Annotated in this window: 52 protein-coding genes (1 of these 52 running past the window's edge); 28 read left to right on the top strand and 24 right to left on the bottom strand. The window is 34.0% G+C overall.

Annotated elements, in window-relative coordinates; genetic code table 11:
* Positions 1-6: 6 nt before the first annotated feature.
* From DMB68_RS15340 to DMB68_RS15330, 3 genes are all read right to left on the bottom strand, one after another.
* Positions 7-2,397 (bottom strand): ribonucleoside-diphosphate reductase subunit alpha, encoded by a 2,391-nt coding sequence (locus DMB68_RS15340; protein ID WP_110347538.1) that lies wholly within the window; start codon positions 2,395-2,397, stop codon positions 7-9.
* A 289-nt stretch (positions 2,398-2,686) separates the two neighbouring features.
* Complete coding sequence (locus tag DMB68_RS15335; RefSeq protein WP_110347537.1) at positions 2,687-3,664, bottom strand: ribonucleotide-diphosphate reductase subunit beta; 978 nt, start codon at positions 3,662-3,664, stop codon at positions 2,687-2,689.
* 335 nt (positions 3,665-3,999) lie between these two features.
* A complete protein-coding gene (locus DMB68_RS15330) occupies positions 4,000-4,569 on the bottom strand; it encodes a DUF3109 family protein (RefSeq protein WP_110347536.1) in 570 nt (189 codons plus the stop codon).
* A gap of 319 nt (positions 4,570-4,888) precedes the next feature.
* Here DMB68_RS15330 and DMB68_RS15325 point away from each other — a divergent pair, with 319 nt between their 5' ends.
* The 3 genes from DMB68_RS15325 (at position 4,889) to DMB68_RS15315 (ending at position 6,361) form a co-directional block, all read left to right on the top strand.
* Positions 4,889-5,467 carry a MarC family protein gene (locus tag DMB68_RS15325; protein WP_110347535.1) on the top strand — a complete coding sequence of 193 codons (579 nt, stop codon included), beginning with the start codon at positions 4,889-4,891 and terminating at the stop codon, positions 5,465-5,467.
* An 86-nt stretch (positions 5,468-5,553) separates the two neighbouring features.
* On the top strand, positions 5,554-5,754 hold the full coding sequence (locus tag DMB68_RS15320; RefSeq protein ID WP_110347534.1) for a hypothetical protein: 201 nt from the start codon (positions 5,554-5,556) through the stop codon (positions 5,752-5,754).
* Position 5,755: 1 nt separating this feature from the next.
* Complete coding sequence (locus tag DMB68_RS15315) at positions 5,756-6,361, top strand: FAD-dependent oxidoreductase (RefSeq protein WP_110347533.1); 606 nt, start codon at positions 5,756-5,758, stop codon at positions 6,359-6,361.
* A 2-nt stretch (positions 6,362-6,363) separates the two neighbouring features.
* Here the strand turns inward: DMB68_RS15315 and DMB68_RS15310 are convergent, their stop codons facing one another.
* The 6 genes from DMB68_RS15310 to DMB68_RS15285 form a co-directional block, all read right to left on the bottom strand.
* On the bottom strand, positions 6,364-6,675 hold the full coding sequence (locus DMB68_RS15310; RefSeq protein WP_110347532.1) for a hypothetical protein: 312 nt from the start codon (positions 6,673-6,675) through the stop codon (positions 6,364-6,366).
* A gap of 105 nt (positions 6,676-6,780) precedes the next feature.
* The gene (locus tag DMB68_RS15305; protein WP_110347531.1) at positions 6,781-7,092 is read right to left on the bottom strand and encodes a hypothetical protein; all 312 of its coding nucleotides are present in this window, start codon (positions 7,090-7,092) and stop codon (positions 6,781-6,783) included.
* A 17-nt stretch (positions 7,093-7,109) separates the two neighbouring features.
* The gene (locus DMB68_RS15300) at positions 7,110-7,475 is read right to left on the bottom strand and encodes a nuclear transport factor 2 family protein (protein ID WP_110347530.1); all 366 of its coding nucleotides are present in this window, start codon (positions 7,473-7,475) and stop codon (positions 7,110-7,112) included.
* An 18-nt stretch (positions 7,476-7,493) separates the two neighbouring features.
* Positions 7,494-9,071, bottom strand: coding sequence for a S41 family peptidase (locus tag DMB68_RS15295; protein WP_110347529.1), 1,578 nt, complete (start codon positions 9,069-9,071; stop codon positions 7,494-7,496).
* Positions 9,071-9,502, bottom strand: coding sequence for a deoxycytidylate deaminase (locus DMB68_RS15290; protein WP_110347528.1), 432 nt, complete (start codon positions 9,500-9,502; stop codon positions 9,071-9,073). The genes DMB68_RS15295 and DMB68_RS15290 overlap by 1 nt, the downstream gene beginning before the upstream one ends.
* A 4-nt stretch (positions 9,503-9,506) precedes the next feature.
* Positions 9,507-10,100 carry a HupE/UreJ family protein gene (locus tag DMB68_RS15285; RefSeq protein ID WP_110347527.1) on the bottom strand — a complete coding sequence of 198 codons (594 nt, stop codon included), beginning with the start codon at positions 10,098-10,100 and terminating at the stop codon, positions 9,507-9,509.
* Between the two features lie 171 nt (positions 10,101-10,271).
* Between DMB68_RS15285 and DMB68_RS15280 the strand changes: the two genes are divergently transcribed.
* Positions 10,272-10,703 carry a TerB family tellurite resistance protein gene (locus tag DMB68_RS15280; RefSeq protein WP_031455251.1) on the top strand — a complete coding sequence of 144 codons (432 nt, stop codon included), beginning with the start codon at positions 10,272-10,274 and terminating at the stop codon, positions 10,701-10,703.
* Between the two features lie 93 nt (positions 10,704-10,796).
* Here the strand turns inward: DMB68_RS15280 and fbp are convergent, their stop codons facing one another.
* Positions 10,797-11,804, bottom strand: coding sequence for a class 1 fructose-bisphosphatase (gene fbp / locus DMB68_RS15275; RefSeq protein ID WP_110347526.1), 1,008 nt, complete (start codon positions 11,802-11,804; stop codon positions 10,797-10,799).
* Positions 11,805-11,975: 171 nt separating this feature from the next.
* On the opposite strand from fbp, the gene DMB68_RS15270 reads away from it, so the two are divergent.
* From DMB68_RS15270 to DMB68_RS15250, 5 genes are all read left to right on the top strand, one after another.
* Positions 11,976-12,452 (top strand): GNAT family N-acetyltransferase, encoded by a 477-nt coding sequence (locus tag DMB68_RS15270; protein WP_110347525.1) that lies wholly within the window; start codon positions 11,976-11,978, stop codon positions 12,450-12,452.
* A gap of 109 nt (positions 12,453-12,561) precedes the next feature.
* Complete coding sequence (locus DMB68_RS15265) at positions 12,562-13,821, top strand: aspartate kinase (protein WP_110347524.1); 1,260 nt, start codon at positions 12,562-12,564, stop codon at positions 13,819-13,821.
* A gap of 159 nt (positions 13,822-13,980) precedes the next feature.
* Positions 13,981-17,412, top strand: a complete 3,432-nt coding sequence (locus DMB68_RS15260; protein ID WP_110347523.1) for a hypothetical protein — start codon at positions 13,981-13,983, stop codon at positions 17,410-17,412.
* A 61-nt stretch (positions 17,413-17,473) separates the two neighbouring features.
* A complete protein-coding gene (locus DMB68_RS15255; RefSeq protein ID WP_110347522.1) occupies positions 17,474-17,977 on the top strand; it encodes a hypothetical protein in 504 nt (167 codons plus the stop codon).
* Between the two features lie 306 nt (positions 17,978-18,283).
* Positions 18,284-19,354, top strand: a complete 1,071-nt coding sequence (locus DMB68_RS15250; protein ID WP_110347521.1) for a glycosyltransferase — start codon at positions 18,284-18,286, stop codon at positions 19,352-19,354.
* A 2-nt stretch (positions 19,355-19,356) separates the two neighbouring features.
* Here the strand turns inward: DMB68_RS15250 and DMB68_RS15245 are convergent, their stop codons facing one another.
* From DMB68_RS15245 to DMB68_RS15235, 3 genes are all read right to left on the bottom strand, one after another.
* On the bottom strand, positions 19,357-20,655 hold the full coding sequence (locus DMB68_RS15245; protein ID WP_110347520.1) for a porin: 1,299 nt from the start codon (positions 20,653-20,655) through the stop codon (positions 19,357-19,359).
* Between the two features lie 167 nt (positions 20,656-20,822).
* Positions 20,823-21,902, bottom strand: coding sequence for a sensor histidine kinase (locus DMB68_RS15240; RefSeq protein ID WP_110347519.1), 1,080 nt, complete (start codon positions 21,900-21,902; stop codon positions 20,823-20,825).
* Between the two features lie 193 nt (positions 21,903-22,095).
* The gene (locus DMB68_RS15235; protein ID WP_110347518.1) at positions 22,096-22,779 is read right to left on the bottom strand and encodes a response regulator transcription factor; all 684 of its coding nucleotides are present in this window, start codon (positions 22,777-22,779) and stop codon (positions 22,096-22,098) included.
* A 232-nt stretch (positions 22,780-23,011) separates the two neighbouring features.
* Between DMB68_RS15235 and DMB68_RS15230 the strand changes: the two genes are divergently transcribed.
* The 4 genes from DMB68_RS15230 (at position 23,012) to DMB68_RS15215 (ending at position 28,706) form a co-directional block, all read left to right on the top strand.
* Positions 23,012-25,801, top strand: a complete 2,790-nt coding sequence (locus tag DMB68_RS15230; protein ID WP_110347517.1) for a TonB-dependent receptor — start codon at positions 23,012-23,014, stop codon at positions 25,799-25,801.
* A 179-nt stretch (positions 25,802-25,980) separates the two neighbouring features.
* Positions 25,981-27,195 carry a hypothetical protein gene (locus DMB68_RS15225; RefSeq protein WP_110347516.1) on the top strand — a complete coding sequence of 405 codons (1,215 nt, stop codon included), beginning with the start codon at positions 25,981-25,983 and terminating at the stop codon, positions 27,193-27,195.
* Between the two features lie 106 nt (positions 27,196-27,301).
* A complete protein-coding gene (locus DMB68_RS15220) occupies positions 27,302-27,637 on the top strand; it encodes a T9SS type A sorting domain-containing protein (RefSeq protein WP_110347515.1) in 336 nt (111 codons plus the stop codon).
* Positions 27,638-27,725: 88 nt separating this feature from the next.
* Positions 27,726-28,706, top strand: coding sequence for a LuxE/PaaK family acyltransferase (locus tag DMB68_RS15215; RefSeq protein ID WP_165830150.1), 981 nt, complete (start codon positions 27,726-27,728; stop codon positions 28,704-28,706).
* A 4-nt stretch (positions 28,707-28,710) separates the two neighbouring features.
* On the opposite strand, the gene tyrS is transcribed toward DMB68_RS15215, so the two are convergent.
* Positions 28,711-30,006 carry a tyrosine--tRNA ligase gene (gene tyrS / locus DMB68_RS15210; RefSeq protein ID WP_110347513.1) on the bottom strand — a complete coding sequence of 432 codons (1,296 nt, stop codon included), beginning with the start codon at positions 30,004-30,006 and terminating at the stop codon, positions 28,711-28,713.
* A gap of 249 nt (positions 30,007-30,255) precedes the next feature.
* Between tyrS and DMB68_RS15205 the strand changes: the two genes are divergently transcribed.
* Positions 30,256-31,257 carry an NAD-dependent epimerase/dehydratase family protein gene (locus DMB68_RS15205; protein ID WP_110347512.1) on the top strand — a complete coding sequence of 334 codons (1,002 nt, stop codon included), beginning with the start codon at positions 30,256-30,258 and terminating at the stop codon, positions 31,255-31,257.
* Here the strand turns inward: DMB68_RS15205 and DMB68_RS15200 are convergent.
* The 3 genes from DMB68_RS15200 to DMB68_RS15190 are packed head-to-tail and all read right to left on the bottom strand — an operon-like array spanning position 31,252 to position 33,853.
* Positions 31,252-31,770: a DUF4296 domain-containing protein gene (locus tag DMB68_RS15200; protein WP_110347511.1), complete on the bottom strand. Its 519-nt coding sequence runs from the start codon at positions 31,768-31,770 to the stop codon at positions 31,252-31,254. The genes DMB68_RS15205 and DMB68_RS15200 overlap by 6 nt on opposite strands.
* A 6-nt stretch (positions 31,771-31,776) precedes the next feature.
* Positions 31,777-33,117: a dihydroorotase gene (locus DMB68_RS15195; protein WP_110347510.1), complete on the bottom strand. Its 1,341-nt coding sequence runs from the start codon at positions 33,115-33,117 to the stop codon at positions 31,777-31,779.
* Positions 33,118-33,127: 10 nt separating this feature from the next.
* Complete coding sequence (locus tag DMB68_RS15190) at positions 33,128-33,853, bottom strand: polyprenol monophosphomannose synthase (RefSeq protein WP_110347509.1); 726 nt, start codon at positions 33,851-33,853, stop codon at positions 33,128-33,130.
* A 106-nt stretch (positions 33,854-33,959) separates the two neighbouring features.
* On the opposite strand from DMB68_RS15190, the gene DMB68_RS15185 reads away from it, so the two are divergent.
* The 3 genes from DMB68_RS15185 to DMB68_RS15175 all read left to right on the top strand — a co-directional run bounded on the left by DMB68_RS15185 (position 33,960) and on the right by DMB68_RS15175 (position 36,003).
* Positions 33,960-34,631, top strand: coding sequence for a DUF4271 domain-containing protein (locus DMB68_RS15185; RefSeq protein WP_110347508.1), 672 nt, complete (start codon positions 33,960-33,962; stop codon positions 34,629-34,631).
* A gap of 11 nt (positions 34,632-34,642) precedes the next feature.
* The gene (locus DMB68_RS15180; protein WP_110347507.1) at positions 34,643-35,392 is read left to right on the top strand and encodes a uroporphyrinogen-III synthase; all 750 of its coding nucleotides are present in this window, start codon (positions 34,643-34,645) and stop codon (positions 35,390-35,392) included.
* Between the two features lie 140 nt (positions 35,393-35,532).
* Entirely contained in the window at positions 35,533-36,003 is a 471-nt protein-coding gene (locus DMB68_RS15175; protein ID WP_007811264.1) for an Lrp/AsnC family transcriptional regulator, read from the top strand.
* A 173-nt stretch (positions 36,004-36,176) separates the two neighbouring features.
* On the opposite strand, the gene DMB68_RS15170 is transcribed toward DMB68_RS15175, so the two are convergent.
* Positions 36,177-36,863 (bottom strand): zinc metallopeptidase, encoded by a 687-nt coding sequence (locus tag DMB68_RS15170; protein WP_110347506.1) that lies wholly within the window; start codon positions 36,861-36,863, stop codon positions 36,177-36,179.
* Positions 36,864-37,144: 281 nt separating this feature from the next.
* Positions 37,145-40,024 carry a leucine--tRNA ligase gene (leuS, locus tag DMB68_RS15165; RefSeq protein WP_110347505.1) on the bottom strand — a complete coding sequence of 960 codons (2,880 nt, stop codon included), beginning with the start codon at positions 40,022-40,024 and terminating at the stop codon, positions 37,145-37,147.
* A gap of 272 nt (positions 40,025-40,296) precedes the next feature.
* Between leuS and DMB68_RS15160 the strand changes: the two genes are divergently transcribed.
* The 7 genes from DMB68_RS15160 to truB all read left to right on the top strand — a co-directional run bounded on the left by DMB68_RS15160 (position 40,297) and on the right by truB (position 46,348).
* A complete protein-coding gene (locus tag DMB68_RS15160; protein ID WP_110347504.1) occupies positions 40,297-40,644 on the top strand; it encodes a winged helix-turn-helix domain-containing protein in 348 nt (115 codons plus the stop codon).
* Between the two features lie 129 nt (positions 40,645-40,773).
* On the top strand, positions 40,774-42,777 hold the full coding sequence (locus tag DMB68_RS15155) for a TonB-dependent receptor plug domain-containing protein (protein WP_110347596.1): 2,004 nt from the start codon (positions 40,774-40,776) through the stop codon (positions 42,775-42,777).
* Between the two features lie 16 nt (positions 42,778-42,793).
* Positions 42,794-43,384, top strand: a complete 591-nt coding sequence (locus DMB68_RS15150; RefSeq protein WP_165830149.1) for a molybdopterin-dependent oxidoreductase — start codon at positions 42,794-42,796, stop codon at positions 43,382-43,384.
* Between the two features lie 157 nt (positions 43,385-43,541).
* Positions 43,542-44,417 (top strand): cell division protein FtsX, encoded by an 876-nt coding sequence (locus DMB68_RS15145; RefSeq protein WP_110347502.1) that lies wholly within the window; start codon positions 43,542-43,544, stop codon positions 44,415-44,417.
* A 56-nt stretch (positions 44,418-44,473) separates the two neighbouring features.
* Complete coding sequence (locus tag DMB68_RS15140) at positions 44,474-44,734, top strand: DUF3098 domain-containing protein (RefSeq protein ID WP_110347501.1); 261 nt, start codon at positions 44,474-44,476, stop codon at positions 44,732-44,734.
* Positions 44,735-44,837: 103 nt separating this feature from the next.
* Entirely contained in the window at positions 44,838-45,647 is an 810-nt protein-coding gene (locus tag DMB68_RS15135; RefSeq protein WP_110347500.1) for an undecaprenyl-diphosphate phosphatase, read from the top strand.
* Between the two features lie 2 nt (positions 45,648-45,649).
* The gene (gene truB, locus DMB68_RS15130) at positions 45,650-46,348 is read left to right on the top strand and encodes a tRNA pseudouridine(55) synthase TruB (RefSeq protein WP_110347499.1); all 699 of its coding nucleotides are present in this window, start codon (positions 45,650-45,652) and stop codon (positions 46,346-46,348) included.
* 369 nt (positions 46,349-46,717) lie between these two features.
* On the opposite strand, the gene DMB68_RS15125 is transcribed toward truB, so the two are convergent.
* Entirely contained in the window at positions 46,718-47,335 is a 618-nt protein-coding gene (locus DMB68_RS15125; protein WP_110347498.1) for a thioredoxin family protein, read from the bottom strand.
* A gap of 182 nt (positions 47,336-47,517) precedes the next feature.
* Here DMB68_RS15125 and pyrH point away from each other — a divergent pair, with 182 nt between their 5' ends.
* The 3 genes from pyrH (at position 47,518) to DMB68_RS15110 (ending at position 51,560) form a co-directional block, all read left to right on the top strand.
* Entirely contained in the window at positions 47,518-48,225 is a 708-nt protein-coding gene (gene pyrH, locus DMB68_RS15120) for a UMP kinase (RefSeq protein ID WP_095953987.1), read from the top strand.
* A gap of 162 nt (positions 48,226-48,387) precedes the next feature.
* Entirely contained in the window at positions 48,388-48,951 is a 564-nt protein-coding gene (gene frr / locus DMB68_RS15115; protein ID WP_110347497.1) for a ribosome recycling factor, read from the top strand.
* Between the two features lie 113 nt (positions 48,952-49,064).
* A complete protein-coding gene (locus DMB68_RS15110; protein ID WP_110347496.1) occupies positions 49,065-51,560 on the top strand; it encodes a DUF5686 family protein in 2,496 nt (831 codons plus the stop codon).
* A gap of 221 nt (positions 51,561-51,781) precedes the next feature.
* On the opposite strand, the gene DMB68_RS15105 is transcribed toward DMB68_RS15110, so the two are convergent.
* From DMB68_RS15105 to DMB68_RS15090, 4 genes are all read right to left on the bottom strand, one after another.
* A complete protein-coding gene (locus DMB68_RS15105) occupies positions 51,782-54,052 on the bottom strand; it encodes a cation:proton antiporter (protein WP_110347495.1) in 2,271 nt (756 codons plus the stop codon).
* Between the two features lie 111 nt (positions 54,053-54,163).
* Positions 54,164-54,883 (bottom strand): LytR/AlgR family response regulator transcription factor, encoded by a 720-nt coding sequence (locus DMB68_RS15100; protein WP_110347494.1) that lies wholly within the window; start codon positions 54,881-54,883, stop codon positions 54,164-54,166.
* A complete protein-coding gene (locus DMB68_RS15095; protein WP_110347493.1) occupies positions 54,846-55,607 on the bottom strand; it encodes a sensor histidine kinase in 762 nt (253 codons plus the stop codon). Before DMB68_RS15095 ends, DMB68_RS15100 begins: the two co-directional genes overlap by 38 nt.
* A 100-nt stretch (positions 55,608-55,707) precedes the next feature.
* Positions 55,708-56,037 carry a DMT family transporter gene (locus DMB68_RS15090; protein WP_110347492.1) on the bottom strand — a complete coding sequence of 110 codons (330 nt, stop codon included), beginning with the start codon at positions 56,035-56,037 and terminating at the stop codon, positions 55,708-55,710.
* A gap of 179 nt (positions 56,038-56,216) precedes the next feature.
* Between DMB68_RS15090 and DMB68_RS15085 the strand changes: the two genes are divergently transcribed.
* Positions 56,217-57,671, top strand: partial view of an efflux RND transporter permease subunit gene (locus tag DMB68_RS15085; RefSeq protein WP_110347491.1) — the 5' portion only. The gene runs 909 nt beyond the window's last position; the window shows 1,455 of its 2,364 coding nt (coding positions 1-1,455); it begins with the start codon at positions 56,217-56,219; its stop codon lies beyond the right edge, outside the window.

Here is a 57,671-nt window from a genome sequence, read left to right as displayed (position 1 = left end):
TCTCCTTTACGACCCACACATCTCACAATCTTCAGGACCTGCAGCTTGTGCTTTTAACAACATCGCTTTGTATTCCTCAATATTGATTTCTTCAGTTTCTGCAACTAAAGCTGGTGTTTCTTCTTTTTTATCGTTGTTTAATGTGAATTTAATCGCATCAACTGCTGATTTTGTTCTCAGGTAATACATTCCTGTTTTTAAACCTGACTGCCAAGCGTAGAAGTGCATTGACGTTAGTTTAGAATAGTTGGCATCCTGCATGAACAAGTTCAATGATTGCGATTGGTCAATGAAATATCCTCTTTGACGAGACATATCGATAATGTCTTTCATCGACATTTCCCAAACAGTTTTATACAATTCTTTCAGGTCTTGCGGAATCACATCAATATTCTGAACTGATCCGTTATGACGCATGATTTCCTGCTTCAAAGTCTCATTCCATAAACCTCTTTCTACCAAATCATGCAATAAATGCTTGTTTACTACAATGAATTCTCCTGACAATACACGACGTGTGTAAATGTTTGATGTATACGGTTCAAAAGCTTCGTTGTTACCCAGAATCTGAGAAGTTGAAGCAGTTGGCATTGGCGCAACCAATAATGAGTTACGAACTCCGTGCTCTACCACTTCTTTTCTTAAAGATGCCCAGTCCCAACGACCAGATAATTCTTCATCTTTCATTCCCCACATGTTGTACTGGAATTCTCCTTTAGACATTGGAGATCCTTCAAATGTAGAATATGGTCCTTCTTCTTTCGCCATTTCCATAGAAGCGGTTACGGCTGCGAAGTATAGAGTTTCGAAAATTTCCTGATTCAGTTTTTTAGCTTCATCACTTGTAAACGGCATACGAAGCATGATAAAAGCATCTGCTAAACCTTGCACTCCCAATCCAACCGGACGGTGGCGTAAGTTAGAGTTTTCTGCTTCTTTTACCGGATAGTAGTTTCTGTCGATTACTTTGTTCAGGTTACGGGTAACACGTTTTGTAACATTATAAAGTGCCTCGTGATCGAATTTTCCGTTTTCGATGAACATTGGTAACGAAATAGAAGCCAAATTACAAACTGCAATTTCATCTTTTGATGTATACTCCATAATCTCAGTACACAAGTTTGAAGAACGAATTGTCCCTAAATTCTTGTGGTTCGATTTACGGTTTGCTGCATCTTTGTACAACATATAAGGCGTTCCCGTTTCGATTTGTGATTCCAGGATTTTCTCCCATAATTCACGTGCACGAATGGTTTTTCTACCTTTTCCTCTAAATTCGTAATCCAAATATAAGGCTTCGAATTCGTCTCCGTAAACATCATACAATCCCGGACACTCGTTTGGACACATTAACGTCCAGGCCCCATCTTCCTGAACACGTTTCATGAATAAATCAGATGTCCACATAGCGAAGAATAAATCTCTTGCACGCATTTCTTCTTTTCCGGTGTTCTTCTTTAAGTCTAAGAAATCAAAGATATCGGCATGCCAGGTTTCAATGTAAATCGCAAAACTTCCTTTACGTTTTCCACCACCCTGATCTACGTAACGAGCCGTATCGTTGAATACTCTCAACATTGGTACGATTCCGTTTGAAGTTCCGTTTGTACCACGAATGTAAGATCCTGTTGCACGAACGTTATGAATAGAAAGACCAATTCCTCCGGCTGATTGCGAGATTTTAGCCGTTTGTTTTAAAGTATCATAAATACCATCAATACTATCATCCTGCATTGCCAATAGGAAACAAGAAGACATTTGCGGTTTTGGAGTTCCTGCATTAAACAACGTTGGCGTTGCATGCGTGAAGAACTTTTTAGACATCAAATCATAAGTTTCAATAACCGATTTTAAATCGTCTAAGTGAATCCCAACTGCAACACGCATTAGCATATGCTGTGGACGCTCAACAATTTTTCCGTTTATTTTAAGAAGGTAAGAACGCTCTAACGTTTTGAAACCAAAGTAATCGTAATTAAAATCTCTTGTATAAATGATATGCGAATCTAAGAAAGCTGAGTTTTCCTGAATTACTTTAAACACCTCATCCGAAAGTAACGGTGCGTCCTGACCATTTCTTGGATTAACATAGTTGTACATATCCTTCATCGTTTCTGAGAACGATTTTTTGGTATTTGAATGCAGATTGGAGATTGCCACACGAGCTGCCAATTGCGCATAATCAGGATGTGCAATAGTCATAGAAGCTGCTGTTTCTGCCGCAAGATTATCTAATTCAGATGTAGAAACTCCGTCATACAATCCTTCGATAACTCTCATGGCTACCTTAACAGGATCTACAAGCTCATTAAGCCCGTAACACAATTTTTTGATTCTTTCTGTAATCTTATCAAACATTACAGGCTCTTTATGGCCATCTCTTTTTACTACATACATAAGCTTACTTTTTTTATAGTTATTGAAAAAATGAAAGGCACCGGAAACAAATTCCGGTACATAAACATTGCGTGTTTTTAAATTATTTATTTTTTTCTGAGAATTGTAAAATCCTCATAGCAATCCGTTCTTCAATCTAAAATATAGATCAAAAAATCGTAAAAAATGCAACCGGATCTTCGATTTGGGAATCAGATCCAATCTTAAAAATTGTCTAGTATTAGAAACTTTCGTTTCTTAATTTTATTGTCTTTTAGTGGTCGTGGTGGCCACTAAAATGCAGTTTGTTCTAAAAATCTGCGTCAAACGATATTTTTTGAGCATCACTATCTGTGTTCATCACACCTGATTTTTGATATTCGGCAACACGTTTCTCAAAGAAATTGGTTTTTCCCTGAAGAGAAATCATGTCCATGAAATCAAACGGATTCGCTGATCCATATACACGTTCGCAACCTAATTCAACTAATAATCTGTCGGCAACAAATTCTAAATATTGTGTCATTAATGCAGCATTCATTCCAATCAAACTTACCGGAAGAGACTCTGTTACAAATTCTCTTTCAATATTTAAGGCATCAACAATAATTTCTTTAATTCTTTCTTTCGGAACTTTGTTTATTAGATGATGATTATGCAAGTGAACCGCAAAATCACAATGTACGCCTTCGTCGCGGGAAATTAACTCATTAGAAAAAGTCAATCCCGGCATTAATCCACGTTTTTTCAACCAGTAAATTGAACAGAAAGCACCTGAGAAGAAAATACCTTCAACTGCTGCGAAAGCGATTAGTCTTTCAGCAAAGGAATCAGATTCAATCCATTTCAAAGCCCATTCTGCTTTTTTACCAATCGCAGGAAAAACTTCTAAAGCATTAAATAATTCTGCTTTTTCAGCTTCATCTTTTACGTAAGTATCAATTAGTAAAGAATATGTTTCACTATGAATATTCTCCATCATAATTTGGAAACCATAGAAAAATTTAGCTTCCGCATATTGTACCTCGTTTACAAAATTTTCGGCAAGGTTTTCATTTACGATTCCGTCAGAAGCAGCAAAGAATGCTAAAATGTGTTTGATGAAATATCGTTCGTCGTCACTTAGTTTATTGTTCCAATCTGTCAAGTCCTGATGCAAATCGATTTCTTCGGCAGTCCAGAAGCTAGCTTCCATTTTCTTATACCATTCCCAAATATCATGATGTTTAATTGGAAAAATAACAAAACGATTCTTATTTTCTTGTAAAATTGGTTCAACTTGTGACATTGTATTTTTGTTTAATTTTTATAATGAATTTCCCCTTATTCAGAACGATTACAAAGATTGTCATTTATCGCCAAAAATAAAAGTCAAACTTATTCACAATCGAGCGTAGTTTTTAACAAAGGGTAAAAATTGAAACTTTTTTCAGACAATATTTAATTTACTGTAAATGAAATACTTAAATAACTCAATTATCCCCTAAAGCCCCGTAGAATATAGACTTTTTAAAATAAAAAGCAAGCAATTTAAGATTGTTTTAAAAAGTTTTTTTTGGGTTAAAAATTTTATTTTTTGAGTTAAAAAACATCAAAATAATACCTTAAATAAGGGTGCTGATTTTACACTTTTTTGTATTCTTCAGCTACCTTTTCAAGTTCAATATACCAGTCTTCTCCAAAACGACGAATAAGTGCTTCTTTTACAAATTTATAAACCGGAACTTCTAATTCTTTTCCCAGAGAACAGGCTTCGTCACAAATATCCCATTTATCATAATTAACTGCAGCAAACTCGGTAAAATCTTTCACACGGATTGGATACAAATGACAGGAAACAGGTTTTTTCCAGTCAACGATTCCCTGATTGTAGGCTTGTTCGATTCCGCAAAGAGCGGTTTTACCATCAAAAATTACGTAAGCACAATCTTTATTATCAATTAGCGGGGTTTCAAGATCACCGTCAGTTCCTTTTACCCAGGTTCCCTGTGCTTCGATAGCTTCAATTCCTTCTTTACGTAAAAAAGGCTTTACTTTAGGATATATATCTTCCAGTATTTTGGTTTCTGCTTCACTTAAAGGTGCACCGGCATCTCCATCAACACAGCACGCCCCTTTACAAGCCGACAAGTTGCATACAAATTCTTTTTCAAGAATATCCTCCGAAATAATGGTTTTACCTAACTGAAACATGATAATAAAATACTGAAATTTATAAAGTGCAAAGATAGTCAAAGAATATGGATAAAAACATATTTCGCAAAGACTCACAAAGGCAACCACAAAGTTTTACTAAGATTTCTTTTTTATAAATGCTGTTTAAAATATTACTTAGTTAAGCTTTGTAAAAAAACTTTGCGAAACTCTGTGGCAAAACACAGCAATTGTTACAAATTATTTTTATTTAAGGACAAAAACATGTTTTTATAACAAAAATACTTTCTGGAGAAAAAACACCTAACTTTATTATTTACTTTTGCAACAGTTTTTAATCCCTTAAAATCAAAGTGATATGCTAGAAATCAGTTTAAAAGAAATCATTACAGTAAGCATGGTGCTGTTTGCAGTTATTGATATTGTAGGCTCTATCCCAATCATTGTAAATTTAAGGGCAAAGGTAGGACATATTGATTCCGAAAAAGCTTCACTTGTTGCAGGAACAATTATGATTGTTTTCCTTTTTGTTGGAGAAGGCTTGCTGAACCTTATTGGCATTGACGTTCATTCATTTGCTGTTGCTGGTTCGTTTGTATTATTCTTTCTGGCTTTAGAAATGATTTTAGGAATTAGAATTTACCGTGACGAAGAACCAGGATCTGCATCAATCGTTCCGTTAGCTTTTCCGTTAATCGCCGGGGCAGGGACAATGACTACTTTACTTTCGTTACGATCTCAATTTCATACTATTAATATTATCATTGCCATTTTATTAAATATTATTCTTGTATATATTGTTTTAAAATCATCCAAAAAAATTGAAAATCTACTGGGAGAAAACGGGCTTGGAGTAGTTAGAAAGACATTTGGGGTAATTCTCTTAGCAATAGCTGTTAAATTATTTGCAGCTAATGTTAAAGGTTTGTTCGTCTAAAGGATATTTTTTTAAATTTGCTCCATAAAATTCTAAAATACAGCTCAAAAAGCTCTGCTTTATTATTTTAGACAAACAAATATCCTATGAAAATCTTTACTTCCATCTTAGTGGTTTTGGCATTAGCTTTAATTGTTTTTAATATCACTCAGCTTGACTTTCAAAATCCGTTTGAAGGAGACAGTGCTGTAGCTCTTATTGGAATCGCTGCTTCATTCTGTGCCGTTTTAATTCTTTTGATTTTTAGAATCTCAAAAAAAATAGAAGAAAAAACAAACGGGAGATAATATGTTTGACGTTTTAATTTTAGGCGGAGGCGTTTCGGGAATATCCTGTGCACTCGTTTTAGGATCTGCCAAAAACAAAGCTTTTGTTACCGATAAAAAAATCGGAATTTTTACACATCAGAAAAACTCTTCTTTACAGGAAGCCATTTTCTATAATGCTTACGGAATAACACCTGGCAAATTAGGATCTGAATTGCTTACAGAAAGCACTCATGATCTGGCGACGACTTATCCTCATATTACTCAGATTCCAAATGAAAAAGCAATTAAAGTTGAGGGCGTTTACCCAGAATTTACAGTTACCACAAACAAAAATTCATACCAATCAAAAAACGTTATTATCGGAATTGGTTCTGCGAATACTTTTGACATCGAAGGTTTGATGCAATATGTAGAGCCTCACAAAAAAGCTTTACCGGAAAAAAAACGTATCCAGCTTAAAAATGACGATCATAAAGTAGCTGATGGCATTTATGTTATTGGTACTTTAGCAGGCTGGAGAAGCCAATTGGCCATTGCAGCCGGAAGTGGCGCTGCCGTTGCTACGGATATTCTTACTTTATGGAATAACGGTGTGCAGACTCACGCGCATGATAGCATTCGCTAGATTTACAAAAAGAACAATATTGTCCCAAGCAAAGCAATCAGAACTACAGGCACAAAACTTCTAATACCAAGTTTTATAAGCTTAGAAACATTCACATCCTTCAAAATTAATTTATCTATAAGATAATTAAAAAGAAGAAGCATCCCTATGCCAATTGCACCAATTGCTGACAATTCTAAAAAACGATAAATGAACGAGAGAGGTAATTCATCAACCAGTTTCATTTTTTGCTCATAGCTTCCAATCCAAAAAACACTAATGAAACCAACAATTACAATCGTACTTAGACTAAAAAAAGAATTAATTAATTTCATTTCAAGCTTTATGGATTTATTCGGTTAACATTTCTTCCTTTATTTCAAAAAAAAATGCATCAATTAAAAATCAATGCAAATTAGTTTATTCATCTTAAAAATTGTTTACTTAACAGAGACAATTTCTGTTACTTTGATATGTTTCTCATCCTCTGTTTTCCAGATTTCTCCTTTTACAGAAACATTATCGCCTATTTTTAATTGTTTGTAATTTTGAGGTCCCCCTACATTTACAATACTGATGGTTGCAAAATAAACCTCTTTTGCATCAGTAGTAATCTTAGCAGTGTAACCGTCTTTTCCGGCTTCTATTGAATCTACTTTTCCTGAAACAGTATTATTTTCTTTCATAGTTGCGCATGAAATTACAAAAGTCATTAAAACGAATAGAAAGCTTATTTTTAGTATATTTTTCATGTTTTGTTCTTTATTATTTATTGTAGAGCGATACAGCTTCCTGCTATTACTTTTAAACTTTCATCAAATTGTTTCCAAACCCTAATATAACGAAAAGCACCACTTATCGGATTATTATCAAATGCTCCTTTTAAAGAAACGGTCACAGCAACCACAGCCGTATCATCAATTATATTGATAATTTGATCTGACGCTTCCAGTGAATCGACTTTCATTTTGCCTGAACGATATGAATTTAAATCGAATTCTTTGGTAATGGTATTTCCGTCCGGTAAATTGAACAGCAAATCGTCATGCAGCATCTTTTCCAATAGCAAAACATCTGCTTTTTTGATAGCTGTCAGAAGTTCGATTTCAGCATTTACAACAGTTTCTGTTTTCATTATAAAAAAATTAAATGATTATTTTTTTGGATTCAGAACCTTTTTAATCATGGCATCTTCTTTCAGAATCACATCGTAATAATACAACTCACCATATAATTGCCTTGCAAATTCAGCAGTTATGTAACGATTGACCAGGTCTTTAGTTTTGTCTAATTTAAGATCCAGACCCGTCATAAAAATGTAGTTTTTGAATTTTTTAAAATAAGCATCTGATTTTCTCATTTTAGCCAAAAACTCATTAAAATGAAGTCCTGCAAAAACATTTCTGTTTTTATCTAATTCTTCGAAGACAAAATGACCTACAACTCCTGTTTGCAGCAAGTAAGCCACATTTTCATTACCATGCTCAGCTTCCATTGGCACAAAAACATCCGGAACGATTCCGCCTCCACCGTATACAATTTTACCTTTTGGAGTTTTAAATTTTAAAGAATCAGCTACTTTTATACTGTCTTTTGCATATAATTCCCCTGATTTTATTCTCGCTTCAGATTCTTTATAATATTCTTCGTTTCCTTTGGCATACGGTTTTTGAATTGATCTTCCAGTTGGAGTGTAATATCTCGCCACGGTTAACCGAACTGCCGATCCATCATTAAAATCCATTTCTCGCTGTACCAATCCTTTCCCGAAAGAACGCCGACCTACGATAGTTCCGCGGTCATTATCCTGAATAGCCCCAGCCAGAATTTCACTTGCCGAAGCACTATTTTCATTAATTAAAACGGTTACTTTTCCCGTTTCAAAACTTCCGCTTTTTGTAGCATATGTTTTTTCGGTACTGCCATTTTTATTTTTAGTAAAAACAATCAGCTGTTTGTCTTTCAAAAACTCATCGGCAATAGCCACCGCTTCTTCCATATAACCACCGCCATTATCACGAAGATCAATTACCAAAGACTGGATTCCTTTTTGTTTTAATCTTGTAAGCCCGACCTTAAACTCATCATAGGTCGTTTCGGCAAAACGATTTATTTTGATATAACCCGTTTTATTATCCAGTAGCAAAGATGCATCTACGCTTTTTAGCGGAATAACATCTCTTTTGATTTTAAACTTCAATTTCTTTTGTTCTGATTTTCTAAAAACCGTTAATTCTATTTCAGAGCCTTTTATTCCTTTTAATTTAGAAAACAAACTATCAGAAGGCAGTTTTCTTCCATATAATTTCGTTTTTCCGGCATATAAAATCCGGTCACCTGATTTAATTCCGGCTTTTGCGGAAGGACCGTTTTCAACAGGTTTAATAATCGCTACAGAATCTTTATACATGTAAAAATTAATTCCGACACCCACAAAATCACCTTTCATACTTTCGGCAACTTCGGCTTGTTCACTTGGCGGAATATAAACAGAATGCGGATCTAATTTTGACAAAATATTATCCACTGTCAAATTTACAATCGAATCGGTATTAACACTATCGACATACTCATTATTGATAAAATCAATCAGTTTATTGAGTTTGGTTTTTGAGTAATTTTTAGCCAAAAGAGTATCTTCTACAGGAGCATTCATCAGGCTCCCGAGAACAGTTCCAAGAGCAAAAGTTGCTCCGATAACTACTGGCAAATATTTTGAATTGAATTTCATTATTCTCCTAAAACAGGAATATGCTCTACCTCAACACCTGCTTTTAATAAAAACTGTATTCCGGAATCATCACGATATCCATTTTGGTAGACTACTCTTTTAATACCTGACTGATGTATTAGCTTACTGCATTCTTTACATGGTGAAAGTGTAATATATAAAGTCGCACCTTCGCAGGATTGTGTTGATCTGGCTACTTTTAAAATCGCATTTGCCTCAGCATGCAAAACATCCCAACGCGTTAATCCGTCTTCATCTTCACAGCAATTTTCAAATCCGGTTGGTGTTCCATTATATCCGTCAGAAATAATCATTCTGTCTTTTACAATTATAGCACCTACTTGTTTTCGCTTGCAATACGACAGTGAACCCCATTCTTTGGCAATTCGTAAATACGCTCTGTCGTACTTATTTAATTTTTTTATATCCATTAATTTATCTGTTCCAAATTGGGCTCTCTATAATCATCGGAATCACAACTCCGATAATAAAAGCCGACATTACAAGTGCCCAGTCGCGTTTTGAAAAACGAAATACTGTCTGCACTATATATGATAGTACCAAAACCACAAAAACCACTATTATTTGCGCCGCTTCGATTCCGAGTGCAAATTCCAATAAAGGTACTAATTTTGACGAAGCTGTTCCTCCTAAAATAGTTTTAAAATAATTTGAGAATCCAAGTCCGTGAATAATTCCAAAAAACAGAGTCAGAAAAAAAACTAAATTGACACTTTCATTTTTGGATGCTTTCCCTGCTGTAAAAAGATTGAAAAATGCCGTTATTAAAATAGTAACCGGAATTAAAAACTCTACCAGATTTGCTTTTACTGCTATAATTCCAAAAACAGAAAGCAACAATGCTAATGTATGACCAACTGTAAATACCGTAACAAGCAACAAAATCCGTTTCCAGTCCTTAAAAGCATATGGTGTTGTCAAAGCTATTAAAAACAATACATGGTCATACGCATGAATATCTAAAACATGCTTTAAACCTATCTGAAAATAAATCCAAAATTCTGACATGAGGCTACTTATATTAATTCATTTGGGGTTGTAAACTTACGATTTATTTTGAAAAATTAAATACAGCCCTTTATTAAAACAACGGATAAAAATAAGTTAAATTTTATGAGAACTTTAAAATTAATAATTTAAAATAAAAATTATCTTTGCCTAATAAAAACCCTTTTAATTATGTCATTTTCAGATTTATTTGATAGCGAATTCAAACAAAGAAACAAAGGTCACTTTTCAGCAATTGTTCGTGTAGCATTAGCAGACGGAGTTGTATATCCTGAAGAAAAAAGCTTTTTGGACAAACTTGCCTCCCGTTTAGAAATAACAGAGTCCGAGTATGAAGAAATCCTTGAAGACCCATTGAAATATCCTATCAATCCACCTTATTCATATGTTCAGCGTTTAGAACGTTTATATGATTTAACAAGAATGGTACATGTTGATCATCATCTTGAAGATAAACAAGAAGTTTTATTAAAAAAGATAAGCATTGCCTTAGGATTTACTCCAAGTAATGTAAATTATATCATTGCAAAAGCATTGTCATTAGTAGACAAAAAAGTCGATGGAGACACCTTTATTTATGAAATGCAGCACATGAACAAATAATATTCTGCTTTTCTGTTTAAAGCTGAGATTAAATTATAAAACCCGACAAATTTAAAACTTGTCGGGTTTTGTTTTTTATCGCTGAGGATAATTTTAAAGAGTTTCAGCCATAAACGCCTCTGCCTTTTCAACCATATTAATGCTTCCGCAGAAAAACGGAACTCGTTGATGCAGTTCTGTTGGCTGTATTTCCATTATTCTTCCAAAACCGTCTGATGCTTTTCCTCCAGCCTGTTCTGCAATGAATGCCATCGGATTGCATTCGTACATCAAACGTAGTTTCCCTTTTGGTGCTTTCGAACTTGTTGGATAGAGATAAATACCTCCCTTAATCATATTTCGATGAAAATCAGAAACTAAACTTCCAATGTATCTTGAGGTGTAAGGTCTGTCTTCTTCTTCACGCTGACAATATTTTATATAATTTTTAACCCCTTGCGGAAAGTGAACATAATTTCCCTCATTTACCGAATAAATGTTCCCGTCTTTCGGAAATTGCATGTTTGGATGTGACAGGTAAAATGTACCAATTGCAGGATTCAAAGTAAATCCGTTTACACCATGTCCTGTTGTATAAACTAACATGGTCGAAGTTCCGTAAATTACATACCCTGCCGCAACCTGATTGACTCCCGGCTGTAAAAAATCCTCACTTGTAACCGGAGTCCCGATTGGTGTTATTCTTCTGAAAACAGAAAAAATAGTTCCTAAAGAAACATTCACTTCAATATTTGAAGATCCGTCAAGAGGATCCATTAAGATCACGTACTTATTATTATTACTGTTGTCGCTCCCCTTGACAGTAATATATTCGTCGTTTTCTTCTGAAGCGATACCACAGACAATCTCACGGTTTATTAACGTCTGGATAAATACTTCGTTGGCATAGACATCTAATTTTTGCTGTTCTTCTCCCTGGATATTCTGTTCGCCTACTGCGCCAATTATATCCACTAATCCAGCTTTGTTTACTTTATAGTTAACGACTTTTGCCGCCAAACGTATAGAGTTGATAATCCGGGAAAGTTCACCGGATGAATACTGAAATGCTTTTTGGTTCTCAATAATAAACTCTCCCAGTGTTTTATTGCGTTCTTCCATTGCTATATCGTTGTAGTTTTTAATTATAAGTCACAAATATCGCTTTTTTTGTGAGAATGATTCAAAAATTATTTCGTTAGTTTGCTACTATTGTATATTTGCTAATGAAATGCAAGAAGTTTCATTTAAAAAAATACTTAATTAGAGAATAACAGGTTAAAAATATGAATTATGGATATTAGAAAAGGAAAACCTGAAGACATGAAATCGGTTTTAGCACTGATTCAGGAGCTTGCAATATTCGAAAAAGAGCCAGATGCCGTTTTAATAACCGAAGAAGATTTAGTACGAGATGGTTTTGGAGAAAATCCTTTATTTCATGTTTTTGTTGCAGAGGTTGACAAAGAAATAGTTGGAATTGCATTGTATTATTATCGTTATTCTACCTGGAAAGGAAAAACAATTCATCTTGAAGATTTAATTGTAAAAGAAAAAATGCGTGGAACCGGTTTAGGATCTGCACTTTATTCTGAAATAATGAAACAAGGAAAAAAAGATAATGTTCGAAGAATCGAATGGAATGTTCTTAACTGGAATACTCCTGCTGTAAATTTCTACGAAAACTCAGGCGCAAAAGTTATCGAAGAATGGAGAGTAGTCCAAATGGATGAGGCAGGCATCAATTCGTACTTAGAAAAAATAAATTAATCAAACAAAAATCGACAGGTAATTAAGGAGTATGATCCTGTCAAAACATTAAAATTTTAAAAAACTGATAGAGACGCACTGCAGTGCGTCTCAACAATACAAATTAAAGATGAGAGTATTTAAATTTGGTGGTGCATCGGTAAAAGATGCTGAAGGAATTAAAAACGTTTATGACGTTTTACAAAAAGTTGGGTATGAAGATGTGATTTTAGTCGTTTCGGCTATGGGGAAAACCACAAATGCTCTGGAGCTTGTTATCAAAAATTATTTCGATAAATCAGAAGAGCTTAATTTATCTGTACAAGAGATAAAAAAATATCATAATCAAATATTGCTTGATTTATTTGAAGATGAAAAACATGCCGTTTTTGCAGCTGTTAAGGAGCAATTTTCAGAATTAGAATACTTTCTGGCACATAATAAATCTCCAAATTACAATTTCGTTTACGATCAGATTGTGAGTTTTGGTGAATTGATTTCAACTAATATTCTAAGTCATTTTATGAATTTCATGGGTATCCAGACACAATGGCTTGATGTCCGTAATTTTATTAAAACCAATGCAAATTACAGAGATGCAGAAGTTGATTGGGAAACTACTCAGCAAAACATAAGTAAAAATGTGCCTCGTAAAATATTAAACATTACACAAGGATTTTTAGGTGCTGATGAAAACAACTTCACGACAACTTTAGGACGTGAAGGTTCTGACTATACTGCCGGAATTTTTGCTTACTGCCTAAATGCAGAAAGTGTTACCATCTGGAAAGACGTTCCGGGAGTTATGAACGCAGATCCGCGTTATTTTGAAAATGCGAGTTTATTAAACCAGATTTCATACAGAGAAGCAATTGAACTTGCTTTTTACGGAGCGACGGTTATCCACCCGAAAACCTTACAGCCATTACAGAAAAAAGAAATCCCTTTATACGTAAAATCTTTTGTTAATCCTTTATTAAAAGGAACCTGTGTTTCTAAAGGAGTGGATTTAGAACCTTACCTGCCTTGCTTTATCGTAAAAAGAGAACAGCTTTTGATTTCGCTTTCTTCTATTGATTTCTCCTTTATAATGGAAGAAAATATCAGTGAAATTTTTGGGTTATTCCATCAGTTTAAATTGAAAGTAAACTTAATTCAGAACTCTGCAATTAGTTTTTCTGTTTGCGTAGAAGATAAATTTGGAAACTTCAACGAACTGAATGCCATTCTTTCGAAAAAATTCAAAGTTGATTATAACGAAAATGTAACATTGTACACGATTCGCCACTTTAACGAGCAGGCTGCAGAAACTGTTGTAGAAAACAAAGAAGTTTTACTAAAACAAGTAAGCCGTGAGACAATGCAAATTGTAACTAAAGAATTAAAATAATAGTTTGTAAAAAAGGTAATTATTCAATTCAGATTATAGAGAAAGGTTTCACTCATGGTGAAGCCTTTTTTGTTTTTATTGGTTACAAAAACTAAAACATCCTTCACAACATTTCCCAATTATAAATACTACTTTTGGCTTTTTAGAGTTAAAGTATTTATGCTGAAAAAATTACTGTTTTTAATGGCTCTTATTTGTTATTCCGGGCTTCAGGCTCAGGAAACAGATTTGCTCTATAAAACTAAAAAAGTAATTGCCACACGAGACACCATTCATCTGGAAAATGTCAGTATCAATTCCGGCTTTTTTCAGCTTTTAAATTCTAAAAATGAACCTATTGATTCTACTTTTTATAAAATTAACTTTCAAAAAGGACATCTTCTTCTAAACGAAAAATTCAATTCAGAATCAGATACCTTAATTGTCAATTACTTAAAATATCCTGATTTTTTAACCAAAGAATATAGCCTTTACGGCTCCAGCCAGGTGGTGAGCAATGATGTGGGTTCTGAAAAATTATACAAGATAGACAACGCCAATGCTAAAAAAGCAACTCCGTTTGATGGACTGAATACCTCTGGTAGCATCACTCGTGGTGTCACAATCGGAAATAATCAAAATACGGTTCTAAATTCCAATTTAGACCTTCAGATTACAGGTAAAATATCGGATAAGGTAAGTCTTCGGGCATCGCTTCAGGACAATAATATTCCTTTGCAGGAAGGTGGTTATTCGCAAAAACTGGATCAGTTCGATAATATCTTTATGGAATTATTCAGCGATGACTGGAATATTCGGGCCGGAGATGTGTTTTTAGAAAACAGAAAAACGCAATTTTTAAGTTTCAACAAAAAAGTTCAGGGAATATCCGCCAGTTTTGATTTTGGCGATGAAGACAACAAAACCAATGTTTTTGCATCCGTAGCTTTCGCAAAAGGACAATATGCAAAAAGTACTTTTACAGGTCAGGAAGGAAATCAGGGACCGTATAAATTGAAAGGGCAAAATGGCGAATTGTATGTTTTGGTCATTTCAGGATCGGAACGAGTGTATGTAAATGGTGTTTTGCTGAAAAGAGGTGAAAATAATGATTATGTAATTGATTATAACGCAGGAGAAATTGTCTTTACATCGCTTTTTACGATTACTTCTGAGATGCGAATCAATATTGAATACCAGTATTCAGACAGAAATTATAACCGAATGGTTACCTATGCCGGAGCTTCTCACGAAAGTAAAAAATGGAGTTTTGCCGGTTATTTATATTCTGAAAATGATTTAAAAAATCAGCCTTTACAACAAAATCTTTCTCCGGAACAGGTTCAAATTTTAGGTGAGGCAGGAGATGATCGAAATTTGATGAAAGCACCCTCAGACTATGAAGATACTTATTCCGACAAGAAAATTTTGTATAAAAAAATAGTTGACAATGCTGTTGAAATTTACCAATACTCAAATAATCCAGATGATGTTCTGTACAATGTAAAGTTTAGTCTTATGGGAGCCAATTCCGGAAATTACGTGATACAAAATACTAATTCTGTTGAGCGGATTTATGAATATATTGCCCCCGTAAACGGAATTCTTCAGGGAAATTACGAACCAGTTGTACAATTAGTAGCTCCGATGAAACTTCAGGCAGCTACTTTTTTAGGAAAATACAATCCTGATGAAAAAACGCTGGTTGATTTCGAAATCGGAATAAGTAACAACGACCAGAATTTATTTTCGGATATTGACGATGGCAACAATAACGGAATTGCCTTAAAATTAAACACCAAAAAACGTCTTTTTACCAAAGAATGGACATTGGATGCTTTCGCTAATTACCAGTTTGTAGATGAAAATTTCAAATCGGTCGAACGTTTGTATACTATCGAATTTAACCGTGACTGGAATTTAAACACGACTCTTTTAGGCAATCAGAGTTTGTTGGTAACAGGTTTAAATTTTGATTTATTTTCTAAGAAAAAAACTTCTAATATTGGTTTATTCAACTATCAGTTTGAAAAACTAGATTTTACCGAAAGTTATACGGGAAACCGACATACTTCTACAGCTTTTTTCAAATTAAAAAACTGGACTATCGAAAATCAGGGTAGTTTTTTAAATTCTGATGCAACAGCTTCGACTTCAAAATTCATTAGAAACTTTGCTAAAACCAAGTATCATTTTGGAAAAAACTGGATTGGAGGCAATTTTCAGATAGAAGACAACCAGGAAAAAGACAAAGCGACCAATCAATTTTCGGCAATTAGCCAGCGATTTTCAGAATATGGCGTTTTTGTGGGACGAGGTGACAGCACTAAGGTTTTTGTTGAACTGGGCTATTTGCGCAGAAAAAATGACAGCTTACAAAATGGATTATTGCAGCATGTAAGCAATTCGCAAACCTATTTTTTGAAGTCTAAACTGATTCAGAACAAAAAAACAGATTTAGCCGTTTACGCCAGTTATAGAAATTTAGATTTTACAGCTGCTGACCGAAAAAATGAACCTTCCTTAAATGCAAGAGTTTTATACAACGATCGTTTTTTTAATCAGTTTCTTCAAATTGGAACTGTTTACGAAACAAGTTCAGGAACTATAGCACAGCAGGAATATACGTATCTGGAAGTTCCGGCAGGTCAGGGTGTATATGCATGGAATGATTATAACGGCAATAATGTTCAGGAATTGGAAGAATTTGAAGTAGCCCCTTTTCCGGATCAGGCAAAATTCATCCGGATCTTTTTACCAAATCAGGTTTACATCAAAACCAATCAGAATAAATTTTCGCAATCACTTACGATAAACCCTTTGCAATGGCAGAATGAAAAAGGTTTCAAAAAAATAGTTTCCTATTTCTACAATCAGACATCCTTTATTCTGGACAAGAAAGCAAAAAGTGATGGTAATAATTTTGAATTGAATCCTTTTAGCACTTCTGGAGAAAATATCCTGGGATTAAATTCGAGTTTTAGAAACAGTTTGTTTTATAATCGTGGGAAACAAAAACATTCGGCAACTTATTCTTTTCTTATTAATGACGGAAAAAATCTGCTTTCAATTGGATCGCAATCTGTAAAAAACAATTCCCATCAATTGCAATACACCCATTTGTACCAAAAAAGCTGGTTACTGAATTTATTTAGCAAAACGATTCAGACCTCATTAACATCAGAAGATTTTACTGAGAAAAATTACAAATTAACGGGTTTTCAAATTGCTCCGAAAATCAGTTATTTGTTTTCTAAAAATACAAGTCTGGATATCTTTTATGAATTACAAAAGAAAGAAAACCAGATTGGAAATTTTGAAACCCTAACCCAAAACCGACTGGGAACTTCATTTTCATATTCCGGAGATAAAAAAGTGACTATAAATGGAGAGTTCTCTTTTTATGAAAACAAATTTGTTGGAAATGAATTTTCTTCTGTAGGATTTCAGATGCTTGAAGGACTTCAGGCAGGTGAAAATTTAGTCTGGAAACTGCTTTTACAGAAAAACATCACTCAATTTTTAGATGTAAACTTAAATTATCAGGGACGTAAGAGTGAAACCGGAGTTACTGTTCATACTGGAAATATTCAGTTAAGAGCTTATTTTTAACAGATTATAGAATTGTAATGATAAATTGATTATTTTTAATTGAATTTTAACCTTTGAAACTATGAAAAAATTATTATTGCTTTGTTGTATGATTGTTTTATCTGGTAATTTTTACGCACAGGAAACAACAAAAACAACGAAAGCCAAAACTGAAACGGCAGCTCAAAAGAAAAAAGCTGCAGATAAAGCCAAAGCAGAAGCCGACAAAGCTAAAGCAACTTCCGGTAAAGCTAAAGAAGCGTCTACAAAAGCAAAAAAAGAATCGGCAAATGCTAAAACTGCAGCAAAAAAAGAGGCAGCAAATACTAAAACTGTAGCAGACAAAGAAGCTTCAAAAGCTAAAAAAGAAGCCAGTAATGCAAAAAGCGATGCCGCAAAGGCAAAAAAAGAAGCTGACAAAGCTAAAAAAACAGGCACCAAAACTTTAAAAGAGACAAATGAAAAAGCACCAAAAGTTGCTGACAAAGTAACGGGTGAATATAATGGTAAAAAAGTGTATACCGGACCAAAAGGCGGAAGATACTATATCAATAAAAACGGAAACAAAACCTATATTCAGGATTAAAAACTTCCTGTCTGAGCAAAGAAGCCCAGATTTCTATTTAGAAGTCCGGGCTTTTTTAGTTTATCTATTTAAAGGGAGTCACCATGATTAAGGCAGAGACTTTTAACGGCATAAAGACTTTGACTCCGCTCAGCCTGACACTCTTTATTTAAGCCATTGGATTGAATTAATTTTTCATTGAGTTTTGGACTTGACATTGAAATTGATGTTTTTTTGAACTTGAATTCCAGAGTTAATAATTTAGTAATGTATTCGAAATAACAAAAAAAGAGGATTTTTTTATCTTCGTTTCAAAAATCGCTACACATGAGCATCGAATATACTGCCAATAAAACTATTTTAATAACTCCTTTAAACTGGGGATTAGGTCACGCAACGCGATGTATCCCAATAATTAAAGCTTTACAGGACAATAATTACATCCCTATAATTGCTTCAGATGGAATTGCATTGGCTCTATTGCAAAAAGAATTCCCATACATTCAAACTTTAGAATTACCTTCATACCATATTGAATATGCTAAAAACGGCAAAAACTTTAAATGGAAACTGATTAAAAGCCTTCCTAAAATGATTACCGCTATTTTAGATGAAAAAAAAATAGTGAATTCATGGATTAAAAAATATGATATTGACGGTATTATTTCAGATAACAGACTTGGAGTTTTCAGCAAAAAGGTACCTTCTGTATTTATCACGCATCAACTGAATGTTATGACAGGAAACACAACAAAGTTTACCAGTAAATGCCATCAGTATTTTATCAGAAAATACAATGAATGCTGGATTCCTGATACAGATGGAGATCCAAATTTAACAGGTAACTTAGGGCATCTTAAAAACAACGAATTAAATCTCAAATATATTGGTCCTTTGAGCAGAATGCGCAAAAAAGATACTCCAAAACAATATGATTTAATGATTATTTTATCTGGTCCGGAACCTCAGCGTACTTTGCTGGAAGAGAAACTGCAGAAAGAAATTACACGATACAGAGGTGAAATTGTTTTTGTAAAAGGTGTTGTCGAAAAAACACAAACAAAACAGCAGATCAAAAATGTAACGTATTACAATTTTATGAATACCAAACAGCTTGAACAGACTTTTAACGAAAGTGATTTGGTTTTATGCCGATCAGGTTACACTACCGTTATGGATTTGGCAAAATTGGGTAAAAAAGCCTTTTTTATCCCAACGCCTGGTCAATATGAGCAGGAATATCTGGCCATAAAACTACAGGAAGAGCAATTAGTCCCTTATGCAACGCAAAACGACTTTACTATTGAAGATCTTTCAAAAGTAAAATCGTTTAAAGGTTTGTCCCAATTTGAAAATAAAATTGACTGGGATTCGCTATTTACCGTTTTTGAGAAGTAAAATTAGAAATTAAACTGTGCCTGTAATCGTAATAAATTACCTTGTTGTCTATTAACAGGCAGTGCACTGTCTTCAAAAGTCCTGTCAGCAATTACATATTCTGCTACTAACTCAAATGCTTTAATTGGCTGCCATTCCACACCAATTTGGTAGTCTCTTACGACATAACTTCTGGCGTCCTTTTCATATTTTTTACCTCCGTCATAATATTGAAATTTGGCAAAAGGATATATATGCTGTTTTTTAAGATCCCATTTATAATTTAATAAAACATAACCTCCATTCAAATCGGTAACATCAACTGAATTTGTTGTCGGGTTATAACGTGGACCAGTACCAATATTATATTCTGTCTGGATTCCGAAAGGTTTTGGATACAAAACAAAAGTTGCTCCTATCCTCTCGTCTTTTATGTACTGAGGATCACCATTTACTACAACTCCTGAGGAAACTTCACCAGTGAAAGCCCATTTTCCTGTATAGGCCTGAATTCCAGGTTCTATAATCTGGTTTCCAATAACAAATGGGTAAGTAACTCTTGCAACGACATTCAAATCTCTGTTTCCATCTATTTTGTTGGCTATTTGTCCATTGTATGCTCCCAAAGCAAAAACTCCAAAATCACCTGAGCCTTTATAGCCATCTTTTACCAGCATTTCAAAACGTTTTCTGATTTCTGCAGGCGCCCAATAAAAAAACATTCCTAAGTCACGTTCATTTGATATGGCACTGTTTATTCCATCAGCCCGGTCTAAAGTAAGACGCTGCGAACTGGACTGCATGTTTTCGAATCCATACGGAATTTTACTCTGCCCGATACGTACACGATATTCTCTTTTTTTATCAAAAGAGAGGTCAAAATACAAATCACGGATTTGAACAAAGTTATTAAGTCCACTGCCTGGCGAACTTGCAAAATCCGGTTGAAAATAGAAAAAAACATTTGGATGAACCTGACCTGAAAACACTAAACGCGCTCGGCGAATAAAAAGTCCGTTATTTGCTTTTGCATCCGGAGCGGTTGAAGTTGTTCCCCAGGATTTATCACATTGGTCACAGGAAACTTTGTCGTTTGTAGAAAACAAACCATTATATCGTATTTGTGCATAACCTCTTAGTGAGATTCTATCGTACCAATGTTCTTCGATACCACCACCAGATTTAGTATCAGGAAGTTTTGCTTTATTGATAGAATCTAAAATACGCATCACTTCGTTTTTTACATCCTGTTTATTCAATTCCTGCGCATTTGCTCCGCAGCTAAGCAGTACTAAAACTGCCATTATTGTTCTTTTTATCATTTTTTCTAATGCCCTTAATTTCAGGATGCAAAGATGTAACCACCTGTGTTAAGAAATCATTAACCAGATGTTATTATAATAAAAATTTAATGTTACGGATTAAATCTTAGTGTTGATTTATTGTTAAATCCCTTGTTTTAGAACTTTTACGAAAACAACAATTACAATTATTTAACCTCAGCTTTTGTTATTTTATTCGCTTTTTCAAGGGTAAAAGAGAATTCTGAACCGATTCCGAACTCACTTTCTACATATACTTTCTCTTTATGGGCTTCGATAATATGTTTTACAATTGCCAAACCTAAACCGGAACCACCTTCAGATCGTGTTCCGCTTTTATCAACTCTGTAAAAGCGTTCAAAAAGACGCGGGATATTTTGTTTCTCAACTCCTTCTCCATTATCACTAATACGGATTAAGACTTTTTTCTTGGTCAGATTAACAACGCCAACTTCAGTTAAACCTCCTTCTTTTCCGTATTTAACAGAGTTCACGATTAAATTTTCCAAAACCTGCTGTATTCTGTCCTGATCTCCTTTAACTATTAAGGATTGCACGTTCTTGCTTTCGAATGCTAATTTGATTTTCTTTTTATCAGCCTTCATTTCCAGCAAATCAAAAACATTCTGAATCAGGTTAACGATATTAAATTCGGTAATGTTCAAATCTAAATCTCCTGATTCTAATTTGGTAATCATATCCAAATCTTCAACAATGTATATGAGCCGTTCTACTCCTTTTTCTGCGCGCTTTAAATATTTTTTTCGAATTGTTTTATCGTCCATTGCACCATCCAGCAAAGTCGAAACATATCCCTGAACTGTAAATAATGGTGTTTTAAGTTCATGCGAAACGTTTCCTAAAAATTCTCTTCGGTATTGCTCTCTGATTTCAAGCATTTCGATTTCGAGTTTTTTATCTGTAGCGAATTTTTTCACTTCACGTGAAAGCGTTTCCATATCGGTAGTTATAGGCTGATTGATCAGAGTAGTAGATTCTAATAAAGAAACCTCATCGTAGATTTTCTTAACTCTTCTGTAAATAAAACGTTCAACACGATATTGCAGTACTAAAAAAGAAAAGATGTAAACAGAAATTATAAAAATTATTCCAAACCCAAGCTGATATTTTAATTGATTTTTATAAAATATATTCATCAGAAGCAATACAAAGCCTGTTGTAAAAAGACTTATATACAATGCTGATTTGATAGCGAATTTGTAGGTTTTTTTAAAATTGATTTTCATTGAAATTTTAAAATAATGAGAATTGAAGGTATTGTTTTTTTACCATATAAGTGATATAAGTTCATTTAAAAAAGCCAATCTTTGCCAAAGTTTTAAATTTTGACAAAGATTGACTTTGATTAAATAAAGTACAATCACTATAAATTTAAATGAACTTATATCACTTAATATGGTTCAAATTTATATTGAATGTTTAAGCTTCGAATTTATAGCCTACCCCTTTTATGGTTTTAAAAAGATCTTCGCCAATTTTTTCGCGCAATTTGCGGATATGAACATCAATAGTTCTTCCGCCCACTACCACTTCATTTCCCCAGACTTTATCTAAGATTTCGTCTCTTTTAAATACTTTCCCTGGTTTTGAAGCTAATAAATAGAATAATTCGAATTCTTTTCTTGGCAGTGAAATTTCAACATTATCTTTGATAATTTTATATTCTTCACGGTTGATTTCTATTCCGCCCACATTTAAGGTATCCGTAACCACTTCCTGTTCTTTTAACCTTCTTAACAAAGCCTTTACTTTACTTACCAGTACTTTTGGTTTTATTGGCTTGGTAATGTAGTCATCAGCACCGGCATCAAAACCAGCTACTTGAGAATAATCTTCGCTTCTTGCCGTTAAAAATGTTATGATTACATTATTTAATTCCGGAATTTTTCTGATGTGTTCACAAGCTTCCATCCCATCCATTTCGGCCATCATTACATCCATAATGATAAGTTCCGGTAATTCTTTCTGAGCCTTTGTGATTGCCTCTTTTCCATTTGAAGCCGTAACAATCTGATAGCCTTCCTGAGCGAGATTGTAGCCTACAATTTCAAGAATATCCGGCTCATCATCAACTAACAAAATCTTGGTTTGTGTTTTTTTCATAAATAGCAAAAATTGAAATTTTACATCAAATTTTCTTTATTATATATTCGATGCTTTTGAATTGCGATGGTAAATATAATACAAAAACAACGGTTGAAAAGTCGTGTTAACGGTAATTTAATCTGGTAACAATTTGATAATCTACAAGACACAAAAACATAACAAGTGCCTAACATGAACTTTACAGTGCGTTTATTTCTTTGCACCAAAATAAATTAAACACAACACTGAAATGAAATTCAATTTAAAATTTCTAATTATCACATTATTTATCTGTACGATTTCGGTCGCACAAAACAAAGGTACGATTTCTGGTGTACTAACCGACAAAGAAACTAATAATGAAGTACTTCCTTTTGCTAATATATTAATTAAAGGAACCAACATTAGTGCCAACACTGACATTGAAGGAAAATATTCCTTATCCTTAAATCCGGGAAATTATACAGTTATCTTTAGTTTCGTTGGATATGAATCTGTAGAAAAACCTGTTACTGTTAAAGCAAATGAAACTGTTACTGTTAATCAGGTATTATCAGCAGGAGGTTATACGCTGAAAGATGTTGTTGTAAAATCGGCATCAGGAAACAGAGAAAAAGAAACTGCCTTACTTTTGGAACAAAAAAATGCTGTTACTATAAAACAAAGTATTGGTGCACAGGAAATGTCCAGAAAAGGAGTTAGCGATGTTGAAGAAGGTTTAACTAAAATAACCGGAATTACTAAAGTAGACGGAAGAGGTTTATTCATCAGAGGTCTTGAAGACCGTTACAATAATTTATTGGTTAACGAATTACAGACTCCATCTAACAGTCCATTCAAAAAAATTATTCCATTGGATTTATTTCCTACAGACATCGTTGGGGTTTTAAATATATACAAAACATTCAACCCTAATATTTCCGGAGATTTTGCAGGAGGAACTGTAAACATAGAAACAACCCAGCCTAAAAACATCACTAAAATCAATGTAGGCTTTGGATATACCACAAACAACAACCTTAAAAATTTCTTACTTTCTGATGATGCAGACAGTACAAAAGGTACTTTCGGATTAATTGGAAAAGAAAGAGAATTACCTGAGGTCTTTGGTTCTGTTCCAAGCGGAAGAAAATTATCTCCAGACGAATATCACAATGCTTATGATGATAAAAACTGGAATGTTAATGAAACTTCAAGCCCTTTAAATTCAAGTATTGGCTTTTTACATTCGAAAAAATTTGATCTTGAAAAAGAAAGAAACATCAGTTATATCATGTCATTCAACTTTGATAACAAATATATTTTCAGAGAAGGTGTTGACAGAACTTTCAACTTAGCTCAGGGCAATTATGACAATAATTTGTTCAATACACAATACGCTTACCAAACTACATTTTCAGGTTTAGCAGGTTTAAAATATAAGACCAACAGATTAAACCTGAATTTTACAAGTTTGTTTATTCAGGCTACCGAAAGTTTAATCCAGGATCAGCTAGGATACACCAACAGTTTGGCAAATGTAAACAACAACCTTATTAGAGGAAATCAATTTGAAGAATCCCGATACTGGAATACTCAGCTGTTTGGAGATTATAAATTGACAGAAGACGGAAAGCAAACCATAAAAGCCGGAGGTTCTTATGTAAAAACAGGATTTCAACAACCGGACAGAAAATTTATAACGGGTCAAAAAGTGAGTGATACCGAAATCAATATGTCATACGGAGGAAACAACTTAAACCGTCAATACTTAGATGTAAACGGGAATTTCTACTTTTCAGCTTTAGCAGAATATAATCTGAAATTTGGAAATAAAGAAAAACAAAACAACTTGTCAGTTGGATATAATAATTTCCTAAACGATATGCAGTCAAGTTACCGTTTCTTTTCAGGAAGGAGAAATATTGAAAAAAATTATACAGCTGACTTAAACACTATCAGTATTCCAATCAATGATGACATTGACAACGGAATCCTATATGTTCAGGAAGAATCTAACGGGGATTACAAAGTAAAACTAAATCAGTTTGTAAATGCAGGATACTTTAACTTGTTTTGGACTTTTGGCGAAAAATGGGATTTGAATGCCGGTCTTAGAGCCGAAAACTCAACTCGTGAAATTAAATACAGAAATCAGGGTGATCCATTTGGAAGTGCTTATCGTAAGAAAACGGATGAGAGCCTTGATATTCTTCCATCGATAAACACTAAGTATGCCGTAAACGAGAACAGCAATCTTCGTGCTTCTGTAAGCAAAACGATCACAAGACCTGTTGCTATGGAATTGCTGCCAATCAACTACATCAACCCGGATGCAACTTCAGTAAGTGGTAACTCAAACTTATTAAACAGTAATAATTACAACGCAGATTTTAAATATGAATTATTCCCAAACAGCAAAGAATTGTTTGCTATTGGAGCTTTCGGAAAATTAATTGAAGATCCAATCGAGAGAGTTTTCAAACCAACTGCAAACAGCGGAGGTCAGATTACAACCTTCAAAAACTCTGAGCAGGCTGTTATTTATGGTGCTGAAATTGAAATGATTTTAACATTGAACAGAATTAGCGAATCATTATCAAACTTCACTTTTGGTTTCAATACTTCATTAATGAATACCGATGTAAAAATTGATTTGACCAAACAAGGAAATGAATTAGAAAACAGCAAAAACCGTAAACTTCAGGGAGCCTCAAACTGGATGATTAATACAGACCTGAAATATGAGTTTACCCTGAACAAAGAGTGGAAAAACACAATGACATTGGTTTATAATGTTTATGGAGACAGAATCTTTGCAGTGGGTTCATCAGGAATGGATCACATCTATGAAAAATCATTTAGCAAATTAGATTTTGTATGGTCAAGTACACTTTCTAAAAACATTGATCTAAAATTTGCGGCAGAGAATTTACTTAATCCGTATTACAGAAAAGAATTAGGAAAAAACAGCACTATAGACATTACCGAAGATTCATTAGTACTTCGTGAATACAAAAAAGGAGTTGGTTTCTCAGTAAATATCGGATACACATTTTAATCAATAAAAAAGAGCTTTTTACAGCTCTTTTTTTGTTTAAGTACATAACATAAAATTTACATCAAATTGATTGTTATATAATACTTTGATAACAATTAGCTAACTAGATTTAGGAATCACGAGAGTACTTTTGAATCAACATAATAACACAAAAAAAATATAATTAAAATCATTAAAAAATGAAAAAATTAGCAATCAGTCTTACTTTTTTAAGCTTAATTTTCGCAAGTTGTTCTTCTAGCGATGATGATACTGTAACTCCTCCACCAACTGGTTCAGGAGAAATTACCGGAGACATTACTGCTTCAAAAACATATATCAAAGGTACTTATACATTAAGCGGTACTGTAAGAGTAAAAAGCGGTGTAACTTTAACTTTTGAAGCAGGATCTGTTATTACAGCTGATGCATCAACTGGAACTGACGCTTTGTTAGTAGAAAAAGATGGAAAATTAATTGTTGCAGGAACTGCAGCAGAACCAGTAGTTTTTACAGAAAAATCTAAAACTGCAGGATCTTGGGGTGGAATTATCATATTTGGTGATGCACCGATTGTTTCCGGAAAAACTACAGACGGAACTCCAATTACTACAGCAACTTCAGAAGACGGAACAAATATTGTTTATGGTGGTTCAAACCCTACCCACAGCAGTGGTTCATTAAAATACGTTCGTGTAGAATACGCAGGAAAGAAAATCCTTGACGGTAACTCCGAAATGAATGGATTCTCATTCTACGCTGTTGGTTCTGGTACAGTTTTAGAAAACTTAGTAGCTTATAAAGGTGCTGATGACGGTTTCGAATTCTACGGTGGAACTGTAAGTGCTAAAAACTTAATTTCATACGGAAATACAGATGATTCTTTTGACTGGCAAGACGGATGGCAAGGTCAGGCAAACACTAACTGGTATGCTTACCAAACTGGTGCTGGAAATTTCGGAATGGAAATTGAAGCTAAAAGTGTTAACAATGCATTCTTCCCAAAAGTTTCAAACATTACTTTAAGAAGAGCTGCAGGAACTGCAACCGAAGCAGGAAATCCAGCTGAAATTGATGCAATTCAATTCAAAAAAGAGGGTAATGGTGAATATTCAAACATTGTGATTTCTGGATATACAAATACCTATACAAATGCTGGTGTTACAACAAACGCAGTTGCTGTTAGAATTCAGGAGGCTGCTACAAACACTAATCAGGTAGCTGGCGGAAAAATTAAATTATTAAATGTAAAAATTGATGATGCTGCTACTCTTCAAACAGGTGCTGGTGCAGCAGGTTTTACAATTGCTTTCCCAACAGGAAACTTTACAACAAGTACAGCTGCAACCGGAGCTGCTTTAACTCCTGGTGCATGGGCAATTGTTGACGGTGTAAACTTATTAGAAAAGCTATAAGACTCACTTATAAATTGTTAAAAACATCCTAAATATTTAGGATGTTTTTTTTGGTGTAATTTTTGAAAACTTTTTTTTGTATATTTACAATATCTAAAATTCTGCGATGGCAAAAAATTACTTTTATATTACTTTCTTACTGGCTTTTTTCTTTACTGTTAGCGTCTCTGCTCAGGATATAAAGACAGCGCCAAAAACTCAGGGAGCTCCTATAGAGGGCTTAAGCTTGTATCCTAACCCTGTGACAAATGGTAAAGTATATATCACTTCAAAAAATGATCTCGAAAAAGAAATTATCATTTTTGATGTATTAGGAAAAAAAGTACTTCAGGCACATTTGGCCACAAAAGAATTAAACATAGGTGATTTAACTCCGGGAGTTTACATCATAAAAATAAGTGAACAAGGCAGTTCGGCAACACGAAAACTGATTGTCCGATAAAACATAAAACACATAAAGCTCCAATAATTTGGAGCTTTTTTATTATCCTTACATCCTACAATTATTTATACCTTTGTACAAAAAAGTTTTGATTACAGCCAGCGATATATTTACCATTTCAAGTCAGAAACAATTTGAAAAAATAGCACTTAAGGTGTTTCGTTTTCAGTATGAGAATAATAAAGTATATCGTGATTTCTGTGATTTTTTAAACGTAAATGTACAACAGGTAAAATCGCTGGAACAAATTCCTTTTTTACCTATTCAGTTTTTTAAAAGTCACGAGGTTGTATCCAATACCGATTTCCCGCAGGTTACTTTTACCAGCAGCGGAACTACCGGAATGATTACCAGCAGACATCTGGTTACTGATGTTTCCCTTTATGAAGAAAGCTATCGTAACGGATTTTCCCAATTTTACGGCAATATCGAAGATTACGTTGTTTTGGCCCTTTTACCATCCTATCTTGAACGCGATGGCTCTTCGTTAATTTATATGGTCGAAGACTTAATAAAACTATCCAATCAGCCTGAAAGCGGGTTTTATCTGCACAACCACGACGACTTAATTAAAAAACTGACTGCTTTAGATGAATCCGGGCAAAATGTGATTTTAATTGGTGTTACGTATGCTTTATTAGATTTGATTGAAAAACATCAATTTCAACTTCAGAATACCATCATTATGGAAACGGGCGGAATGAAAGGCAAACGCAAAGAAATGATTCGCGAAGAATTGCACGAACAGCTTTGCAAAGGTTTTGGAGTTTCTTCTATTCATTCAGAATACGGCATGACCGAACTTTTAGGACAAGCCTATTCTCTTGGCGAAGGTGTATTCGAATGTCCGTCATGGATGCATATTTTAGTTCGCGATCCCGAAGACGCTCTTACTTACGTGAAAGATGGAAAAACAGGCGGAATCAACGTTATCGATCTGGCCAATATTAATTCCTGTTCGTTTATTGCTACACAGGATTTAGGCAAAAAAAATCCCAACAACTCTTTTGAGATATTGGGACGTTTTGATAATTCTGATATTCGTGGGTGTAATTTGATGGTTTTGTAAAATATTAAACCACACGAATTACAAAATAATTTTTCTTTCCGCTTTGCAATAAAACAAACTGATTATTGATCAAATCATTTGCAGACAACACAAAATCTTCCTTAATTTTTTCTCTGTTAACCGAAATTGAATTTGCTGTTAAAGCGCGTCTTGCTTCTCCGTTTGATTTAAAGAAACCAGTTTTCTCGTTTAAAATAGTAATAATATCCAATCCGTTTTCTAAGTCTGTTTTTGCAATTTCTGCCTGAGGAACTCCGTCAAAAACTTCTAAAAAGGTTTTTTCATCCAATTTCTTTAAATCCTCCGCAGTTGAATTTCCGAACAAAATATTCGAAGCCTGAATTGCTTTTTCTAATTCTTCTTTACTGTGAACAAAAACGGTAATTTCTTCTGCTAGTTTCTTTTGTAAAACTCTTAAATGAGGCGCTGCCTGATGTTCTGCAATTAAAGCATCTATTGTTTCTTTATCTAAAAAAGTAAAGATTTTAATATATTTTTCTGCATCAACATCTGTAGCATTTACCCAAAACTGGTAGAATTTATAAACCGAAGTTTTATCCGCATCCAGCCATACATTTCCGCCTTCGGACTTCCCAAATTTTGAGCCGTCTGCTTTTGTAATTAAAGGCGTTGTTAAAGCAAAAGCCTTAGCATTTTCTCCTCCCATTCTGCGAACTAATTCTGTCCCCGTAGTGATATTTCCCCATTGGTCAGAACCTCCCATTTGCAAAAGGCAGTTATTATTTTTATATAAATGATAAAAATCGTATCCCTGAATTAATTGGTACGTAAATTCCGTAAAAGACATTCCTTCGCCTTCTCCGTTGATTCTTTTTTTAACAGAATCCTTCGCCATCATGTAATTTACCGTAATACGTTTTCCAACTTCACGGGCAAAATCAATAAACGAGAATTCTTTCATCCAGTCATAGTTATTCACCATGATTGGTCCGTTTGGTTCATTTGAATTAAAATCTAAAAAACGTGACAATACACTTTTGATTCCCGCAACATTTTTAGCTAAAGTTTCTTCATTCAGCAAATTTCTTTCATCAGATTTTCCGGATGGATCACCAATCATTCCGGTTGCACCACCCACTAAAGCAACGGGCTGATGGCCAAAATTCTTTAAATGAACCAGCAAAATAATCTGAACCATACTGCCAATATGCAGCGAATCTGCCGTTGGATCGAAACCAATATAAGCCGATGTTACCTCTTTTAGCAATTGTTCTTCCGTTCCTGGCATGCTATCATGGTACAAACCGCGCCACTTTAATTCTTCAACTAGATTCTTCATTTTAAAATATTTTTGCGCAAATGTAATCAATATCAATTTCAATGGCAAAAAACAATGGCAATGTCAAATTCAAAAAACAATGGCAAAAATCAAACTCAATATCAATTTTAAATTACAAACTTTAAAAATTACAAATTCTAATTTTTCAAAAAAAGCTATTTCCATTTTGTCCAATTTGTAGCAAAAAAACTTTGAGCCTTTGTATCTTTGTAACTTTGTAACTTTGCCTCAAAACAGTATATTTACAAAATGGTATTAGTAACAGGAGGAACTGGTTTAGTTGGCGCACATTTATTGCTTCATTTAATTGAAAATGGAGAAAATGTCCGGGCTATTTACCGAAACTTAAACAATATCCAAAAAACAAAATCGGTTTTTGAATTGTATAAAAAAGGAGATTTATTCGAAAAAATCAATTGGCTTGAAGCCGATATTTTAGATGTTCCTTCCCTGGAAATTGCTTTTATCGGAATAGAAAATGTTTACCATTGCGCTGCCTTGATTTCTTTTGATCCAAAAGATGAAGATGCTCTTCGAAAAACCAATATTGAAGGAACCGCCAATATGGTTAATTTTTCTTTAGCCAAAGATGTAAAGAAATTTTGCTTCGTAAGCTCCATTGCAGCTTTGGGAGATTTGCAGCCCCATGAAACTTATATTACCGAAGAAACCGACTGGAATCCGGAAAAACCACACAGTGACTACGCAATTTCAAAATACGGTGCCGAAATGGAAGTCTGGCGAGGAGTTCAGGAAGGCTTAGATGTGATCATCATAAACCCTGGAGTTATTCTTGCGACTATTTCAACCACATCAATTTTCGAACACGGAAGTAATGAATTGTATACAAAAGTAGCCAACGGCCTTTCATTCTACACCCTTGGAAACACTGGATTTGTTGCTATAAATGATGTAACCAAAATTGCTTATGAGTTAATGAAAGGCGGCATAAAAAATGAGCGTTTTACGTTAATTTCAGATAATATTATTTTCAGAGATATTCTAAATACGATTGCTGAAGTTTTAAAAGTAAAAAAACCAGCAATTCACGCCACGCCACTATTCATGAACTTCCTTTGGATTGCAGATGGAATATTTTCAACTTTATTCTTTCAAAAAAGAAGCCTTACGAAAGCAACTGCAAAAGCCTCATATTCTAAGAATCTATACTCAAATGAAAAAATAAAAACCGCTCTGGGAACGGTTTTTTTAGATGTGCAACAGTACATAAATGAAACGTCGAAATTATAATCCTTTATGCTGAAGTCGTCTCATTCTTTTTATAGAATCGATATTTACTTTTTTTATAACCTTCTTTTTTACAGAATCTTTAGGAGTTTCTTTTAGTTTTTTCTTTTTGGCTTCAGCTGCTTTTTTTGCATCCGCTGCCTTTTTGTCTTTTGCAGCTTTTTTTTCTTCAGCTTTCAGCTTTTTTTCTGTACTCTTTTTCTCTTTATCTAACCTTGCATTTATTTCATCAAACATCTCTTTGTAGCTGTCATAATCAGCAGCATAATACATATTACTTTTGGCAAATTGCAAACTATCAACCTTATATTTCTTTAAAATAAACTTCGTAGGATTTGATTCAACTGAATCCAACGATATAGGTTGTTGGTATTTTATGGCTTCCAAAAGAGACAGATCGTATATAATATCAATCATTTTTTCTTTCTCAATAAGTTTAGCAGGTTCTTTAACCAGCTCTTTTTTACAACTTACAGAAAGAAACAAAACCAATAGTATAAATACAAAATTCTTCATTGTAATTTATCTGTTAAATAATAATCGTTTTCCGGCACGAACATCCTTTACTTTAAAGTTGTTATAAACCATTTCACCATTTACAAAAGTATGGGTAATTCGTGATTTAAAAGTGAAATTTTCAAACGGAGACCAGCCACACTTATATAAAATGTTTTCAGGCTTTACACTCCATGGCAAACTTGGATTTACAATAACCAAATCGGCATAATAGCCTACTTTGATAAAACCTCTTTTTTCGATTTTAAAAATCTTGGCAGGATTATGACACATTTTCTCAACGATTTTCTCAACGCTTATTTTACCCTGATGATACGCTTCAAACATTGCAATAACCGCATGCTGCACTAAAGGTCCTCCTGAAGGCGCATTTAAATAAGACTGTAATTTTTCTTCTTTTGTATGCGGTGCATGATCGGTTGCAATAACATCAATGCGACCGTCATTTAAGGCTTTCCAAAGCTCTTTTCTGTCTTCATCCGTTTTTACAGCCGGATTCCATTTAATGAAATTTCCTTTGGTTTTGTAATCTTCATCGGTAAACCAAAGATGATGCACACAAACCTCAGCCGTAATTTTTTTATCTTCCAACGGAATTTTATTCGTAAACAATTCCATTTCTTTGGCAGTTGAAAGATGAAAAATATGCAGACGGGCTCCGGTTTTTTTTGCCAGCGCCACTGCTTTTGAAGATGAAATGTAGCACGCCTCAGCACTTCTGATTAAGTTATGGGCTGTTACCGGAACATCATCTCCGTATTTTTCTTTGAATTCTGCCAAATTATTCTGAATCGTAGTTTCATCTTCGCAATGAACTGCAATCAGCATTGGTGTACTTGAGAATATTTTTTCTAAAACTGCTTCGTTGTCAACCAGCATATTTCCGGTTGAAGAACCCAGAAAAATCTTGATTCCGGCAACATTTTTTGGATTCGTTTTTAAAACTTCTTCCAGATTATCATTGGTCGCCCCCATCATAAACGAATAATTCGCAAATGATTTTACTTCGGCAATTTGATATTTATCTTCTAAAATTTCCTGAGTGACCGCATTCGGAACCGTATTTGGCTGTTCGATGAAAGAAGTAATTCCACCGGCAACAGCTGCTCTGGATTCAGATTCAATATCCCCTTTATGCGTTAATCCCGGTTCTCTAAAATGTACCTGATCGTCAATTGCGCCCGGAATCAGATAACTTCCTTCTGCGTCTATTACTTTACAATCGGATGATTTTAGACTGATGCTATCTGCAACTTCAACAATTAAGTCGTTTTCGATTAAAACATCTCCTTCAAAAATTGACCCTTCGTTTACAATTTTAGCATTTTTAATTAAAATCCTGTTCATCGCCGTTCGTTTATAGTGTGTTGAATAATTTTTTTAATCGGAGAGAAATAACTCCAAGTATCGCTTCTTTAATAATAGCATTGCTCATTTTTGAAACCCCCTTGGTTCGATCTGTAAAAATAATCGGAACTTCTGTTATTTCAAATTTAGCACAATAAGTTCTATATTTCATTTCGATTTGAAAAGCATATCCAACAAATTTTATTTTATCCAGATTTATCTTTTCTAAAACCTCTCTTTTATAACAAACAAAACCTGCTGTCGCATCATGAATTTTCATTCCGGTAATAAACTTAACGTAAACCGAAGCAAAATATGACATCAATACCCTACTTAAAGGCCAGTTTACCACATTTACACCTGTAACATAACGAGATCCTACAGCTAAGGAAGCTCCTCCAAAATGACAGGCGTCATATAATTTTTCGAGATCGTTTGGGTTGTGTGAAAAATCAGCATCCATTTCAAAAATGAAATCATATTTTCGTTCCAGAGCCCATTTAAAACCATGTACATAAGCCGTACCAAGACCCGCTTTTTTTGCTCTTTTCTCAAGAAACAGTCTTTCCGGAAATTCTTCCTGAAGCGCAATTACTTTATTAGCAGTACGGTCCGGCGAATTATCATCGATAATTAGAAGGTGAAAAGATTTATGTTGCGAAAGTACAGCACGTACTATACTTTCTATGTTTTCAATTTCGTTATAGGTAGGAATTATGACAATACTATCATTCATTTTTTCTGCGTAATTTCACCGCAAAAGTAAACTTTTTATAGCATTTGGTTCATAATAAATCCATAATAAAAGTATTGACACAAAAAATTACTAATTTTGTATCGTTATGATTGAACAGCTCCATCCCAGAATTATAGAAAACAAAGATTGGGCAACACTTTTATTTGTGTTGGCTTTTGCCGTTGTTGCCATTACTAAATCTGCTTATGAAAATAGGTTCAGTGAATTTACAAAACTTATTTTCTCAGATAAATATGTAAAAATTTACCGAGATGTTTCGCATTTAAAAAGCAGTTTCACTGTAGGTCTATTTATTGTGCAGATTGTTTCGTATGCTTTTTTCATCCAATTGACCATGCATGTTTTTGGATATGCTGCCAAATCAGACTGGATGCTTTTTACACAAATTGCTACTTTTTTGACCTATTTTATCATAGCGAAATATTTAATCGAAAAAATCATAGGAACTTCTTTCAATATTGATGAGTTTGTTGACCTTTTTAACTTACAAAAAGCGACGTATAGAACCTATATTGGTCTGTTAATCCTCCCTGTTAATGCGATTTTGTTTTATCGTGACGATGTATCCAAAATCGTACCACTAGCAATAATAGGCGTTTCGGCATGTATAAGTATGTTTTCCTACTTTATTTCAATTAAAACTTATCAAAATACAATAATCAACAAATTATTTTATTTTATTTTGTATCTTTGCGCTCTTGAAATAGCCCCTTATTATTTCCTCTATTACTGGATTACAAAAGAGATGGCTTGGTAAATGTTTATAATATGAAAGTGAAAACAATTTTGGTGTCACAGCCTGAACCTAAAGTGGAAAACTCCCCTTACTTTGAGCTCCAACAGAAACACAAAATAAAAATTGATTTCAGACCTTTTATTCATGTGGAGGGAGTTAGTGCAAAAGAGATCCGATTACAAAAAATCGATCTTAATCATTACACTGCAATCATTTTAACGAGCCGAAATGCGGTTGATCATTTTTTCAGGGTAGCTGACGAAATGCGTTACAAAGTTCCTGAAGGATTGAAATATTTTTGTCAATCTGAAGCGGTGGCTTTTTACCTGCAAAAATATGTGGTGTACAGAAAACGTAAAATTTACGTAGGAGCCAAAGATTTTGCAGATTTATCACCACTTATCAAAAAGTACAAAGATGAAAAATTCCTGCTTCCGGCATCTGATCAGTTAAATGCAGACGCTCCCGTAACATTAAACGGATTGAAAGTAGATTGGGCACAAGCGATTTTTTACAGAACTGTAATGAGTGACTTATCTGATTTAGCCGATGTTTATTATGATGTTCTGGCTTTTTTCAGTCCAACTGGAATAAAATCATTGTTCAAAAACTTTCCTGATTTTAAACAAAACAATACCAGAATTGCTGTATTTGGAAGCACAACTCAAAAAGAGGCTTTGGATCATGGCTTAAGAATTGATATTCTTGCACCAACACCAGAAACACCATCTATGACAATGGCTTTAGAAAAATATGTTGCTGAAGCTAACAAAGGAAAATAAATCCTCACCAACCTAAAAATATTTAAATTCCAAACTCCAACTCTCTGTTGGGATTTGGAATTTTTCTTTTCAAAGCATTTTAAGTACATTTGATTTCTATTCCAAAGCCAAATTAGAAAAATAGTTTCAAATTTTAAGTTATGAAAATCAACTCTCTTTTAATCGAAATTGACGGTATCGATAAAGAAATCCTTAGATATCTTATGGACGATGCGAGAAAACCTATTCTCCAAATTGCAAACAAAATAGGTATTTCGGGAGCTGCGATTCATCAGCGATTGAAAAAACTGGAACAATCCGGCGTGATTTCAGGGTCGAAATTTACTGTAAATCCAAAAGTTCTCGGTTATAACACAATGGCATTTATTGGAGTTTACTTAGACAAAGCTTCCCGAAATTCTGAAGCCGTAAAAGATTTAAAAAAGATTCCGGAAGTTCTGGAATGCCATTACACCACAGGAAACTGGTCGGTTTTGATTAAGATTATCTGTCGCGACAATGAGCATCTAATGCAGCTGTTAAATACTAAAATTCAAGCAATTGAAGGTGTTTCAAGAACTGAAACCTTCATTTCACTCGATCAGCAGATTGACAGGCAGATTCAGCTGTAACATTAGATATTGTGCCAATTTGATAATTTACTTAATTAGAAAATTCGGCAATTTTGATAATTAGATAATTTTAAAAACTACATCAAATAACAAACCCGACAGATTTTAAAATCCTATCGGGTTTTGTAATAAATTATCTAATTGACTAATTATCTAAATTGTCACATTAAAAATTAGTTTCTTCTGCTTCCTGAGTAAATCGAAATATAATATAATAATGTTGCTATTGAACCAATAGCCGCTACTACATAAGTCCTTGCAGCCCATTTTAAAGCATCTTTTGCACCAGCCTGCTCCTGTTGCGTCAGCATTCGTTTATTTTCTAACCAGGCTAATGCTCTATTACTTGCATCATATTCAACCGGCAAAGTTATAATCGTAAACAATGTTGTTGCGGCAAAAATCACGATACCCACTAACAATAATTGAGGAAAAACTCTAATCATCAGTATTCCCGCCAATAAAATCCATTGTACATAATTTGATGCTATACTCACAATAGGAACTAATGCCGAACGCATTGTCAGCCATTCATAACCAATGGCATGCTGTACAGCATGACCACATTCGTGTGCTGCAACAGCTGCAGCAGCTGCGTTTCTGTGATTATAAACCGCTTCACTCAAATTAACCGTTTTATCTGCCGGATTGTAATGATCTGTCAATTGTCCCGGAGTCGAAATTACACGAACGTCATGAATACCATTATCCGCCAGCATTTTTTCAGCAATTTCCCTTCCGCTCATTCCGTTTTGCAATTGCAGTTTCGAGTATAACTCGAATTTACTTTTTAACCTTGAACTTACCAGCCAGCTGAATAACATGATTGCTCCGGCAAGAATAATATACGAACCTCCCATATTTATGTTTTTTTAGTTTATGTTTTCTATTGTAATAAACAACAATTTACGAACCATTTTTGTAAAATGCCAAAATGACACACAACTTTAAATTTTTATTGTGAATTTTTCGCAAACTAAAACACAAACTTGCCATTTTGCAGAAATCTATCAGTAAAGTCAATCAAACAGTGAGATTCCTAAGAAATGACAAAATATGTGTTAAAACAAAAAATCCCAAACCCCAACAAAAATTGGAATTTGGAATTTTAATCCCGAAGCTATCGGGATGGAATTTAAAACTATCCCACAAGATTAATGATCTTCCCAGGAACAATAATCACTTTATTTGGTGTTCTTCCGTCCAATTGTCTTTGCGTTCTTTCGTCTTTCATTACGATTTCTTCAATTTGTTCCTTGGTTAAATCCAAAGGCAATTCGATGGTGAAACGCATTTTTCCGTTGAAAGAAACTGGGTATTCTTTATTGGTTTCAACTAAATGTTTTTCTTCAAAGATTGGAAAAGCAACATCAGAAATTGAAGTTGTATGTCCTAACTGCGACCATAATTCCTCAGCGATATGCGGTGCGTAAGGCGAAACCAAAATTGCTAATGGTTCTAAAATTGCTCTGGAATGACAATTTTGAGAAGACAATTCATTCACACAAATCATAAACTGAGAAACCGAAGTATTGAAAGAGAAATTCTCAATATCATCAGCTACTTTTTTGATTGTTTTATGCAATGATTTTAAGTTGTCTTTTGTTGGTTCGTCGTTGTTTACGAATAAACCGTTATCATCAAAATACAATCTCCATAATTTTTTCAGGAAACCAAAAACTCCCGAAATACCAGCAGTATTCCAGGGTTTTGCCTGCTCTAACGGACCTAAGAACATTTCGTATAGACGTAATGTATCAGCACCGTATTCGTTACAAATATCATCTGGCGTTACTACATTGTATTTTGATTTCGACATTTTTTCGACTTCGCGGCCTACAATGTATTTCCCGTTATCGTCTAAGATAAATTCAGCATCAGCGTAATCTTCTCTCCATGATTTGAATTTTACAACATCTAATTCATCAGAAGAATTTACCATTGAAACATCAGCGTGAATTGGCTGTACTTTTTGATCTCTAATTTTATTTTTAGAAACAAAACTATTTGTTCCTTCAATTCTATAAACAAACGCACTAGTTCCCAAAATCATTCCCTGATTGATCAGTTTTTTGAATGGCTCTTCGGTTGGAGCCAAACCTTTGTCTTTTAAGAATTTGTTCCAGAAACGAGAATACAATAAGTGACCCGTTGCGTGCTCGCTTCCTCCAATATATAAATCAACACTTTCCCAGTAAGCCAAAGCTTCTTTGCCTGCAAATTCATTTTCATTATGCGCATCCATATAACGCATCCAATACCATGAACTTCCTGCCCAGCCTGGCATTGTATTTAATTCTAAAGGAAAAATCGAAACATTGTCAACTAAATCGGTATTGACAACTTTATTATTTTTAGAATCCCAAGCCCAAACAACTGCATTTCCTAACGGAGGCAAACCATCTTCGGTTGGTAAATATTTTTCAACTTCCGGTAAAATAATCGGCAAATGCTGCGCGTCAATCATTTTTGGAAGTCCATTCACATAATAAACCGGGAATGGCTCACCCCAATAACGCTGACGAGAGAAAACCGCATCACGCAAACGGTAATTGGTTTTACCGGTTCCCTGCCCGATTTCTTCTAATTTTTCGATTGCTTTTTTAGTAGCCTCTTTATAATTCAATCCGTTTAAGAAATCCGAATTTGCGATTTCAACGTTATCTTTTGAACCGTAAGCCGCTTCAGAAATATCAACATTTGCGAAGATATTTTTGATTTCCTGCATTCCGTTCTTACCTTTAAAGAAATTAGCAAAAGCATAATCTCTTTCGTCTCCACAAGGAACCGCCATTACAGCACCGGTTCCGTAACCAGCCAAAACATAGTCACCAATCCACACCGGAATAGCTTCTTTTGTAAATGGATGTTCGGCATAAGCTCCGGTAAATACTCCCGAAATCGTTTTTACATCAGCCATACGCTCGCGCTCCGAACGTTTTGAGGTTTTTTCGATATACGCTTCAACGGCTGCTTTTTGTTCCGGAGTTGTAATTTTAGCCACCAAATCATGTTCTGGAGCCAAAGTCATAAAAGTAACTCCAAAAATAGTATCAGGTCTTGTTGTAAATACGGAAATAGTTTCTGGTTGTTGGTTGTTGGTTGTTGGAATCACATTGAAAGTTACCATCGCACCAACACTTTTTCCAATCCAGTTTCTTTGAGACTCTTTTATAGACTCGCTCCAGTCGATATCATTTAGACCCTGAAGCAGGCGTTCGGCATAAGCAGAAATTCGCATACTCCATTGTGTCATTTTTTTTCTTATAACAGGAAAGCCTCCACGCTCCGAAACTCCGTTTACAATTTCGTCATTTGCCAGAACAGTTCCTAAGCCAGGACACCAGTTTACCTCAGTTTCCGCCAAATAAGTTAATCTGTATTGTAAAAGGATTTTTTCTTTTTGGTTTTCAGAATACGAATTCCATTCGACAGCAGTGAAAATGGCAACGTTATCATCACAAACAGCTTCAACAGCAGCATTTCCTTCTTCTTCAAAAACTTTTACAAGCTCTGAAATTTCAAAAGCCTTTCCTTGTTTTTTGCAATACCAGGAATTAAACAATTGAATAAAAATCCATTGTGTATGTTTATAATAATCCGGATTTGAAGTACGAACTTCACGCGCCCAGTCAAATGAAAATCCGATTTTATCTAATTGCTTTCTGTATCCGGCAATTTGTTTTCCTTCTTTATCTACTCCACCGTCAATATTTACGCGTGTAGTGTCTTCCGGACGCTGTCCTGTCTGGATCGCATATTGTTCTGCCGGCAATCCGAAACTGTCGTACCCCATTGGATGCAAAACATTAAAGCCCTGATGTCTTTTGAAACGAGAATACACATCTGAAGCAATATACCCAAGCGGATGCCCAACGTGTAATCCCGCTCCTGACGGATAAGGAAACATATCGAGAACATAATGCTTTGGTTTTTCAGAGTTGTTTTTTGCTGCAAAAGTTTGATTTTCTGCCCAATATTTTTGCCATTTGGCGTCAATTTCGTTTGGATTGTATTTCATTCCTTGTTTATATTTTTTATTTTAGATGGAGTCATGCTTTCGCTCACTCAGGTCATTTTTTTTGAGTTGCTAAGTTACTGAGTAACTAAGGTTCTAAGTTTTAAGTCCGCAAATTTACATTTATTGCGCATTGTAGCAAAGCTATTTCACTGACAAACAAATAAAATAACAAAATACGTATTTTATTTAAGTAAAAATACGTAACATTGCAATCAAAAATACGTATTTAAGATAATCGATTATCAAAAAAAGTTTCTTTTAAATCTGCATCGATGAGTGAGAATAAAAAATACAATGTCGAAGTCCGGCTTTGGATTGAAGAGTCTGATGGACCATTTTTGGGCATTGGGAAAATCTGGCTGCTTGAAAATATCAGGAAAACCGGATCAATTACCAATGCTGCCAAAGAAATGAAAATGGCATATCGTCAGGCCTGGCAATTGGTCGAAGAAATGAACCAGCGTGCGGAATCTCCTTTGGTCGAAAAACTGCTGGGCGGAAAAGGCGGCGGCGGTGCACGATTAACCGAAGCCGGCGAAAAGGCTATAAGTGTATTTTATGAAATCGAAAAACGAATTAAGGATTTTGCCATTAAAGAAACTCAAAACCTGAAATTTTAAAAATTTAAACAGCAGTATTCATTTTAAAACATAATGAATTTCATCAAAGAGCTAAATCAAATAACCAAAACCAAATTTAACACTCTTCAGTATTCATTTAAAAACATACTGAATTATTTTCTAATTTATATGAAATTAAAAACTATTCCATTATTACTCTTTCCACTCCTCGGATTCAGTCAGCAAAACAATTCAACACCGATTGATTCTATTAAAAAAACAAATATTTTCATGTTGGGAGAAGTAATCGTAACAAATCATCAAAATAAAGATACCTTGAACCGGGTTACCTCAAAAACAATGGAAGCGCAGAACAAAATGGAGGTTTCAAGAGCTTTAAACCTGCTTCCGGGAGTTAGCCTCACCGCATCAGGCCCAAGAAACGAATCGATGGTTTCTGTTCGGGGTTTCGACTTAAGGCAGGTTCCGGTTTATATGGACGGAATTCCCGTATATGTTCCGTATGACGGTTATGTGGATTTGGCACGTTTTACCACTTTTGATTTAGCCGCAGTTGATGTTTCAAAAGGATTTTCATCAGTGCTTTATGGACCAAATTCGCTTGGCGGTGCAATCAATTTAATTTCGAGAAAACCTTCAAAAAAATTAGAATACGATGGATCCCTTGGAATGATTAATGAAAACGGATACAAAGGAAACCTCAACATCGGCTCAAATTTGGGCAAATTTTATGTTCAGGGAGGTTATTCGTATTTCGACAGAAATTCTACCCGAATGTCATCCGGTTTTGTTCTGATGAAAAACGAAGATGGTAGCGAAAGAGATAATTCGTATCGAAATGACCAGAAAATAAGCTTTAAAATCGGGTGGACTCCAAACAAAAAAAATGAATATGTGTTAGGATACATCAATCAGCAGGGCGAAAAAGGCAATCCTGTTTATGCAGGCAGTGACACTCAAAATTCGCTTTTGGCTAAACCCCGTTTCTGGCAATGGCCGGTTTGGGACAAAGAAAGTTACTACTTCATTTCAAACTCAGATTTCGACGACAAAAACAGTTTTAAAACCAGATTGTATTTTGACCGTTTCAAAAATATTCTGAAAAGTTATGACGATGCAACCTATTCGACAATAACAAAACCGTATGCGTTTGAAAGTTTGTACAACGATTATACCTATGGCGGAAATCTGGAATTCAACACCAAAATAATTCCGAAAAACGATTTTAAAATTGCCGTACATTTTAAAGAAGATGTTCACCGTGAAAACAATGTTGGCGAACCGATACGCCATTTTACAGACAACACCATTTTAATTGGAATTGAAGATATTTATAAAATTTCAAATAAATTAACGGTAATTCCAGGCGCGAGTTACAATATCAGAAAGAATATCGAAGCCGAAGATTACAACACTACAACTAAAGTAATTTCAGATTATCCGGCAGCGGATGCCAGCGATGCTTTTAATACTCAAATCGGGCTTTTTTATCAATTCAATGAAACGCAGAAATTAGGCACAACAATTTCACAAAAGACACGATTTGCAACCATCAAAGACCGTTACTCGTACCGAATGGGGACAGCAATCCCAAATCCGGATTTAAAACCGGAAACAGCCGTAAACTATGAGTTGAACTATACCGGAAAAATTAATGACAAACTGAGTTTTCAAACCGCATTGTTTTACAGTTCGCTTACTGATGCCATTTTAAGCGTAAGCAATGTTCAGCCGGGGAAATCACAAATGCAGAATTTTGGAGAGGCGGCATACAAAGGAATTGAAGCACAGCTGAATTATGCTATTTTAGAAAATTTATCTTTTAATGCCAATTACACTTATATCGAAAGAAAAAATATCACCAGCCCAAATATTCATTTTACAGATGTTCCGAATACAAAAGTAATAGGGACTTTAGAATACAGTCCGATTAAGATTCTAAAGCTAATTGCAAATTCCGAATTTAATTCTTCCCGTTACAGTACCAGTTACGGCACCGATGTACCTGATTATACAATTCTGAATTTCTACGCTTCGGGCAAAATACTGAAAAACTTTAGCTTTGATGCCGGAATCAACAATCTGTTCGATAAAAACTACAGCCTCGTTGAAGGTTATCCCGAAGAAGGAAGAAACTTCTTTGTGACACTTCGATTTTTCAGTTCAAACTAAATCCAAAACTTTTTATATGAAAACTACAAATTACATTCTTATTCTACTGATTGGACTTTGCTGCAGTATGTGTAATTCTTCTAAAAAAGAACAAACTCTTTCCTCAGAAAAAATCTCGCACCCCGACGATGACAAACATCCTGTTCTTTCAGCAGCCGACAGTTTAAAAATGGTCAATCATCAAATTGAAGTAAAAGGCGATGTCGAGTTTCCGCTTCAACTGACTGTTGATTCCTTAAAAAAGATGAAAGTGATTACAATTGATGACTTCAAAGTCGTTTGCCAAAGTGGTGAGGTAAAAAAAGACAATAAAGTTTGTAAAGGTGTTTTGTTAAAAGATATTCTGAAAAAAGCCAAAATCAAACAAAACGGTCATAAAGACAGAAACTTTTATATTGTAGCCAGAGCTTCTGATGATTATAAAGCGACTTTTTCGTGGGCTGAAATTTTCAATAATCCGACAGGAGAAAATACGCTCATTCTTTTTGAAGAAAATGGCAAACCAGTTAAAAATGGCGAAATGATTGCGATTTGTAAAAATGATATTAAAACCGGACCCCGACATGTTTATTGGCTAAAAAGTATTGAAGTTTATAAAGTGAAATAGCTTTTTTAAAGTTCAAAGTTGCAAAGACTCATAGCTACAAAGGTTTTTTTATAATGTTTATTTCAATATCTAATTGTACATTTATAGTATAAAAGTTCGTTAATAACTTTAAATAAAGAAATTCTTTATTATTTTTACCACATAATTTAAGCAGACTATGAGTTCTAACTTTGATAAATTTCAAAAGCGCAGGTTAATTTCCTCTTATTTTTCGGTAGTATTAAGTGTATTCTTGGTTTTATTCCTTTTGGGAGTACTGGGATTATTCATTATCAATTCAAAAAAACTGGCCAATGATTTTAAAGAAAAAATCGCCATGACGGTTTTCTTTAAAAACGAAGCAACAGACAGTGTTACCAAAGCATTTGATACCGAATTGAAAAGAGCTCCTTTTGCAAAATCATATGTTTACGTTACCAAAGAAAAAGCTGCTAAAGACCATACTGATATCATTGGAGAAGATTTCCTGACCTTTTTGGGAGAAAACCCATTATTGAATTCTTATGATATACATTTAAAAGCAGATTATGTTGAAAGAGATAGTATCATCATAATTGAAAATAAACTGCGCAAAAACGCGATGATCGAAGATATTGTTTACGATAAACAATTAGTAAACTTAGTAAATGACAATATCAAAAAAGTAAGTATGTGGATTTTGATTATCAGTGGCTTCCTTGCGGTGATTGCTGTTTTATTAATCAACAGTTCATTGCGTTTGTCTATTCATTCAAACCGATTTATTATCAAGACCATGCAGATGGTTGGCGCTACAAAAGCATTCATTCGCAAGCCTTTTGTAATGCGTAGTGTAAAATTAGGAATGTTAGGTGCAGCATTGGCAATTGTTGCCTTGATCGCACTTTTACTTTATGTGGAAAGCAATTTCCCGGGATTAGGAATTCTGGAGGACAAAGCTTTAATCGGCTTAGTATTGCTTGCAGTGTTTGGTTTAGGGGTTTTAATTACCTGGGTAAGTACACACTTTGCCACACAGCGTTTCCTTAATTTAAGAACAGACGATCTATATTAATTTTAGATTTTAAAACAAAAGCCCTTCGACTCCGCTCAGGGTGACAAAATATACAGATGAAAAACAATATTAAAGAAGAACCGCAATTTCAGCCACAAAAACAGGAATTTCTTTTTGATGGTATTAACTACAAAATTCTTTTAATCGGAATTGGCGTTATCGTATTAGGATTTATTTTAATGTCTGGCGGAGGAAGTGATAATCCTAATGTATTTAATGAGGATGTTTTTAGCTTTAGACGTATCAGACTGGCTCCAACAACTGTTTTGATTGGTTTTGGAATCACGATTTATTCTATTTTCAAAAAATCTAAATAGACTATTTTAGACTTCTTAGACTTTCTTAGATCTTTAGGTTATTAGATTAATCTTTTAAAAGTCTAAAATCTAAGATGTCTAAAAATCTAAAAATCTAATTTTAATGAATACATTACAAGCAATTCTTATTGCAATAGTCGAAGGACTAACAGAATACCTTCCTGTTTCTTCTACAGCACACATGATTTTTACAAGTTCTTTTTTTGGAATACAGGAAGATGATTTTGTAAAATTATTTCAGGTTTCCATTCAGTTTGGCGCTATTTTGGCCGTTGTAGTTTTGTACTGGAAGAAATTTTTTGACTTTAGTAAAATCAATTTTTACGTTAAACTTGCATGTGCTGTGATTCCGGCTTTGATTTTAGGAAAATTATTTGATGACAAAATCGATGCTATTTTAGGAAATCCTATTCCGATTGCTGTTGTTTTAATCCTGGGCGGAATTGTATTGCTTTTTATAGACAATCAATTCAAAAACCCAACTATTGTTAACGAAGAAGATATTACGATAAAAAAAGCCGTAACCATTGGTTTCTGGCAATGTTTAGCAATGATGCCCGGAACAAGTCGTTCTGCAGCCTCTATAATTGGAGGAATGCAGCAAGGATTAGACAGACAGACTGCTGCCGAATTTTCATTTTTCTTAGCCGTTCCAACAATGCTGGCAGTTACAACATATTCTTTGTTATTAAAAACTTATGAGACTTCTCAATTAAAAGGTTACGAATTATTGACACAATCCCCGGACAATCTGAAATTGTTTTTGATTGGAAATGTAATTGCATTTGTAGTAGCCATTATTGCGATAAAATCCTTCATCGGAATCATAAAAAAATACGGATTTAAACCATGGGGTTATTACAGAATTATTGCCGGAATACTTTTACTGGCTTATTTTTCATTAAATAAATAGATTTGAAAACTCCTCAAGAATATTTAGACGGACAAGTTTTACTGATAGACAAACCTTTAAAATGGAGTTCGTTTCAGGCAGTCAATAAATTAAAATATCTTTTGATTAATAAAGTTGGACTTCCAAAAAAGTTCAAAATTGGTCATGCCGGGACTTTAGATCCTTTAGCTACCGGATTATTATTGATCTGTACAGGAAAATTTACCAAACGAATTTCTGAACTTCAGGGGCAGGCCAAAGAATATACCGGAACCTTTTATATTGGTGCTACTACTCCATCTTATGATTTAGAAACCGAAATTGATCAGACATATCCAACTGAACATATTGACGAAACTTTGATTCACGAAACAGTAAAAAAGTTTTTAGGAGAAATCGATCAAAAACCTCCCATTTTTTCAGCCATTAAAAAAGATGGTGTCCGCTTGTATGAACATGCACGTGCAGGAGAAACTATAGAAATAGAAAGCAGAAAAACAACTATTCATGAATTTGAAATTACACGAATAGCATTACCTGAAGTTGATTTTAGAGTCGTTTGCAGCAAAGGAACTTATATACGCTCCTTGGCTTATGACTTTGGAAAAGCAATGGGCTCAGGTTCGCATTTGACTGTTTTGCGCCGAACTAAAATTGGTGATTACGATGTTAAAGACGCTATTGATATTACGCTGTTTGAGGAAAGTCTTAAAACAGAATAGAAATAAAAAAAGCACATTACCATTGTCTCCTTTGTAATGTGCTTATACCAGCTCCCCAGATGAAAATAATATTATTTCATACTCTATGTATTTAATAGTGAGGTATATTTTTTCCTCCAAATAAAAATCTGGAAAAAAAATCGTAGAATCTTTCGAATAACTTTTTCATGACAGTGTATTTTTTAATTATTAAACATTAAATAAAACACCATAAAAAAAGTAAATCTATAATAGAAATGGGATTATATTACTAAAGGTACAAAATTTAAACTTAGAAATAACATTTTTAATGTCTTTTTTATTACTAAAATTCTTGTTCTCAGCCAATTACCGTTAAAACCAATCTTTTCAACGATATTTCGTACAAAATTATAATCGGTTATATTTTATGTTTTCCATAATTTGCACTAATTCTTCCTGAACAGAAGTTCCTTTGTCTGCTAAATACCATAATTGTAAATCGGTTTTGATTTTTTCATCCACAACACCAAAATCCCTTTTATAATCAGCCATCAGTTCTGCTGCCCCTTTTGGTCTTGGTCCCCAATCTGTGCGTACAATTCCGGCTTCTTTACAAATCACAATAACTTTTGGGATCGCCCTTCCTCCATTAGTTAAATATTGACTCATTAATTCATCATTTTCATCTCTTAAAACAATTCTGAGATCAATTTTCTTATCCGATGCCAGAGCCATCTTGTTTAATATTGGAAGTATCTGAGCAGCATCACCACACCATCCTTCAGAGATAACCAGCCATATATAATGATTGTCCAGATTTTGCAGTTTCGAGATTACATCTTCAGAAATTTTGATGGTTTTCTCCAGACGATTCATTCTGGCCTCATTCAAACTCGTATAATGTGTTAAACTTTCAGATTGCTGATCACCTGTTGATTTTCCTTCAGATAACAAATCGGTAACTAATTTTCGATATTCAGTATAAGAATAACTATTGAATAATGCTCTGGCTACAATACTTTTCATATTTGTTTCGTTTTGATTCCATAAAAATACACTTTTTAAGAAGATTACTGAATGACTTTTATCACATTCAAAAAAAACTAATAAGCAATAAAAATTTAATTAGAAAAGAACAATTAATTTTTTAAAACACTATTTTAAAAAAACAGAATATGTCTATATTTGCACAAACAAAAGCAACACACATGAAATACAAAAGAATTCTTCTAAAATTAAGCGGCGAAGCCTTAATGGGAGACTTACAATACGGAATTGACCCGAAAAGACTAGCCGAATATGCCGATGAAATTAAGCAAATTCACAGCAAAGGAGTAGAAATTGCTATTGTTATTGGAGGAGGAAATATTTTTAGAGGAGTTGCCGGAGCTAGTTCAGGGATGGACAGAGTACAAGGTGATTATATGGGAATGTTAGCTACTGTTATAAACGGAATGGCATTGCAGGGTGCTCTTGAAGACAAAGGAATGAAGACCCGTTTGCAAACTGCTTTGAAAATGGAATCTATTGCAGAACCTTATATCAAAAGAAGAGCAGACCGTCACCTTGAAAAAGGAAGAATCGTAATTTTTGGTGCCGGTACAGGAAATCCTTATTTTACTACCGATACAGCAGCAGTTTTGAGAGGAATCGAAATCAATGCTGATGTTATTCTAAAAGGAACACGTGTAGATGGTGTTTACGATTGTGATCCTGAAAAAAATGCTTCAGCAGTAAAATTTGACTTTATTTCTTTTGATGATGTAATCAAAAAAGGACTAAACGTAATGGATACAACAGCTTTCACATTAAGCCAGGAAAATAAATTACCAATTGTTGTTTTTGACATGAATAAAATTGGAAATCTTTTGAAAATCTGCGAAGGCGAAAACATAGGAACTGTAGTAAATATTTAGACTGCTTAGATTGTTAGAATTTAGATTATTAGATTTCTATCTATTTCGACAATCTTATAATATTCAAAAAATAAAAAATCATATTAGTTAGTATAATCAGATAATTGCTTTTCTAGAAAAATCTGAAAATCCAAAAGTCTGAAAATCTAAAAATCTAAAAAAATGAGTGAAGAAATAGATTTTATATTAGAAAGTACTGAAGAATCAATGAATGGTTCTATTGCACATTTAGAAAAAGAGTTTCTTAATATCCGTGCAGGTAAAGCTTCTCCGGCTATGCTTGGAAGTGTTTTTGTAGATTATTACGGATCGGCAACGCCACTTTCTCAAGTGTCAAAAATCAGTGTTCCTGATGCAAGAACCATTACACTACAGCCTTTTGAAAAAAACATGCTGCAAGTTATCGAAAAAGCAATTATGGTTGCCAATATTGGTTTCAATCCAATGAATAATGGTGACGTAATTATCATCAGTGTTCCTCCTTTGACAGAAGATCGTCGTAGAGAGCTAGCAAAACAGGCAAAAGCTGAGGCTGAAGATGCAAAAATAGGTGTTCGTAATGTGCGTAAAGATGCAAATACTGATATTAAAAAATTAGAAAAAGAAGGAACTTCTGAGGACATTTGTAAATCTGCTGAAGAAGAAGTTCAGAATTTAACAAATACTTACATCAAAAAAATTGATGAATTATTGGCTGTTAAAGAAGCCGAAATCATGAAAGTGTAACATATTTGACATAAAATTAAGAATCCGTTTGGTTAAAATTGTACCAGACGGATTTTTTTATTCTTATTTTTGCATCCAAAATCATATCTTGATTTGAAACCATAATACTCTGTATGAAGCTATTCTGTTTACTAACTTTGTTTTTTACCCTTTCTACACAGGCGCAATTTCAAATAAACGGAATTGTAAACGACCAAAAAAACAAACCGCTGCCGTTTGCGACTATTACAACTTTAGACAATAACAATACTATTACAGATGTTGATGGAAAATTTACACTTTCCTCAAAAGTAAAAATCAGTTCTTTTACCGTTTCTTACATTGGTTATCAAAAGAAAATTATTACCGTTTCAGACAATAAAAAGTTTTATCCAATTTCGCTTAAACAGACAACCGATAATCTGAAAGAAGTTGTCATTCCAAATGAAAATCCTGCATTAGCGATTTTAAGAAAGGTTATTATCTATAAAAACAATAACAATCCGCAGAAAAAACTAAACAGTTTTGAGTATAAAACATACAACAAACTGATTGTAACAGCTAATCCCGATTCAATTCAGGGCAGGATTGATTCCTCTGCTTCTTATAAAGATCTAAAGAAAAAAAGAATCAACGTTGATTCTTCTGATTATAAATTTAAGGAAATCATCAGTAAACAGCATTTGTTTCAGACAGAGAAAGTATCACAATATCAATTCGGGGACAGGAAGCTCAAAGAAACGATTCTTGGAACAAAAATGGCCGGTTTTAAACAGACGATTTACGAAATTATTGCGTTCAATTTACAATCTATTTCTATTTATGATTCGAAATATGAACTTTTTGAAACCAAATACAATAACCCGGTTTCTAACGATGCCTTAAAAGATTACAATTATAAATTATTGGATACTGTTCCTATTAAAGGCCGAGACACCTATATGATTTATTTTAAGAATAAGAAAAAAAGAAGAGCATCCGGTTTAGAAGGTGTTTTATATATTGATCAGGAAAATTATGCCATTGCAAAAGCTGTAATGCGTATAAAAGGGGTACTAGACATTAGCGGAATCCATGAATTTGAGTATGTTCCCGAAGAAAAAATCTGGTTCCCGGGAAATACTACTTTCAAAATTGTAAAAGGCAAGAATGATGATGACATTAATATCTTAGGTGGAACCATTCAGTTTGACGGAGATGTTGAAGAAGCTTTTGAAACCAGGAAAAAAAGTGCTTCTGATTTTACTTATGTACTTTCAGAAAGCAACAATTTCGATATTCATTACAACACAACTGCACCAATAAACAAACCATCACTTTATATCGAAATTAAAGATGATGCCAGTAAAAAAACAGAAGACTTTTGGAACCAATACCGAAAGGAAAATCTTGATTTAAAAAGTCAGAAAACCTATTTGTTGTTAGACAGCATTTCGATTCGTAACAGAGTCGAAAAACGCTTAGGAATAGGCCGAAAAATCATCAACGGTTTCTACCCGATAGGTCCTGTTGATCTTGATTTGAAAAAAATTATCAGCTACAACAACTACGAAGGATTCAGACTCGGACTTGGCGGTATTACAAATGATCGTTTTTCTAAAAATTTCCGTATTGAAGCTTATACTGCTTATGGAACTAAAGACGGAGTTTTTAAATACAGTACCGGCGCAGGAGTTTTGCTTGACAAAAGTACCAACACATGGATTAATTCCTATTATGCAGATGATGTAAGAGAAATTGCAAGTACTGTATTTGCAGTAGATAAGCGTGTTTTTAAAATTTACGACCCAAGACCCATAAATATTAGTACTTTTTACGAATATTCCGGCTGGAGAAGTAATATTCAGACCAAAATTATTCCAAAAACAGAAGCTATTTTAGAAGTATCCAGAAATCAAATTGAACCTAAATTTGACTATCTCTTTAATTTAAACGGAAAATTATATTCAAGCTATGTCATGACCACAACTATGCTTTCTATAGTTTGGGCGCCATTTAGTGATTACATGCAGACACCAACGGGCAGAAACGAAACTGAAAAACGATTTCCAAGATTTACTTTTCAATATACGCAGTCTTTGCCAAATGTTTTAGATAATGATTTTTCATTCAGCAAAATAGATTTTAAAACTGAATATGAAAAAAAATATCTAAACGGTCAAAAAACCAGTTTTTTATTGCAGGGAGGTTATGCAACAGGAGATGTGCCCATAACACATTTGTACAACACTATGCCAAATAACCTTAATAAAGAAACGATTATTCAGCGTCTTACCTTTTCCGGAAGGAACAGTTTTGAAACCATGTATTTTAATGAATTTTTCTCCAGTCAGTATGCTTTCTTTCAGATCAAACACGGTTTTGACCGAATTAAAATAATGAAAAAAGTGCGTCCTTCATTAGTATTAGTAACAAGAATGGCCTGGGGAAATATGCAAAAACCCGAACAACATGTTGGCCCAACTTATAAAACACTAAATAAAGGCTTTTTTGAATCAGGAATTGAGTTAAACAAGATTTTTAAAGGTTTTGGCTTAGGAGGATTTTATCGTTACGGGCCAAATCAATTACCTAAATTCGAGGACAATATTGCAGTTAAGATTTCTTATATATTGGATTTAGGATTATAAATTGAATAGTTAGGAGCTTGTTCCTACTGTACACTATATCTTTTATGCCTCCCGATAGCTATCGGGACGGACACAAAAGGATGCCGTTCCCATCAGGGCTAAGGCTTCAGGTTTCAAAAGAAATTTCATTAGTAATTAATAAAGCGTAATAAAAAAATAAAATCCCAAATTCCAGTTTATTACAATGGAATTTAGGATTTTTAATATTCGGATTTCAGCCCTTATGGTTTCAAAATCAAAACCGATGGTGTATTATTGAGCCAGATGCTTTGAGATTCTATTAATTTTTTCCAGCTGTCTAAACTTATAATCATTAAATTTTGAGTTTCCAAAAACTCCTTTTTAATAGTTCTGTCGTGCATAATCATAATATGGTTTGGAGCAATCTGTTCAATCGAACGAATACTTTCCTGCATATCACGGGTGCTTTTTATATCACCACTTGCATCAAGAACTGTAATTTGCGAGCCGTTATTATTGATTAATTTCTTGGCATAATCAATTAAAAAAGAATCTTCTTCACTAAAAATCGGCATAAAAATTTTATCTACTTCTTCCATATCCTTGTCAATAAAAATACCAACCGGCATTTTTGTTTTGGCAATAATGTGACGTGTCCGTTCATCAAAAGGAGAATTTTCGAACAAACCTTCTTTTCCGGTGAATTTATCAATCAATCGGTCCGGATTTACAATCCTGGACGTAAACCCAAGTATTTTTCCAAGCAAAGTTCCTTCAAAAATAGATTGCCCTAAACCTACCAGCAACAAATCGTATTCTCCCTGATTTGCTGTGTCTATGATTTCTGCATCAATATCATTAGTTACTTTAAATACACTTACCATATTCTGGTTCAAACGTTCTGATTCTTCGATAACAGGAACCAGCATTTTACGTTCATGGTCTTTTACATCAAAAGAGTGAATTTCAGTACTTAATGATAAATGCATCGCTGTTACAATCGAATTATCTGATTGTTTTTTGACTAAACTATTAGCAACTTGCAAAAGTTTTTTTCCCCTTTCCGGAGTTGCAAACGAAAGCAGGATTTTGTACTTGCTTTTATTTCCAATTTCCTGCGGAACAACTGTTGGTTTTTCCTTAAAAATATAACCAATAAAATCCAGGGCAGGGCCAGTCATAAAAGTAGTAACCAAAGCCATAATGACCATCATCGTAAAAATTTCAGTCGACAAAACTCCCAGATCATAACCAATATTTAAAACAACCAATTCCATCAATCCACGCGTGTTCATTAACGCTCCGATAGCTAAACTGTCTTTCCAGTTCTGTCCCACAAATTTTGCAGCCAAAGCGCTTCCAAAGAATTTCCCGGCCACTGCAACTGCAATAATCACAGCTGTCACTTTCCATAAATACGGATCGTTAAGCAAACCAATTTGTGTACGTAATCCTGTAAATACAAAGAATAATGGCAACAGAACGATGATAGAAACATCTTCTACTTTTTCGATAAAAATATTTCTGAATTTATTGTTTTCCGGCATAATGGCTCCTGCTAAAAATGCGCCAAACAAAGCATGGATTCCAATTAATTCTGAAGCGTATGAAGAAAATAAAAGTGTTATAAAGAAAATAGCCACCACTGGTTTATTCAAACTTTGTCGGGTTGAATTTAAATCTCCCACACGTTTCAGGAATGGACGAACTATTTTCAACATGATAATCACATATAAAATTGCCAGCCCTATAACATATAAAGCACTTGTAAATGAACCCGCTTTTACAATAGCAATTACAACAGCCAGAATACACCAGGCCGTAATATCATCTGCAGCGGCACATGTAATAGCAATAGTCCCTAATTTTGTTTTTTGCATCCCGCGTTCCTGAACTATTCTGGCCAAAACCGGAAAAGCGGTAATACTCATCGCAATTCCCATAAATAATCCGAAAGAAGCAAATTCAACTCCTTCAGGTGCAAAAGTACCATAAATGAAATAGGCTAAAGATAATCCCAGTGCAAACGGAATAACAATACTGGCGTGACTGATAACAACCGATTCATGGGCTTTATTTTTCAGCACTTTCAAATCCAGTTCCATCCCTATTACAAACATGAAAAGAATTAAACCAATTTGACTTAAAAACTGCAGGTTTCCTAAAGATGCTGCCGGAAATAATGCTGCTGAAAATTCCGGAAAATACATCCCGACCAAAGAAGGTCCTAAAACAATTCCGGCAATCATTTCTCCAATTACTGATGGTTGTCCTATTTTTCGAAAAAACCAACCGAACAGACGTGCAGCCAAAATTATAGTTACAATTTGAGCCAGTAAAATAGCCAGAGGATGCTGTAGGTTTTCAATCATAGAATGTAAAAAGTCATTCCAGTGATTGCTTTCGATTTTTTTTTCAACGATTCCACGTCCCGTTTCAAGTGAAGCGCCTTTAGAAATTACCCAATATATCAAAGCGGTAAAACCTCCAATGACCGTAACGTAGAATAAAGAATTTTTAATATTATTCATAATTCGTATTTTAAATTATGGGGCAAATATCAGCACTGAAAACGTAGTGGAAAAGTAAATTTACAGCTAATTTTTAATCTATGTAACAAGTCCGAAAAACTTTGTAATAAGTTAGATTTTGACCTTTTTTAAAAAGTCAGAACGATACGTTTCGCTAAGAATTAACGTACTGTTTTTATCATTTTTTTCTAAATGATGCAAAACAATTTCGTTATGGTTAAAAAACTTTATGGCTTTTACTGCTACAATTTCTTTTTTATTTATCCTGCAAAATTCAGTTTCAGGCAGTTCTTTCAACAAGGTATCGAATTTAACATTTTTCAGGTTTAGAAAACCTCCGTCTGCAAGCAATACTGTTTTGTCACGGCTGTCGCTTACCGCAGTTTTGATATATTGAATCTGATTAAAATACAGCAGTGTCTTCCCTTTATCAGTATTTAACTGGATGAATTTTTTAGCTGCTTCAGGTTTATTAAAACGTTCAAAAGCTTTTGAGATTGCTTTTTGCAAACGTTCGAGTTTTACAGGTTTCGTAATATAATCTACAGCATCAATATTAAAAGCTTCGGCAGCATAATCTTTATAAGCCGTACAAAATATAACCAGTTTGTGCTGAATCATTTCGGCCAGATGCAAACCGTCAATTCCGGGCATTTCGATATCTGAAATCAATAAATCAAATTCGAGATCCGGAATTTCGGCCAATAATTTTTCAGGATTATTAAACGTTTTTACGATTTCTACTTCGGGAATTTGTTCGCAAAGCATTTTCAGATACGTTAATCCCGGTAACTCATCGTCCAGAAGCAAGCATTTCAGTTTTGTATTCAAGTAGATCTATTTTTAGATGAGCAATATAAATATCATTTTCTGTAAACCTTTCGAGTTTGAAGTTGTTTTTGTAAATGATTCTTAAACGGTGTTCCAAAGTCATATTTCCTAAACCGCTTCGTTCTTTTTTTAAAACCTTTTTATCTGAAATTTTATTCGAAACCGTCATAAAAAAAGCATTGTCCTTAAACTCGAAAACAACCGAAATAAACGCATCGGCACTTTGAAGATCGGCATGTTTAAAAGCATTTTCAATTAAATCGATCGAAATTAACGGTGCCAGCAAAGGCTGTTCGTATAATTTATCTTCTTTGTTGATGTTGGTTTTTATCTTTAACTCAAAAAGCGGACTGATTTTAATTTTATTGATTTCAATTAAATTGAGCGCAAAATCAATTTCTTCTTTAGCGGTGACAAATTTCTTTTTGCTTTCATATAAAATATAATCCAGAACATTCGCCAGTTTATCCAAAGCAAAATAAGTCTGGTAGGCATGAGACTGAATCGAATTTAGAATATTCTTAAACAAATGCGGATTCAGTTTGGATTCTAAAGTCTCTAATTGCAGGTCATTCACTTTCCTTTCAAGAGCATAAAAACTTTCTTCGGCATCTTCTTTTGATTTTTTGGCTTTCATCAATTGAAAAACCATCAAACCAATAATGACAATTAGCAATATAATAATTGCTATTAGTGTAAAAGTAATAACATTGTGTTCCTGCATGATACTGTTTTTTCAAAAAAATTCATTCTCCAAAAGATTAAAAAAACCGATGATCTGGTATAAATAATATTTTAAATAAATAATTTTCTTAGTTGTTTTTTTAATGACTGGAAACAAATTTAAGCCCAATTATTGAAGCAATTAAAGTCGAAAGAAAAAATATCCTCCAGAAAGTTGCCGGTTCCTTAAAAACAAAAATCCCAACCAAAACAGTTCCAACTGCTCCAATTCCTGTCCAGACCGCATAAGCAGTTCCTATTGGCAAAACCTGAGTAGCTTTATAAAGCAAAATCATACTTATTGAAAGACAGACAAAAAAACCACCCATCCAATACGTTGATACCATTCCGGTTGTTTCTTTGGCTTTACCAAGACAAGACGCAAATCCAACTTCAAAAAGTCCCGCTATAATTAATAAAATCCAATTCATTTTTATTCTTTTTAAAATTGAATACAAAGATGAGAAAAGCTAATGGTAAATCACAGCTAATCTTTAAATTATCTAAACATTACGAATGTTAATTTATGTTAATAAATCTCAAAAATACCCGTGATTATTAATCATTTTTAGCACTTTTCACTACATTTGCATCCATTTTACAAATTTTTATGAAAAACGCTATACAAGTAGGTTTTTGGGAAAAATTAGCCCGAATCATACTTAAAAACAGAATTACAATTCTAATTGCTGTAGCAGCAATAACGATTCTTCTTGGTTATCAATGGAAAAATCTTGCTATGACTTATACTGAGGCAAATTTGCTTCCGAAAGATCATATCGCAAATAAAGAGTATCAAAAATTCTTAGATAAATTTGGCGAAGAAGGAAACCTGGTTGTAATTGGTTTTAAGGATGCCAACTTTTTTACTCCTAAAAATTATGCCGCCTGGAATGAATTGATGAGTGGCCTAAAAAAATCTAAAGAAGTAGATTTGGTTGTTTCTTTAAATGACTTGAAAAAGCTTGAAAAAGATACCGTTAATGAAAAATTTGTACTTTCTCCGTTTATCGACCAAAGCAAAACGTTTGATCCTGCTTATTTAAAAAAAGTTCAGTTTGACTTATTTAACAATCTTCCTTTTTATGAAGGATTATTATTCAACAAGGAAAGCGGAAGTGTGCGTTCTGCCATTTATATCAACAAAGACCTCGTAAATACAGCTGAGAGAAAAACTTTTATTCTTGAAAATCTGGTTCCAAAAATCGATAAGTTTGAAAAAACAACCGGTGTTGACTTAAAAGTTTCCGGAATGCCTTATATCAGAACCATCAATGCAAATGATATGAAAGGCGAAATCGGACTGTTTATTGGTGCCGCTTTGGGAGTAGTTTCACTGATTTTCTTTTTCTTTTTCCGATCATTCAGAGCTACTTTTATTTCGATTTGTATTTTAATTGTGGGCGTAATGTGGTCTTTTGGAACATTAGGGTTGTTTCATTATAAAATCACGATTTTAACCGCAATTATTCCGCCGTTAATTATCGTAATTGGAATAACAAATTGTATTTTCCTGATTAATAAATACCAACAGGAAATCAAACTCCACAACAATCAGGCAAAAGCATTGCAGCGTGTTATTTCTAAAATTGGGGTTGCAACCTTAATGACAAACCTGACTACCGCAATTGGTTTTGCAACCTTTATGATTACGGGCAATGATCTGCTTTTTGAATTTGGCCTTGTAACATCCATAAATGTAATATCGGTTTACTTACTGACTTTGGTAATTGTACCAATTGTGTACAGTTTTATGCCACTGCCAAAAGAAAAACATTTATATCACCTGACTAAAACATATATTTCAACCTTACTGGATTCGGTAGAGAATATTGTGAAAAACAAACGAAAAGTAATCTATACAATTTACGGTTTGCTTTTGGTTTTTAGTGTTATAGGAGTTTCTCAAATGAAAGTTTCCGGAAGTTTAATTGGTGAAATGCCAAAAACAGCTTCATTTTTTAACGATATTTTGTTTTACGAAAAGGAATTCAATGGCGTAATGCCTCTCGAAATTATGATTGACACCAAAAAGAAAAAAGGTGTGATGAAATTGTCGACTATG

The sequence above is a fragment of the Flavobacterium hydrophilum genome (assembly GCF_003202405.1).
Lineage (GTDB): Bacteria > Bacteroidota > Bacteroidia > Flavobacteriales > Flavobacteriaceae > Flavobacterium > Flavobacterium hydrophilum.
Note: the sequence above shows the minus strand (reverse complement) of the source record. Positions and strands in the feature narration are given on the sequence as shown.

Coding starts and splice junctions, on each gene's coding strand:
- DMB68_RS15340 (WP_110347538.1), bottom strand. CDS start 2,397: ATGTATGTAGTAAAAAGAGATGGCCATAAAGAGCCTGTAATGTTTGAT.
- DMB68_RS15335 (WP_110347537.1), bottom strand. CDS start 3,664: ATGTCACAAGTTGAACCAATTTTACAAGAAAATAAGAATCGTTTTGTT.
- DMB68_RS15330 (WP_110347536.1), bottom strand. CDS start 4,569: ATGTTTCAGTTAGGTAAAACCATTATTTCGGAGGATATTCTTGAAAAA.
- DMB68_RS15325 (WP_110347535.1), top strand. CDS start 4,889: ATGCTAGAAATCAGTTTAAAAGAAATCATTACAGTAAGCATGGTGCTG.
- DMB68_RS15320 (WP_110347534.1), top strand. CDS start 5,554: ATGAAAATCTTTACTTCCATCTTAGTGGTTTTGGCATTAGCTTTAATT.
- DMB68_RS15315 (WP_110347533.1), top strand. CDS start 5,756: ATGTTTGACGTTTTAATTTTAGGCGGAGGCGTTTCGGGAATATCCTGT.
- DMB68_RS15310 (WP_110347532.1), bottom strand. CDS start 6,675: ATGAAATTAATTAATTCTTTTTTTAGTCTAAGTACGATTGTAATTGTT.
- DMB68_RS15305 (WP_110347531.1), bottom strand. CDS start 7,092: ATGAAAAATATACTAAAAATAAGCTTTCTATTCGTTTTAATGACTTTT.
- DMB68_RS15300 (WP_110347530.1), bottom strand. CDS start 7,475: ATGAAAACAGAAACTGTTGTAAATGCTGAAATCGAACTTCTGACAGCT.
- DMB68_RS15295 (WP_110347529.1), bottom strand. CDS start 9,071: ATGAAATTCAATTCAAAATATTTGCCAGTAGTTATCGGAGCAACTTTT.
- DMB68_RS15290 (WP_110347528.1), bottom strand. CDS start 9,502: ATGGATATAAAAAAATTAAATAAGTACGACAGAGCGTATTTACGAATT.
- DMB68_RS15285 (WP_110347527.1), bottom strand. CDS start 10,100: ATGTCAGAATTTTGGATTTATTTTCAGATAGGTTTAAAGCATGTTTTA.
- DMB68_RS15280 (WP_031455251.1), top strand. CDS start 10,272: ATGTCATTTTCAGATTTATTTGATAGCGAATTCAAACAAAGAAACAAA.
- fbp (WP_110347526.1), bottom strand. CDS start 11,804: ATGGAAGAACGCAATAAAACACTGGGAGAGTTTATTATTGAGAACCAA.
- DMB68_RS15270 (WP_110347525.1), top strand. CDS start 11,976: ATGGATATTAGAAAAGGAAAACCTGAAGACATGAAATCGGTTTTAGCA.
- DMB68_RS15265 (WP_110347524.1), top strand. CDS start 12,562: ATGAGAGTATTTAAATTTGGTGGTGCATCGGTAAAAGATGCTGAAGGA.
- DMB68_RS15260 (WP_110347523.1), top strand. CDS start 13,981: ATGCTGAAAAAATTACTGTTTTTAATGGCTCTTATTTGTTATTCCGGG.
- DMB68_RS15255 (WP_110347522.1), top strand. CDS start 17,474: ATGAAAAAATTATTATTGCTTTGTTGTATGATTGTTTTATCTGGTAAT.
- DMB68_RS15250 (WP_110347521.1), top strand. CDS start 18,284: ATGAGCATCGAATATACTGCCAATAAAACTATTTTAATAACTCCTTTA.
- DMB68_RS15245 (WP_110347520.1), bottom strand. CDS start 20,655: ATGATAAAAAGAACAATAATGGCAGTTTTAGTACTGCTTAGCTGCGGA.
- DMB68_RS15240 (WP_110347519.1), bottom strand. CDS start 21,902: ATGAAAATCAATTTTAAAAAAACCTACAAATTCGCTATCAAATCAGCA.
- DMB68_RS15235 (WP_110347518.1), bottom strand. CDS start 22,779: ATGAAAAAAACACAAACCAAGATTTTGTTAGTTGATGATGAGCCGGAT.
- DMB68_RS15230 (WP_110347517.1), top strand. CDS start 23,012: ATGAAATTCAATTTAAAATTTCTAATTATCACATTATTTATCTGTACG.
- DMB68_RS15225 (WP_110347516.1), top strand. CDS start 25,981: ATGAAAAAATTAGCAATCAGTCTTACTTTTTTAAGCTTAATTTTCGCA.
- DMB68_RS15220 (WP_110347515.1), top strand. CDS start 27,302: ATGGCAAAAAATTACTTTTATATTACTTTCTTACTGGCTTTTTTCTTT.
- tyrS (WP_110347513.1), bottom strand. CDS start 30,006: ATGAAGAATCTAGTTGAAGAATTAAAGTGGCGCGGTTTGTACCATGAT.
- DMB68_RS15205 (WP_110347512.1), top strand. CDS start 30,256: ATGGTATTAGTAACAGGAGGAACTGGTTTAGTTGGCGCACATTTATTG.
- DMB68_RS15200 (WP_110347511.1), bottom strand. CDS start 31,770: ATGAAGAATTTTGTATTTATACTATTGGTTTTGTTTCTTTCTGTAAGT.
- DMB68_RS15195 (WP_110347510.1), bottom strand. CDS start 33,117: ATGAACAGGATTTTAATTAAAAATGCTAAAATTGTAAACGAAGGGTCA.
- DMB68_RS15190 (WP_110347509.1), bottom strand. CDS start 33,853: ATGAATGATAGTATTGTCATAATTCCTACCTATAACGAAATTGAAAAC.
- DMB68_RS15185 (WP_110347508.1), top strand. CDS start 33,960: ATGATTGAACAGCTCCATCCCAGAATTATAGAAAACAAAGATTGGGCA.
- DMB68_RS15180 (WP_110347507.1), top strand. CDS start 34,643: ATGAAAGTGAAAACAATTTTGGTGTCACAGCCTGAACCTAAAGTGGAA.
- DMB68_RS15175 (WP_007811264.1), top strand. CDS start 35,533: ATGAAAATCAACTCTCTTTTAATCGAAATTGACGGTATCGATAAAGAA.
- DMB68_RS15170 (WP_110347506.1), bottom strand. CDS start 36,863: ATGGGAGGTTCGTATATTATTCTTGCCGGAGCAATCATGTTATTCAGC.
- leuS (WP_110347505.1), bottom strand. CDS start 40,024: ATGAAATACAATCCAAACGAAATTGACGCCAAATGGCAAAAATATTGG.
- DMB68_RS15160 (WP_110347504.1), top strand. CDS start 40,297: ATGAGTGAGAATAAAAAATACAATGTCGAAGTCCGGCTTTGGATTGAA.
- DMB68_RS15155 (WP_110347596.1), top strand. CDS start 40,774: ATGAAATTAAAAACTATTCCATTATTACTCTTTCCACTCCTCGGATTC.
- DMB68_RS15150 (WP_165830149.1), top strand. CDS start 42,794: ATGAAAACTACAAATTACATTCTTATTCTACTGATTGGACTTTGCTGC.
- DMB68_RS15145 (WP_110347502.1), top strand. CDS start 43,542: ATGAGTTCTAACTTTGATAAATTTCAAAAGCGCAGGTTAATTTCCTCT.
- DMB68_RS15140 (WP_110347501.1), top strand. CDS start 44,474: ATGAAAAACAATATTAAAGAAGAACCGCAATTTCAGCCACAAAAACAG.
- DMB68_RS15135 (WP_110347500.1), top strand. CDS start 44,838: ATGAATACATTACAAGCAATTCTTATTGCAATAGTCGAAGGACTAACA.
- DMB68_RS15125 (WP_110347498.1), bottom strand. CDS start 47,335: ATGAAAAGTATTGTAGCCAGAGCATTATTCAATAGTTATTCTTATACT.
- pyrH (WP_095953987.1), top strand. CDS start 47,518: ATGAAATACAAAAGAATTCTTCTAAAATTAAGCGGCGAAGCCTTAATG.
- frr (WP_110347497.1), top strand. CDS start 48,388: ATGAGTGAAGAAATAGATTTTATATTAGAAAGTACTGAAGAATCAATG.
- DMB68_RS15110 (WP_110347496.1), top strand. CDS start 49,065: ATGAAGCTATTCTGTTTACTAACTTTGTTTTTTACCCTTTCTACACAG.
- DMB68_RS15105 (WP_110347495.1), bottom strand. CDS start 54,052: ATGAATAATATTAAAAATTCTTTATTCTACGTTACGGTCATTGGAGGT.
- DMB68_RS15095 (WP_110347493.1), bottom strand. CDS start 55,607: ATGCAGGAACACAATGTTATTACTTTTACACTAATAGCAATTATTATA.
- DMB68_RS15090 (WP_110347492.1), bottom strand. CDS start 56,037: ATGAATTGGATTTTATTAATTATAGCGGGACTTTTTGAAGTTGGATTT.